Source organism: Mycobacterium sp. ACS1612 (assembly GCF_001667505.1).
Classification (GTDB): Bacteria; Actinomycetota; Actinomycetes; order Mycobacteriales; family Mycobacteriaceae; genus Mycobacterium.
Window position 1 is genome coordinate 114,478 of the sequence record NZ_LZHZ01000031.1, and the last position, 57,671, is coordinate 172,148.

49 protein-coding genes and 1 pseudogene (2 of these 50 only partly in view) are annotated in these 57,671 nt (G+C 65.8%); 19 read left to right on the forward strand and 31 right to left on the reverse strand.

The annotated features are described in order from the left end of the window. Window positions 1-683 carry the 5' portion of an IclR family transcriptional regulator gene (locus A5724_RS12865; RefSeq protein ID WP_197518634.1) on the reverse strand. It extends 97 nt beyond the left edge of the window, so 683 of the gene's 780 nt are visible here — the first part of the coding sequence; it begins with the start codon at window positions 681-683; its stop codon lies beyond the left edge, outside the window. Window positions 684-781: 98 nt separating this feature from the next. Between A5724_RS12865 and betA the strand changes: the two genes are divergently transcribed. After that, window positions 782-2,485 (forward strand): choline dehydrogenase, encoded by a 1,704-nt coding sequence (gene betA / locus A5724_RS12870; protein WP_067801767.1) that lies wholly within the window; start codon window positions 782-784, stop codon window positions 2,483-2,485. Next, window positions 2,485-4,941, forward strand: coding sequence for an FAD-dependent oxidoreductase (locus tag A5724_RS12875; protein WP_067801768.1), 2,457 nt, complete (start codon window positions 2,485-2,487; stop codon window positions 4,939-4,941). Before betA ends, A5724_RS12875 begins: the two co-directional genes overlap by 1 nt. Before the next feature lie 36 nt (window positions 4,942-4,977). Here A5724_RS12875 and A5724_RS12880 read toward each other — a convergent pair whose 3' ends face one another. Genes A5724_RS12880 through A5724_RS12905 form a run of 6 tightly spaced genes read right to left on the reverse strand, consistent with a single transcriptional unit; the run spans window position 4,978 to window position 13,081 of the window. After that, complete coding sequence (locus A5724_RS12880; RefSeq protein WP_067801771.1) at window positions 4,978-6,063, reverse strand: S-(hydroxymethyl)mycothiol dehydrogenase; 1,086 nt, start codon at window positions 6,061-6,063, stop codon at window positions 4,978-4,980. A gap of 33 nt (window positions 6,064-6,096) precedes the next feature. Continuing rightward, complete coding sequence (locus A5724_RS12885; RefSeq protein ID WP_067801774.1) at window positions 6,097-8,142, reverse strand: NADH:flavin oxidoreductase; 2,046 nt, start codon at window positions 8,140-8,142, stop codon at window positions 6,097-6,099. Continuing rightward, window positions 8,139-8,717: a sarcosine oxidase subunit gamma gene (locus A5724_RS12890; RefSeq protein WP_067801777.1), complete on the reverse strand. Its 579-nt coding sequence runs from the start codon at window positions 8,715-8,717 to the stop codon at window positions 8,139-8,141. The genes A5724_RS12885 and A5724_RS12890 overlap by 4 nt, the downstream gene beginning before the upstream one ends. Continuing rightward, window positions 8,710-11,550: a 2Fe-2S iron-sulfur cluster-binding protein gene (locus tag A5724_RS12895; RefSeq protein WP_067801779.1), complete on the reverse strand. Its 2,841-nt coding sequence runs from the start codon at window positions 11,548-11,550 to the stop codon at window positions 8,710-8,712. Before A5724_RS12895 ends, A5724_RS12890 begins: the two co-directional genes overlap by 8 nt. Continuing rightward, window positions 11,547-11,825 (reverse strand): sarcosine oxidase subunit delta, encoded by a 279-nt coding sequence (locus tag A5724_RS12900; protein ID WP_067801781.1) that lies wholly within the window; start codon window positions 11,823-11,825, stop codon window positions 11,547-11,549. The genes A5724_RS12895 and A5724_RS12900 overlap by 4 nt, the downstream gene beginning before the upstream one ends. A 23-nt stretch (window positions 11,826-11,848) precedes the next feature. Next, window positions 11,849-13,081 (reverse strand): sarcosine oxidase subunit beta family protein, encoded by a 1,233-nt coding sequence (locus tag A5724_RS12905; protein WP_369830631.1) that lies wholly within the window; start codon window positions 13,079-13,081, stop codon window positions 11,849-11,851. 107 nt (window positions 13,082-13,188) lie between these two features. Between A5724_RS12905 and A5724_RS12910 the strand changes: the two genes are divergently transcribed. Next, entirely contained in the window at window positions 13,189-13,854 is a 666-nt protein-coding gene (locus tag A5724_RS12910; protein ID WP_067801785.1) for a GntR family transcriptional regulator, read from the forward strand. On the opposite strand, the gene A5724_RS12915 is transcribed toward A5724_RS12910, so the two are convergent. The 5 genes from A5724_RS12915 to dop form a co-directional block, all read right to left on the reverse strand. Further along, the gene (locus A5724_RS12915; protein ID WP_067801789.1) at window positions 13,851-14,558 is read right to left on the reverse strand and encodes a YqjF family protein; all 708 of its coding nucleotides are present in this window, start codon (window positions 14,556-14,558) and stop codon (window positions 13,851-13,853) included. The genes A5724_RS12910 and A5724_RS12915 overlap by 4 nt on opposite strands. Window positions 14,559-14,567: 9 nt before the next feature. Continuing rightward, the gene (prcA, locus tag A5724_RS12920) at window positions 14,568-15,305 is read right to left on the reverse strand and encodes a proteasome subunit alpha (RefSeq protein WP_067801791.1); all 738 of its coding nucleotides are present in this window, start codon (window positions 15,303-15,305) and stop codon (window positions 14,568-14,570) included. Then, complete coding sequence (prcB, locus tag A5724_RS12925) at window positions 15,302-16,183, reverse strand: proteasome subunit beta (RefSeq protein ID WP_369830633.1); 882 nt, start codon at window positions 16,181-16,183, stop codon at window positions 15,302-15,304. Before prcB ends, prcA begins: the two co-directional genes overlap by 4 nt. A 20-nt stretch (window positions 16,184-16,203) precedes the next feature. Continuing rightward, window positions 16,204-16,398, reverse strand: coding sequence for a ubiquitin-like protein Pup (locus A5724_RS12930; RefSeq protein WP_003887572.1), 195 nt, complete (start codon window positions 16,396-16,398; stop codon window positions 16,204-16,206). Between the two features lie 90 nt (window positions 16,399-16,488). Next, window positions 16,489-17,985: a pup deamidase/depupylase gene (gene dop, locus A5724_RS12935; RefSeq protein WP_067801797.1), complete on the reverse strand. Its 1,497-nt coding sequence runs from the start codon at window positions 17,983-17,985 to the stop codon at window positions 16,489-16,491. Between the two features lie 39 nt (window positions 17,986-18,024). Here dop and A5724_RS12940 point away from each other — a divergent pair, with 39 nt between their 5' ends. The 4 genes and pseudogenes from A5724_RS12940 to A5724_RS12955 all read left to right on the forward strand — a co-directional run bounded on the left by A5724_RS12940 (window position 18,025) and on the right by A5724_RS12955 (window position 22,205). Then, window positions 18,025-19,263: a threonine/serine exporter ThrE family protein gene (locus A5724_RS12940; protein WP_255397247.1), complete on the forward strand. Its 1,239-nt coding sequence runs from the start codon at window positions 18,025-18,027 to the stop codon at window positions 19,261-19,263. Continuing rightward, window positions 19,256-20,392, forward strand: a complete 1,137-nt coding sequence (locus A5724_RS12945; RefSeq protein WP_067801800.1) for a hypothetical protein — start codon at window positions 19,256-19,258, stop codon at window positions 20,390-20,392. Before A5724_RS12940 ends, A5724_RS12945 begins: the two co-directional genes overlap by 8 nt. Before the next feature lie 28 nt (window positions 20,393-20,420). After that, window positions 20,421-21,576 (forward strand): annotated as a pseudogene (locus A5724_RS12950) (hypothetical protein). Continuing rightward, complete coding sequence (locus tag A5724_RS12955; RefSeq protein WP_067801802.1) at window positions 21,573-22,205, forward strand: hypothetical protein; 633 nt, start codon at window positions 21,573-21,575, stop codon at window positions 22,203-22,205. Before A5724_RS12950 ends, A5724_RS12955 begins: the two are co-directional and overlap by 4 nt. Here the strand turns inward: A5724_RS12955 and arc are convergent. After that, entirely contained in the window at window positions 22,193-24,025 is a 1,833-nt protein-coding gene (gene arc / locus A5724_RS12960; protein ID WP_067801804.1) for a proteasome ATPase, read from the reverse strand. The genes A5724_RS12955 and arc overlap by 13 nt on opposite strands. 146 nt (window positions 24,026-24,171) lie before the next feature. Here arc and A5724_RS12965 point away from each other — a divergent pair, with 146 nt between their 5' ends. From A5724_RS12965 to A5724_RS12975, 3 genes are all read left to right on the forward strand, one after another. Next, window positions 24,172-24,663: a hypothetical protein gene (locus tag A5724_RS12965; RefSeq protein ID WP_067801807.1), complete on the forward strand. Its 492-nt coding sequence runs from the start codon at window positions 24,172-24,174 to the stop codon at window positions 24,661-24,663. Window positions 24,664-24,786: 123 nt separating this feature from the next. Beyond that, window positions 24,787-25,230 carry a hypothetical protein gene (locus A5724_RS12970; RefSeq protein ID WP_232004810.1) on the forward strand — a complete coding sequence of 148 codons (444 nt, stop codon included), beginning with the start codon at window positions 24,787-24,789 and terminating at the stop codon, window positions 25,228-25,230. A gap of 4 nt (window positions 25,231-25,234) precedes the next feature. Beyond that, on the forward strand, window positions 25,235-25,531 hold the full coding sequence (locus A5724_RS12975) for a DUF503 domain-containing protein (protein WP_067801814.1): 297 nt from the start codon (window positions 25,235-25,237) through the stop codon (window positions 25,529-25,531). A 1-nt stretch (window position 25,532) separates the two neighbouring features. Here the strand turns inward: A5724_RS12975 and A5724_RS12980 are convergent, their stop codons facing one another. Then, window positions 25,533-26,372 carry a tRNA (adenine-N1)-methyltransferase gene (locus A5724_RS12980; RefSeq protein WP_067801817.1) on the reverse strand — a complete coding sequence of 280 codons (840 nt, stop codon included), beginning with the start codon at window positions 26,370-26,372 and terminating at the stop codon, window positions 25,533-25,535. Window positions 26,373-26,456: 84 nt separating this feature from the next. Here A5724_RS12980 and A5724_RS12985 point away from each other — a divergent pair, with 84 nt between their 5' ends. The 5 genes from A5724_RS12985 to A5724_RS13005 all read left to right on the forward strand — a co-directional run bounded on the left by A5724_RS12985 (window position 26,457) and on the right by A5724_RS13005 (window position 29,719). Then, entirely contained in the window at window positions 26,457-27,332 is an 876-nt protein-coding gene (locus A5724_RS12985) for a RecB family exonuclease (protein ID WP_067801819.1), read from the forward strand. After that, window positions 27,329-28,126, forward strand: a complete 798-nt coding sequence (locus A5724_RS12990) for a thioesterase family protein (RefSeq protein ID WP_067801821.1) — start codon at window positions 27,329-27,331, stop codon at window positions 28,124-28,126. Before A5724_RS12985 ends, A5724_RS12990 begins: the two co-directional genes overlap by 4 nt. Window positions 28,127-28,258: 132 nt before the next feature. After that, the gene (locus tag A5724_RS12995; RefSeq protein WP_067801823.1) at window positions 28,259-28,576 is read left to right on the forward strand and encodes a helix-turn-helix transcriptional regulator; all 318 of its coding nucleotides are present in this window, start codon (window positions 28,259-28,261) and stop codon (window positions 28,574-28,576) included. Beyond that, the gene (locus A5724_RS13000) at window positions 28,573-29,070 is read left to right on the forward strand and encodes an SRPBCC family protein (RefSeq protein WP_067801826.1); all 498 of its coding nucleotides are present in this window, start codon (window positions 28,573-28,575) and stop codon (window positions 29,068-29,070) included. The genes A5724_RS12995 and A5724_RS13000 overlap by 4 nt, the downstream gene beginning before the upstream one ends. Before the next feature lies 1 nt (window position 29,071). Further along, window positions 29,072-29,719, forward strand: coding sequence for a flavodoxin family protein (locus A5724_RS13005; protein ID WP_082964996.1), 648 nt, complete (start codon window positions 29,072-29,074; stop codon window positions 29,717-29,719). Here A5724_RS13005 and A5724_RS13010 read toward each other — a convergent pair. From A5724_RS13010 to metH, 8 genes are all read right to left on the reverse strand, one after another. Then, window positions 29,670-31,040, reverse strand: coding sequence for an FAD-containing oxidoreductase (locus A5724_RS13010; RefSeq protein WP_067801830.1), 1,371 nt, complete (start codon window positions 31,038-31,040; stop codon window positions 29,670-29,672). The genes A5724_RS13005 and A5724_RS13010 overlap by 50 nt on opposite strands. Before the next feature lie 6 nt (window positions 31,041-31,046). Beyond that, entirely contained in the window at window positions 31,047-31,538 is a 492-nt protein-coding gene (locus A5724_RS13015; protein WP_067801833.1) for a DUF4126 family protein, read from the reverse strand. A 67-nt stretch (window positions 31,539-31,605) separates the two neighbouring features. Beyond that, window positions 31,606-32,457, reverse strand: a complete 852-nt coding sequence (gene hisG, locus A5724_RS13020) for an ATP phosphoribosyltransferase (RefSeq protein ID WP_067801836.1) — start codon at window positions 32,455-32,457, stop codon at window positions 31,606-31,608. Between the two features lie 65 nt (window positions 32,458-32,522). Beyond that, window positions 32,523-32,804: a phosphoribosyl-ATP diphosphatase gene (locus A5724_RS13025; protein ID WP_067801839.1), complete on the reverse strand. Its 282-nt coding sequence runs from the start codon at window positions 32,802-32,804 to the stop codon at window positions 32,523-32,525. Window positions 32,805-32,820: 16 nt separating this feature from the next. Next, the gene (locus tag A5724_RS13030; protein WP_067801842.1) at window positions 32,821-34,266 is read right to left on the reverse strand and encodes a catalase; all 1,446 of its coding nucleotides are present in this window, start codon (window positions 34,264-34,266) and stop codon (window positions 32,821-32,823) included. Between the two features lie 111 nt (window positions 34,267-34,377). Further along, window positions 34,378-35,904 (reverse strand): sugar porter family MFS transporter, encoded by a 1,527-nt coding sequence (locus tag A5724_RS13035; RefSeq protein ID WP_067801845.1) that lies wholly within the window; start codon window positions 35,902-35,904, stop codon window positions 34,378-34,380. A 58-nt stretch (window positions 35,905-35,962) separates the two neighbouring features. Beyond that, complete coding sequence (locus A5724_RS13040; RefSeq protein WP_067801848.1) at window positions 35,963-36,643, reverse strand: HAD family phosphatase; 681 nt, start codon at window positions 36,641-36,643, stop codon at window positions 35,963-35,965. 103 nt (window positions 36,644-36,746) lie between these two features. Beyond that, window positions 36,747-40,481, reverse strand: a complete 3,735-nt coding sequence (gene metH / locus A5724_RS13045) for a methionine synthase (RefSeq protein WP_232004811.1) — start codon at window positions 40,479-40,481, stop codon at window positions 36,747-36,749. 302 nt (window positions 40,482-40,783) lie between these two features. Between metH and A5724_RS13050 the strand changes: the two genes are divergently transcribed. Continuing rightward, window positions 40,784-41,680: a PAC2 family protein gene (locus A5724_RS13050; protein ID WP_067801857.1), complete on the forward strand. Its 897-nt coding sequence runs from the start codon at window positions 40,784-40,786 to the stop codon at window positions 41,678-41,680. Window positions 41,681-42,516: 836 nt separating this feature from the next. Here the strand turns inward: A5724_RS13050 and A5724_RS13055 are convergent. From A5724_RS13055 to asnB, 4 genes are all read right to left on the reverse strand, one after another. Then, window positions 42,517-43,389, reverse strand: a complete 873-nt coding sequence (locus tag A5724_RS13055) for a hypothetical protein (protein WP_067801861.1) — start codon at window positions 43,387-43,389, stop codon at window positions 42,517-42,519. Window positions 43,390-43,761: 372 nt separating this feature from the next. Beyond that, window positions 43,762-43,953, reverse strand: a complete 192-nt coding sequence (locus A5724_RS13060) for a hypothetical protein (RefSeq protein ID WP_067801864.1) — start codon at window positions 43,951-43,953, stop codon at window positions 43,762-43,764. 39 nt (window positions 43,954-43,992) lie between these two features. After that, entirely contained in the window at window positions 43,993-46,002 is a 2,010-nt protein-coding gene (locus A5724_RS13065; protein WP_156752258.1) for a RiPP maturation radical SAM C-methyltransferase, read from the reverse strand. Between the two features lie 571 nt (window positions 46,003-46,573). Further along, window positions 46,574-48,334 carry an asparagine synthase (glutamine-hydrolyzing) gene (asnB, locus tag A5724_RS13070; protein WP_067801871.1) on the reverse strand — a complete coding sequence of 587 codons (1,761 nt, stop codon included), beginning with the start codon at window positions 48,332-48,334 and terminating at the stop codon, window positions 46,574-46,576. A 90-nt stretch (window positions 48,335-48,424) separates the two neighbouring features. On the opposite strand from asnB, the gene A5724_RS13075 reads away from it, so the two are divergent. Genes A5724_RS13075 through A5724_RS13085 form a run of 3 tightly spaced genes read left to right on the forward strand, consistent with a single transcriptional unit; the run spans window position 48,425 to window position 52,032 of the window. Next, the gene (locus tag A5724_RS13075) at window positions 48,425-48,667 is read left to right on the forward strand and encodes a hypothetical protein (protein ID WP_067801873.1); all 243 of its coding nucleotides are present in this window, start codon (window positions 48,425-48,427) and stop codon (window positions 48,665-48,667) included. Between the two features lie 9 nt (window positions 48,668-48,676). Further along, window positions 48,677-50,287 (forward strand): DUF692 domain-containing protein, encoded by a 1,611-nt coding sequence (locus A5724_RS13080; protein WP_067801876.1) that lies wholly within the window; start codon window positions 48,677-48,679, stop codon window positions 50,285-50,287. Next, complete coding sequence (locus A5724_RS13085; RefSeq protein WP_082964997.1) at window positions 50,185-52,032, forward strand: glycosyltransferase family 4 protein; 1,848 nt, start codon at window positions 50,185-50,187, stop codon at window positions 52,030-52,032. Before A5724_RS13080 ends, A5724_RS13085 begins: the two co-directional genes overlap by 103 nt. Window positions 52,033-52,511: 479 nt before the next feature. On the opposite strand, the gene A5724_RS13090 is transcribed toward A5724_RS13085, so the two are convergent. The 5 genes from A5724_RS13090 to A5724_RS13110 form a co-directional block, all read right to left on the reverse strand. After that, window positions 52,512-53,948: a DUF1254 domain-containing protein gene (locus A5724_RS13090; RefSeq protein ID WP_067801882.1), complete on the reverse strand. Its 1,437-nt coding sequence runs from the start codon at window positions 53,946-53,948 to the stop codon at window positions 52,512-52,514. Next, window positions 53,945-54,823, reverse strand: a complete 879-nt coding sequence (locus A5724_RS13095) for an SDR family oxidoreductase (RefSeq protein ID WP_197518636.1) — start codon at window positions 54,821-54,823, stop codon at window positions 53,945-53,947. The genes A5724_RS13090 and A5724_RS13095 overlap by 4 nt, the downstream gene beginning before the upstream one ends. Before the next feature lie 15 nt (window positions 54,824-54,838). Next, window positions 54,839-56,083: a cysteine--1-D-myo-inosityl 2-amino-2-deoxy-alpha-D-glucopyranoside ligase gene (mshC, locus tag A5724_RS13100; protein WP_067801891.1), complete on the reverse strand. Its 1,245-nt coding sequence runs from the start codon at window positions 56,081-56,083 to the stop codon at window positions 54,839-54,841. A 94-nt stretch (window positions 56,084-56,177) separates the two neighbouring features. Beyond that, window positions 56,178-56,978 (reverse strand): 3'(2'),5'-bisphosphate nucleotidase CysQ, encoded by an 801-nt coding sequence (locus tag A5724_RS13105; protein ID WP_067801892.1) that lies wholly within the window; start codon window positions 56,976-56,978, stop codon window positions 56,178-56,180. Between the two features lie 73 nt (window positions 56,979-57,051). Continuing rightward, window positions 57,052-57,671 carry the 3' portion of an SCO1664 family protein gene (locus A5724_RS13110; protein WP_156752259.1) on the reverse strand. It continues 193 nt past the right edge of the window, so the window shows 620 of its 813 coding nt (coding positions 194-813); its start codon lies off the right edge, out of view; its stop codon occupies window positions 57,052-57,054.

Sequence of the window (57,671 nt, forward strand, 5' to 3'; positions counted from 1 at the left end):
GGACCGGAGACAGACAGCGCCGCGATCACCCCGCCGGTGTGGTCGCGCACCGGCGCGGCGATGGCGTTCAGCCCCTCCTCGAGTTCTTCCAGAGACGACGCGTGTCCGTCGCTGGCGGCGGCCTCGACCTGGTCCTCGAGTTGCCGCTGCGACGTGATCGTGTGGGCGGTGAGGCGGGCAAGTCCCGCGGCGGACAACACCTTTCGGCGCTCATCGGGTGGCATGTAGGCCAACAGGACCTTGCCGCTCGACGTGGCGTGCAGCGGCGTCAGCTCACCGACCCAGTTGTGAGTGGCGACCGCGCTCGGCCCTCGGACTTGGTCGATGTTGACCACGAACTGCGAACGCCGCACCGCGATGTTGACGGTCTCGCCGAGTTGGGCGGCGAGCTGCTCGCAGATGGGGCGGGCCTGGTGGGTGATGTCCAGTTGACCGGGCACCGCGCTGGCCAACCGCAGGATGCCGAAGCCGAGGCGGTACTTACCGCGCTCTTGGGTCTGCTCGACCAGTTCGCGTTCCTCGAGTGCGGCGAGCAACCGGAACGCGGTCGACTTGTGCACGCCGATATCGGCGGCGACCTCGCTGACGCCGGCTTCGCCCCGCTGAGCCAGGATTTCGAGCACGCTGATGGCACGGTCGACGGACTGCACGCCGCCTGCGCTCTCGCCCCGGTCGTTGCCCATAGCGCAACTATACGAGACGTGGTTGCACATAGAGGAACTTGATGCGTATCACGCTTCTTTGCTACTAGCCTTTACCCAGGATTCGCAGGAGGACAGCGATGGCCGGAAAAGTTTCCACACGGTATGACTTCGTAATCGTCGGCGGCGGATCGGCAGGCTGCGCGCTGGCCAACCGCCTCTCGGCCGACCCGGCCAACAAGGTCCTGGTGCTCGAGGCTGGGCGCAACGATTCGTTGTGGGACGTGTTCGTGCATATGCCCGCGGCGCTGCCGTTCCCGATCGGAAGCCGCTTCTACGACTGGAAATACGAGTCCGAACCCGAACCTCACATGCACGGCCGCCGCATCTACCATGCCCGCGGCAAGGTGCTCGGCGGGTCCAGCAGCATCAACGGGATGATCTTCCAGCGCGGGAATCCGATGGACTACGAACGTTGGGGCGCCGATCCCGGCATGGGCGACTGGGACTTCGCCCACTGCCTGCCGTACTTCAATCGGATGGAGAACTGTCTGGCCGCAACGCCGGACGACCCGTATCGCGGTCATGACGGTCCGCTGGCGCTGGAGCGCGGACCCGCCACCAACCCGCTGTTCGAGGCGTTCTTCACCGCGGGCGAACAAGCGGGGTATCCCCGCACCGACGACGTAAACGGTTACCGTCAAGAGGGTTTCGCGAAGTTCGACCGCAATATCCGCAACGGCCGCCGGCTGTCGGCCGCTCGCGCGTATCTGCATCCGGTGATGAACCGGCCGAACCTTGACGTCCTCACCAGGGCCTTCGTCGAACGCGTCGTGTTCGACGGCAAGCGCGCGGTCGGCGTCGAATATCGACGCGGTCGCGGCGAGGCCCAGCGTGTCAACGCAGGCCAGGTCGTCTTGTGCGGCGGCGCCATCAATAGCCCGCAACTGCTGCAACTGTCCGGGATCGGTAACGCGGCCGAACTGGAGGCCCTCGGCGTCGACGTGGTCCACGACCTGCCCGGGGTCGGTGAAAACCTGCAGGACCACCTCGAGGTGTACATCCAGTACGCCTGCAAGCAACCGGTGACCATGCAGAAGTACTTGAAGTGGCGCTACCGGCCGTGGATCGGCGCCAACTGGTTGTTCCTGCACCGCGGGCCCGGCGCCACAAACCATTTCGAGGGCGGCGGCTTCGTCCGAAGCAACAACGAGGTCGCGTACCCGAATCTGATGTTCCACTTCCTGCCGATCGCCGTGCGCTACGACGGTTCCCAGCCCGAGGGCGGCGAGGGCTATCAGGTGCACGTCGGCCCGATGTACTCCGACGCCCGCGGCAGCCTGAAGATCGTCAGCCGCGACCCGAAAGTCCACCCGGCACTGCGGTTCAACTACCTGTCCACCGAACAGGACCGCCGCGAGTGGGTGGAGGCGGTCCGGGTCGCCCGAAACATTCTCAATCAGCCCGCGATGGCGCCGTTCAACGGTGGCGAGACCTCGCCAGGCCCGAGCGTCGAGACCGACGAGGAGATCCTCGACTGGGTGGCGCGTGACGCCGAGACCGCGCTGCACCCGTCCTGCACCGCCAAGATGGGCACCGACGCGATGTCCGTCACCGACCCGCAGACCATGGGCGTGCACGGCATCGAAGGCCTGAAAGTCGTTGACGCATCGGTGCTGCCGTACGTCACCAACGGCAACATCTACGCCCCGGTGATGATGGTCGCGGAGAAGGCGGCCGATCTTATCCTCGGCAACACGCCGCTGGCACCCGCGACAGTGCCGTTCTACCGGCACCAGCCCAAGCAGCAGCCCAGCGACTCGGAAACCGTCAGCCGCAGCTGATGAACACTCCGCGTGTCGTGATAATCGGCGCGGGCATCGTCGGCGCCAATCTCGCCGACGAACTCACCGCCAGGGGGTGGAACCGGGTCACCGTACTGGATCAGGGTCCGCTGCCGCTCACCGGAGGATCCTCGTCGCACGCACCGGGTCTGGTCTTTCAGACGAATGCGTCGAAGGCGATGACCGACTTCGCCAGGTACACCGTCGAGAAGTTCGCCGCAATGGACCTCGACGGTCAGTGGTGCTTCAACCAGGTCGGCGGCCTCGAGGTGGCGACGACGCCGGAGCGCCTCGCCGAACTGCATCGCAGGCAGGGCTGGGCCATCTCGTGGGGCGTCGAGGGCAGGGTGCTCGATCCCGCCGAATGCGTGCGGGTCCATCCCCTGCTCGATGAGTCGAAAATCCTCGGCGGGCTGTATGTTCCGACCGACGGTCTGGCCAAGGCACCCCGCGTCGTTGCGGCACTCGTCCGGCGTGCCCAGGCGCGCGGCGCAGAGTTCCGCGGGTCGATCAAGGTGACGGGCGTCGAACACAGCGGCGGCCACGTCACCGGTGTCGCGACGTCGGACGGCACCGTCGACGCCGACATCGTGGTGTCGTGCGCGGGGTTTTGGGGACGCGAGATCGGTGCGATGGCCGGCATGGCCGTTCCGCTGCTGCCCCTGGCGCACCAGTACGTCAAGACCGACCAGATCCCGCAGTTGGTGGGCCGCAACACCGAGGCCGCGGAGGCAGGCCTGCCGATCCTGCGTCATCAGGACCAGGATCTGTATTTCCGAGAACTCGTCGACTGTCTCGGCATCGGGTCCTACGCGCATCGCCCGATGCCGGTGGATTTGCGTGACCTCACCGACTCCGCCGACGTTTCCGCGTCGAGCATGCCGTCGATGTTGCCGTTCACCGATGAGGATTTCGCCGAACCCTGGGAGCAGTGCAAGCGGCTACTCCCCTGCCTGGAGCAGGCCAAGGTCGACAGCGGGTTCAACGGCATCTTCTCGTTCACACCGGACGGCGGCCCGCTGATCGGCGAATCGTCCGACGTCTCCGGGTTTTGGATCGCCGAAGCCGTCTGGGTGACGCACTCCGCCGGTGTCGCGCGCGCGGTCGCGCAACTGTTGGCCGACGGGCGCAGCGACACCGATGTGCACACCTGCGATGTGCACCGGTTCGAAGACGTTCAACTGTCGGCCGATTACGTCGACGAGACGTCGCAACAGAACTTCGTCGAGGTCTACGACATCCTGCACCCGCTTCAGCCCCGCATGTCGCCGCGCAATCTGCGGGTCAGCCCGTTCTACGTCAGGCAACAGGAGCTTGGCGCGTTCTTCCTGGAGAACGGCGGCTGGGAGCGGCCGCATTGGTATGAGGCCAATGCCGCGCTGCTGCAACAGCTTCCGCCGGAATGGACGCCGCCCGCCCGCGACGCCTGGTCGGGTCAGTTCTGGTCGCCGATCGCGGCGGCCGAGGCCTGGCGCACCCGCACCTCGGTCGCGATATACGACATGACGCCGCTCAAGCGACTCGAGATCGCCGGGCGTGGCGCGCTTGCGCTGCTGCAGCGGTTGACCACCGGCAAGATGGACAAGTCCATCGGTTCGGTGACATACACCCTTCTCCTCGACGACGCAGGCGGCGTCCGCAGCGACCTCACCGTGGCCCGGTTGGCCGAGGACCGGTTCCAGGTCGGAGCCAACGGCAACATCGATCTGGACTACTTCCGCCGGTTGGCCGACGACGGCGTCCAGGTCCGCGACATCACCGGCGCCACCTGCTGCATCGGGCTGTGGGGTCCGCGTGCCCGCGATGTCGTCTCGGCGCTGAGCCATGACGACTTCTCGAACGCTGGCTTCAAGTACTTCCGCACGAAATCCGTTTGGATCGCCGGCATTCCGGTCACCGCCATGCGACTGTCCTACGTCGGCGAGTTGGGCTGGGAGCTCTACACGAGCGCCGAGTACGGGCTGCGCCTGTGGGACGTGCTGTGCGCGGAGGGTCGCAAGCACGACGTGATCGCCGCGGGACGCGCCGCCTTCAACAGCCTGCGCATCGAGAAGGGCTACCGGGCCTGGGGCACCGATATGACCACCGAGCACAACCCGTACGAGGCCGGTCTCGGCTTCGCGGTGTCACCCAACAAATCCGACTTCGTCGGATACGCTGCCCTGCAGGGTGTTTCGGATGCGGCGATCGAGCGTCGGCTGAGGACCGTGACCGTCGACGACGGTGTATCGGTCGTGATGGGCAGCGAGCCGGTGTTTCTCGACGGCAAGCCGGTCGGATACGTCACCAGCGCCGCGTTCGGCCACACCGTCGGCGCGCCGGTGGCGTACGCGTGGCTGCCAGCTTCCGCGACGGAAGGCACTCGCATCGAAATCCAGTACTTCGACCGGCGCATCGCGGCCACCGTCGCCGCCGAACCGCTGGTCGACCCGGAGATGACGCGGGTCCGGTCCTAGCCGAGACTACGGTGTCGGCGCAATAAGGCGCGGCGCTCAGAGCACGACCACCGACCGCAGCACTTCGCCGCGGTGCATCGTCGCGAATGCGTCCTCGACCTGGTCCAGCTTGATGCGCTCGCTGACGAACTTGTCCAGCGGCAGCCTGCCCTGCTGGTAGAGATCCACCAGCGCCGGGAAGTCACGCTCGGGCAGGCAGTCGCCGTACCATGACGACTTCAACACCCCACCGCGGGAGAAGAAGTCGATCAGCGGCATCTCCAGCGTCATGTCCGGTGTCGGCACACCCACCAGCACCACCGTGCCCGCCAGATCTCGCGCATAGAAGGCCTGCTTCCAGGTCTCCGGACGACCGACCGCGTCGACGACGACGTCGGCGCCGAAGCCGTCGGTCAGTTCCTGCACCGCCTCAACGGCGTCGACCTTCGACGCGTCGACCGTGTGGGTGGCGCCCAATTCGATTGCCATCTGCAGCTTCTTGGGATCGCGGTCGATCGCGATGATCGGTGACGCGCCGGCCAATCGCGCACCGGCGATCGCGGCGTCGCCGACACCGCCGCAGCCGATCACCGCGACAGAGTCGCCGCGCGACACGTTGCCGGTGTTCACCGCCGCGCCGAGACCGGCCATCACGCCGCAGCCGAGCAGGCCGACGACCGCGGGGTCGGCGTTCGGGTCGACCTTCGTGCACTGTCCCTCGTGCACAAGGGTTTTGTCCGCGAACGCGCCGATGCCCAGCGCCGGTGTCAACGCGGTGCCGTCGGTCAGCGTCATCGGCGCGCTCGCGTTGAAGGTGTCGAAGCAGTACCACGGCCTGCCCCGCTTGCAGGCCCGGCAGTTGCCGCACACCGCCCGCCAGTTCAGCACGACGAAGTCGCCGACCTCCACGTGCGTGACGGCGCTACCGGTCGATTCGACGACGCCCGCCGCCTCATGGCCGAGCAGGAACGGGAACTCGTCATTGATGCCGCCCTCGCGATACGTCAGGTCGGTGTGGCACACCCCGCATGCCTGGATGCGCACGACCACGTCGTTCGGACCGGGATCGGGGATGACGATGTCGACCAGTTCGACCGGGGCGCCCTTGCTGCGCGCAATGACACCCTGAACCTGCTGTGGCATGTGATGACCTTTCTGGATTGTGGTGAACGTTGCTTACAGGGCGAGGCACAACCGGTACGCGTCGTACACCGCCGCGTGGATGTTGCGGCTCGCCACGGCGTCGCCGATGCGGAACAGCTGATAGCTGCCGTCCGGATTACGTTGAACTGTCTGCGGATTGAGGTCGAGCAGCGCCTGCTGGTCCACCTCGCCGAGGTTCGACGAACCGGGCACCAGCGAGAAGTACAACTCGTCCGACGGCAGCGTGCCGTGCTCGACGACCACCTGGTCGACCATGCGCTGCCGAGTGACGTGGGCGTACTCGTTGTACAGATCCACTTCCAACCTGCCGTCCTTGCGCCGCACCGCGGTCACCCGCTCGTTGAGCGTCACGCGGACGTCGTGTTCGGCGAACACCTTGAAGTAGCCGGGATAGTTGACCCCGCCGACGTCAGGCGCCAACGTCCGCTCCGGCGTGACGAATTCGATGTTCGCACCCGCCCGAGCCAGTACCTCGGCGGCGTCGAGACCGGGATGCTGGCCGTTGTCGTCGAACAGCAGCACGTCGCCCTTGACGCGGAACGCACCGCTGAGCACATCCCAACCATCGGAGACCAGTTGTGCGCCCTCGGTAAGGAATTCGGTGTTCGGCACGCCGCCGGTCGCCACCACCACCAGATCGGGATCCTCGGCGAGCACGTCGTCGGCCTCAGCGTAGGTGTTGAACCGGATGTCGACGTCGAGGTGTTTGCACTCGGCCAGTCGCCAGTCCACGATGCCGATGAGGTCGCGCCGCCGCGGCGACGACGACGCGAGCCGGATCTGCCCACCCGCGGCGTCGCTGGCCTCCATCACCACCACCTGATGTCCGCGCAACCCGAGCACCCGCGCCGCCTCCAGGCCCGCAGGCCCGGCGCCGACGACGACGGCCTTGCGCGGCGTACCCGTCGCGGGCGGCACGTGGTGCGGCAACCGGTCCTCCCGACCCGTCGCCGGGTTGTGAATGCACTTGGCGTCGCGGGCCTGGTAGATCTCGTCGAGGCAGAGGCTGGCGCCGACACAGGGTCGGATCCGGTCCTCTTCCCCCGCCTGGATTTTCGCGACGATGTGCGGATCGGCGATATGCGCGCGGGTCATCCCGACCAGGTCGAGCAGACCGTCGCGGACGGCGTGCCTTGCGGTGGCCACGTCGTTGATCCGGGACGCGTGCATCACCGGAACACCGACCTGACGCTTGATCTCGCCGGCGAACTCCAGATGCGGCGCCACCGGCGTGCCCATCGGCGGGATCACCCGCGACAGCGCCTCGTCGCTGCCCATGTATCCGCGGATGATGCTGATGAAATCGACGCCCTCGGCGACCACCTGGTGCGCGATCGCGAGCGCCTCCTCGCGGGCGAGGCCGCCCGGCATCTCCTCGTCGAAGGACATCCGGATGCCGACGGCGAAGTCGGGCCCCGCCGCCTCGCGCACCGCGCGAATCACCCGCAGCGGGAACCGCATCCGGGCTTCGAGGCTGCCGCCGAACTCGTCGTCGCGGTGGTTGGTCAGCGGCGACCAGAACGCGTCGAGCAGGTGGGTGTAGGCCTCGATCTCGACGCCGTCGAGGCCGGCCTCGCGGCAGCGGGAGGTGGCGTCGGCGTAGGCCCGCACGATGCGGTCCATATCCCACTCCTCGGCCACCTTCGGGAAGGCCCGGTGCGCGGGCTCCCGCAGCGGCGACGGGTACACCACCGGCAGCCAGTCGCCGTCGTAGTTGCTGGTGCGGCGGCCCAGATGGGTGATCTGACACATCAGCGCGGTGCCGTGCTCGTGCACGCCGTAGGCGAGTTCGCGTAGCCACGGCACGATTTCGTCCTTGTAGACGTGCAGGTTGCCGAATGCGGCCGGGCTGTCGGGCGCGACGACCGCGGACCCGCCCATCATCGTCAACCCGATGCCGCCCTTGGCCTTCTCCTCGTGGTAGAGGCGGTAGCGCGTCTTGGGCATGCCGTCCTCGGTGTAGGACGGTTCGTGCGAGGTGCTGACCACCCGGTTGCGCAGCGTGAGACTCTTCAGCTCGAAGGGCTGCATCAACGGGTCGATGAGCTGACGTGTCATAGTGAGTACTCCTGGGCGGCGTCGAGTAACCAGTCGGCGAGATAGCGGGCGAACGACGAGCGGACCAGGACGCGGTAGTCGGTACCGCTGCCGTCGACAGCGAGCAGAATGATCCCGGTGCGTCCGAGCGTGGTCTGCACGGCCGCTTCTTCGCCGAACTTCGTGGGATGCAGGTCGATGGCGCAACCCTTGTTCAGGACGTCGCGGCTGTGCCTGCCACGCAGCCGCAGCGTGGTGCGTTGCGCGGAGACGTCGACGGCGGTGCCACCGTGGGGTGCGAGGGCTTCACGCAGCCGGGCCTCCGGATCGGGGCCTGCCAATTGAGTGCCGGTCACCAACCATTCGTCAGGGCCGAGCCAGATCACCGTGGTGTCAGCGCTTTTGGCGTAGCTGGACGCAGCCGTCGGCGGTTCGATTCCGAGCACTCCGGCCACGGCATCGGTACCCGAAGCGTCGACGCTCAGTTCGACCATCGTGACGAACGGTTCCTCGGTGATCGACACCGATTCGGTCAATTCGGCGAACCGTCCCGCCCACGGCTGTAGTGGGCTGGTGCGTTGCAGGGTGTCAGCCATCGCGTCGCGCTCCTTCCGGGTCGACCAATACAGAACCGGTGACTTCGACGGGGATCAGCGCTCCGTCGACGGGCACATGCAGCGTCTCGCCGATGCGGGACTGGCCCGCTTTGACCAGCGCCAGCGCGAAGGTGCGGCCGAGTTCGGCGCTGCGGTAACTGGAGGTGACGTGGCCAAGCATCGGCACCGGCGGCGGTGGAAGCACGTCGCCGTCGCAGAACTCGACGATCTGCGAGCCCTCGGGCAGCCTGCTGACCCGGTCGACCGGCAACAGCCCGACGAGTTGTTTACGCGACGGATTCTGGTTCTCCGCCCTGCTGAACGAGCGCTTGCCGATGAAGTCGGGCTTCTTCTTCGAGACCGCCCAGGCCATCCCGAGATCGTGCGGGGTGACCGTGCCGTCGGTGTCCTGCCCGATGATCGGATAGCCCTTCTCCGCGCGCAACACATGCATGGTCTCGGTGCCGTACGGCGTGATGCCGTACGGAGCGCCCGCCGCGATCAACCGCTCCCACACCGCGGGTGCGTGCCACCAGTCGACGTTGACCTCGTAGGCCAGTTCACCGGAGAAGCTGACCCGGCCCAACCGCACCGGCACCCCGGCTAGACTCGTCGACCGCCACGTCATGAACGGGAAGGCCTCGTTGCTGACGTCGACGTCCCCGAAAACCGCGCCGATCACGTCCCGTGACCGCGGGCCGACCACCGGGAAGGTCGCCCAGTGATCCGTCACCGAGGCCAGCGACACCTGCATGTGCGGCCATTCCGTCTGCAGCCACTCCTCCATCCAGTCAAGGATTTTCGCGGCCCCGCCGGTGGTGGTGTACACCAGGAACCGGTCCTCGGCCAGCCGCATCACAGTGCCGTCGTCGATCACCATTCCGTCGACGCCGCACATCACGCCGTAGCGGATAGCGCCGACCTTCAGGCTGCTCATCAGGTTGGTGTAAATGCGGTCGAGCAGTTCGGCGGCATCGCGGCCGGACACGTCGATCTTGCCCAGCGTCGAGCCGTCGAGAATGCCGACACTTGTTCGCACGGCAGCACATTCGCGTAGCACCGCGTCGTCCATCTCCTCGCCGGGTTGCGGGTAATACCGCGGACGCTTCCACTGTCCGACGTCCTCGAACACCGCACCGTTGGCGACATGCCAGTCGTGCAGCGCCGTGGTGCGCTCCGGGTCGAACAACGCGCCCCGGTCGCGGCCCGCCAACGCGGCGAATGCGACCGGCGTGTAGGGCGGCCGAAAGGTGGTGGTGCCCAACTTCTCGATCGGCACGCCGAGTAGTTCGGCGGTGATACCGGAGGCGATCACACCCGACGTCTTGCCCTGGTCGTGCGCCGTGCCGATGGTGGTGTAGCGCTTGATATGTTCCACCGAGCGCATCCCGGCGCCCACTGCCCGCGCGACGTCGGCGACGGTGGCGTCGCGCTGGATGTCGACGAACTGGTCCTGCTCACGTCCCGGCACCCGCCACAACACCAGACCGGCGCCTGCGGCGACCTCCGAATCCTCGGGCAGCGGATCCTGCGCTGGCACACCAAGTGCGGCGGCCGCCGAGTCCTGCCCCCCGCGCAGGCAACCCGCCAGATCCATCACGCCGTTGGCCGCACCCGCGACGCTGACCCCGTCGAGGTGCTCGGCGGGAACGAAGCCACCGAGCGCCGCGTCGTACCGCAGCACGCCGCGTGCCTGGCTGAACAGATGCACCGCCGGGTTCCAGCCGCCACTGACCAACAGCGTGTCGCACGAAACCGTCTCGGCGGTAGCGGTATTCGTCCCGTCGAAGTCGGCGACCATGGCGTCGGTGATGCGGTCGTCACCACGGGTGCCGGTGACGACGGCGCCTGTCCGCAGCGGAATGCCTCTGCGGTCACACTCGTTGCGCAGCGTCTCGGGCACCCGGGCGCGCGCGTCGACGACCATCTGGATCTGCACACCGGCGTCGGCAAGGTCGAACGCGGCGGCATAGGCACTATCGTTGGTGGTGAACACCACCGTGGTATGCCCGACCAACACGCCGTAGCGGTGCAGGAAGGTTCTCGCGCTGTGCGCCAACATGATTCCGGGCAGGTCGTTGTCGGCGAACACCACCGGCCGCTCGTGCGCACCGGTCGCGATAAGCACGTGCGCGGCGCGGATACGCCACACCCGTTGGCGTGAGATACCGGCAGGCGCGGCGGCACCGAGATGATCGGTGCGCCGCTCGAGGGCAAGGACGAAGCCGTCGTCGTAGTGCCCGAATGCGGTGGTGCGCTGCAGGTGTCGCACCTCGGGATAGGTCGCCAACTCCTCGACGGCGGCGCGCACCCAGTCGAGCGCGTCGACGCCGCCGATCCGGTCGGTGCTGCCAAGCAGCGACCCGCCGGCCTCGGACTGCTCGTCGACCAGCACGACCCGGGCGCCGGAGCGCGCCGCGGTCAGCGCCGCGCTCAGACCGGCGGGCCCCGCGCCGACGATCAGCACGTCGGCGTGCGCGTGCATCGCGTCGTAGCGCGCGGAGTCGGCGATGTCGGCCAGCCTGCCCTGTCCTGGCAGCCCACGGGCGGCCAGTCCGTCATAGAGTTCGACCGTCGAGGCCAGCAGCATGGGCTCGGGGAACGGCGCCTCAATCTGCACCAGCCCCCCGGTGTCCTCGGCCCAGGCCGCTGAGATACCGCGCGGGCGGCCGAGTTTGACGCTGGTCGCGATCTTGTGCACACCATTGGCGAGCAGTGCCGAGGCCAGCGTGTCACCGGGGTGCCCGGTGTAGGTGCGACCGTCGAAGGTGAATTCGTACCGGCCGGCGCGGTCGATACGGCCCCCCTTGGCGGTGCGGAACGGCGCGGTCATGAGATCACCGGCTTCGAATCGTCGATGCGGTAAACAGTCTCGAAGCGATAGGTTGCGGTGTCGCGCACGGCGTTGAACCATCGTCTGCATCCGGCGCTGTGCACCCAGCGCTCGGCGAACTTCCCCTTGGGGTTGGCGCGGAAGAACACGTAGTGCGCCCACTGCTCGTCGGTCAACGCGTACGGATCCTCGGGGTAGGCGACGTGCGCCTGCCCGCCGTAATGGAATTCGGTCTCTTCGCGCGGCCCGCAGTACGGACATTCGATGAGTTGCATTGCTGCTCCAGTCTTTCGAAGTCTCAGTGCGCGACGGCGGCGGCGCCGTGTTCGTCGACAAGCGCTCCTGTGACGAACCGGTCCAGGTGGAACGGGGCCACGTACGGGTGCGGTTCGTCGTTGGCGATGGTGTCGGCCATGCACCAGCCGATGCCGGGCGTGGCCTTGAATCCGCCTGTGCCCCAACCACAGTTGAGGTACAGGTTGCGGTACGGCGTGCGGCCGATGATCGGCGAGGCGTCGGGCGTGGTGTCGACGATGCCGCCCCAGGTGCGCAGCAGATGCGCCCTGGCGAAGATTGGGAACAGTTCGACGGCCGCCGCCATCTGCCGCTCGATGATGTGGAAGGCGCCGCGCTGCCCGTACCCGTTGTACGAGTCGATGCCTGCGCCCATCACCAATTCGCCCTTGTGCGCCTGGGACACATAGACGTGCACGGCGTTGGACATCACGATGGTCGGGTGCACGGGCTCGAGCAACTCGGAGACCAGTGCCTGCAGCGGATGGCTCTGCAGCGGCACCCGGAATCCGAGCATGTCGGTGAGCACCGACGTGTGACCCGCCGCGCACATCGCGACCTGCCCGGTGGAGATGTCGCCGAGCGTGGTGCGCACCCCCGTGATGCGGTCCCCCTCGGTGACGAAGCCGGTGACCTCGCAGCCCTGCAGCAGGTCAACGCCCGCGGCGTCGACCCGACGCGCGAAACCCCATGCGACGTAGTCATGTTTGGCGATGCCGGCCCTTGGCTGATAGGTCGCGCCGAGGACAGGGTAGCGCACGTCGGCGGAGATGTTGACGATCGGGCAGATCTTCTTGACCTCGTCCGGTTCGAGCCATTCGGCGTCGATTCCGTTGAGCACGTTGGCTTCTACCCGACGGACGCTGTCGCGAACGTCCTGCAGGCTGTGCGCCAGGTTGAGCACCCCGCGCTGGCTGAACAGGATTGGATAGCCGAGGTCGTCCTCGAGCCCCTCCCACAACTTCAGCGAGTGCTCGTAGATCGCGGCGCTTTCGTCCCACAGATAGTTCGACCGGATCAACGTCGTGTTGCGGGCCATGTTGCCGCCCGCGAGCCAGCCCTTCTCCAGCACCGCCACGTTGGTGACGCCGTGGTTCTTCACCAGATAGTGCGCGGTCGCCAGGCCATGCCCTCCGCCGCCGATGATCACGACGTCGTAGGACCGCTTCGGCTCGGGATTGCGCCAGAGGAAATCGGGATGATCGGGCAGGTGCGCGCCCGGCGCCTGAGGACTCACGCGGCTCTCCATCGAACAGTCGTTTCGTAACTGATATATCAGTTGTGGAGCACAGTATGGTACGTTGATTTGCACGTCAAGGGTCAATGTTCGACAGGAGACAGACGATGAGCGTGGAACTGGTCGACACCGGCGAGGGAGCCACCCAGTCCAACGCCGACCTGGCCTATCAGATCATTCGCGAGCGCCTTATCATGCTCGACATCCGGCCCAGCGAGCCCATCAACGATGAGGGCCTGGCCCGCCAACTCGGGTTCGGCCGCACCCCGGTGCGCGAAGCACTGAAGCGGCTCGAACGCGACCGTCTGGTGATCGCCTATCCCCGCCGCGGCACGTTCGCCACCACCGTCGACATCACCGACCTCGCGCACATCCAGGAGATCCGCAGGCAGCTCGAGCCGGTCGTCGCCGCCCGCGCCGCCACTGCCGCCTCGCAAGAGACCAAGCTCAAACTGTCGGAACTCGCCGACGACATCGCCAAACTCGATCCCGCCGACGACCCCCGCACGCTGCTGCGGTTCGACGTGCGGGTGCACACCGCGATCTACAAAGCCTCCGGCAACCCGTATCTCGAGGACGTCCTCGTCTGCCAGGATGCCCACGCCACCCGCATCTGGTGTCTGTTCCTAGACCGGTTGTCGAACGTGGCCGAGCACGTCACCGAACACGTGGCGCTGCTCCGCGCGATCATCGACGGCGACGCGGAACTGGCCGCCAAACTGGCCGCCGAACACGTCGCCGGTTTCGAAAAGGCCGTGCGCGCTGTCCTTTAGCGCGGGGTGGTCGCCAACACCGGCCTGCCGAAGCGCGCCGCGACACCGTCGCTGTACGCCACATGGTCCGGCGGCCGCCGCGCCAGTTCCGCAAGTCCGACGGACGCCAGCAGCCCGCCGTCGGTGAAGTCGATCAACTCGGCGCGGCGCAGCGCCCACGCCGGATGCTCGTTGGGCACGTACCAGGTGCGACCGGCGCGCACCACGTGCGCGCCCCATCGCGCGGTCATGTAGTGCTCGAGCGGCCCGCACGCCAGCGAATCGCCCACTCGCACTTCGATGGAACTCGACGCCGTGACGTTCGGCCAGCGCAGCGTCGAGGTGTAGACGCGCCGGTCGCCGCTCGCGCGATAGCTCATCCGCGCCCACCGGTAGGGCACCCCGAACACCCACCGACCGCCCGCGACGACGTCGAGTCGGGTGGTGTCCAGCGACAGGAACACCACCCCGCGGCGGCCCGTCTGATCCACCGAGTACAGCCGGACATTGGTCTCGAGAAACGTGCCGAACAGCGACATCTGGAACGGCACGACGCCGACGAAGCTGCGGCCCTCGAAGATGTCAGGCTCGGTGCCCGGCGGATACAGGTGCGCGATGTCCGCCGGTTCGACCGCCCAATGCAGGAAGGACAGGTTGAGCCACCGCTGCCGCAGCATCCGCGGCCGGCGCAGAATCGGCGCGTAGGGCGTCACCGACTCGGCCATGGCGACCGGCTAGCTGTCGTCCGACGGCTTCGCGTCCGAATCGTCTGCGGGCAGAACGGCTTCCAACGCGGAGCCGGTGATCCGGCGGAACGCACGACGCGGTCGGTTCGCGTCCAGGATCGCAACCTCCAGCGTCGAGGGCCCCAGTTGGCGCGGTTCGGCGCTGCCGTTGCCGCCTGCCGTCAGCGCCTCGACGGCGACCTTGACCGCGTCGGACAACCCGAGGTTCTCCGAGTACGACTCGTTGAGCGCCGCGGTGATCGGGTCGGTGGTCCCGCCCATCACCACGAAATGCGGTTCGTCGGCGATGGATCCGTCGTAGGTGATCCGGTACAGCTCGGGCGCTTTGGTCTCGCCGAAGTGGGCCACCTCGGCCACGCACAGCTCCACCTCGTACGGCTTGGCCTGCTCGGTGAAGATGGTGCCCAGCGTCTGCGCGTACACGTTGGCCAATTGCCTGCCCGTCACGTCGCGACGGTCGTACGCGTATCCGCGGGTGTCGGCGAACTGGATGCCGCCGCGACGCAGGTTGTCGAACTCGTTGAACCGGCCGACGGCGGCGAAGCCCACCCTGTCGTAGAGCTCGCTGACCTTCTGCAGCGACCGCGACGGGTTCTCGGCGACGAACAGCACGCCGCCGGAGTACGCCAGCGCCACCACGCTGCGGCCGCGGGCAATGCCTTTGCGTGCGAGCTCCGAACGCTCGCGCATCGCCTGCTCGGGCGAGATGAAGTATGGGAAGCTCACGAGTCTCCTCGCGCGTCGGCGCTACGGTGTTGTGCGTCGGGGCCGAAAGTGTCCGCGCGGGACCGGTTTTCGATGACCTCGCGGGCCAGCTCGGCGATCCTGGTCTCAGGCACCTCCTCGGCGCCCTCAGCCTGCAGAATCACAGCGGTCGGGTAGATGCCGCGCACCAGATCGGGTCCACCGGTCGCGGAATCGTCGTCGGCGGCGTCGTACAACGCTTCCACCGCCACGCGCAGGGCCGAATTGCCATCGGTCACCTGCGAATACAGCTTCTTCATCGACGACTTGGCGAAGATCGAGCCCGAGCCCACCGACTGGTAGCCCTCTTCCTCGAGATTCCAGCCGCCCGCCGCGTCGAACGACACGATGCGTCCGGCGGCCTCGGGGTTCGGGTCGTCGAGGTCGTAGGCCGCCAGCAGTGGCAGCGCGACGAAGCCCTGCAGCGCCGCGCCGAGATTGCCACGCACCATGGTCGCGAGCCGGTTCACCTTGCCGCGGAACGTCAGCGGCACGCCTTCGGTCTTCTCGTAGTGTTCGAGTTCGACGGCGTAGAGGCGGGCGAACTCGACTGCGATAGCCGCCGTGCCCGCGATGCCGGTGGCCGTGTAGTCGTCGGTGATGTACACCTTTTGGACGTCGCGGCCAGCGATCATGTTGCCCTGGGTGGAGCGGCGGTCGCCCGCCATCACCACACCGCCGGGAAACTTCAGCGCGACGATGGTGGTGCCGTGCGGAACCGCGTCGCCGGGAACGACGGACGCGGACCCGGTCCGATTGATCGGCAGGAGTTCGGGCGCCTGACGGCGCAGCAGGTCAGAAAAGGACGACAAATCCACAGGGATGGAGGGTGCTCCTGGTTGGGGTGACGGGATGGCCAGCTGTTCGCGGTGCGGCCAGGTCACTGTCCACCCTTCTGGACGTATGCACGGACGAAGTCCTCGGCGTTCTCCTCGAGAACGTCGTCGATCTCGTCGAGCAGGTCGTCGGTCTCCTCGGCCAGCTTCTCGCGACGCTCCTGCCCGGCGGCAGTGCTGCCGGTGAGGTCGTCGTCCTCGCCGCCGCCACCGCCACGCTTGGTCTGCTCCTGAGCCATCGCTGCCTCCTGATAGTCATCGGCGGGCTCACTGCGCCCGCCGTTACTCCACCCTACCGTTCGTCGCCTGTTTTGCCTGGGATAGCAGGGCTACTGGGTGAGCTGTTCCACCAGTTCGACGGCGGTGTCAACGCTGTCGAGCAGGGCGCCGACGTGCGCCTTGCTGCCCCGCAGCGGCTCCAGTGTTGGAATCCGCACGAGCGAATCGCCGCCCAGGTCGAAGATCACCGAGTCCCAGCTCGCGGCGGCGATGTCGGCGCCGAACCGGCGCAGGCACTCGCCGCGGAAGTACGCGCGGGTGTCGGTCGGCGGATTGTCGACGGCGTCGATCACCTGTTGTTCGGTGACCAGCCGCTTCATCGAGCCGCGCGCCACCAGCCGGTTGTAGAGCCCCTTGTCCAGCCGGACGTCGGAGTACTGCAGATCGACCAGGTGCAGCCGCGGGGCCGACCAGTTGAGGTTCTCCCGCTGCCGGAAGCCTTCCAGCAGCCGCAGCTTCGCGGGCCAGTCCAGGATCTCCGCGCACTCCATCGGATCGCGCTCCAACAGGTCCAGGACGTTCGCCCACGTCTCGACGACGTGCGCCGCGCGCGGATCCGGGTCGCGGCTGTCCACCAGCTTGGCCACGCGGTCGAGGTAAATGCGTTGCAGCGCAAGGGCGGTCAGCTCCCGGCCGTCGGCAAGCGCGACGGTGGCGCGCAGCGACGGGTCGCGGCTGATGACGTGCACCGCGTGCACCGGCCTCGCGAGCGCCAGATCGGTGAGGTCCATGCCCTCTTCGATCAGGTCGAGCACCAGCGACGTGGTGCCCAGCTTGAGGTAGGTCGACGTCTCGGCCAGGTTCGCGTCGCCGATGATCACGTGCAGCCTGCGGTACTTGTCGGCGTCGGCGTGCGGTTCGTCGCGGGTGTTGATGATGCCGCGCTTGAGCGTGGTCTCCAGGCCGACCTCGACCTCGATGTAGTCGGAGCGTTGCGACAACTGGAAGCCGGGCTCGTCACCCGAGGGTCCGATGCCGACCCGGCCCGAACCGGTGACCACCTGCCGCGACACCAGGAACGGGGTCAGGCCCGCGATGACCGCCGAGAACGGCGTCTGCCGCGACATCAGGTAGTTCTCGTGCGAACCGTACGAGGCGCCTTTACCGTCCACGTTGTTTTTGTAAAGCTGCAGCTTGGCGGCCCCGGGCACGCTCGCGACGTGCCGTGCGGCGGCCTCCATGACCCGCTCGCCTGCCTTGTCCCAGATGACCGCGTCCATCGGATCGGTGCATTCGGGCGCGGAGTATTCGGGGTGCGCATGGTCGACGTACAAGCGGGCGCCGTTGGTGAGGATCATGTTGGCCGCACCGACCTCGTCGGCGTCCACCACGGGCGGAGGACCGGCAGAGCGACTCAGGTCGAACCCGCGGGCGTCGCGCAGGGGCGACTCCACCTCGTAATCCCAGCGGGTGCGCTTGGCGCGCTGGATCCCCGCGGCCGCCGCGTACGCCAGCACCGCCTGGGTGGACGTCAGGATCGGGTTCGCGGTCGGATCGGACGGCGACGATATGCCGTACTCGACCTCGGTCCCGATAATCCTTTGCATAGGGCAAGCCTAGGCGACGGCACGCAGTAGCCTGCGACCGTGCCATCCGAGCGACACGATGTGGCCGCGCCTCAGTTCGTGGCCGCGCTGGGCGCCGCCATGGCCGCGGCCAACTATCCCGTCACGATGGTGCGCGCAGTGATGGAACAGACGGCTCGCGCATACGGCCTTGACCACGAGTTCCTGGCGCTGCCCAACTACGTGCAGGTGGGCAGCCCGTCGGGTGAGGGCGTCTACATCGCCAACCCGGATTTCACTGTGCGCTACGACCAATCCTTCCCGCTCGCCACGCTGGTGGCGCGGGCGCCATCGGGTACGGTCAGCCCCGCCGAAGGCATGGCCGAGCTCGAGCGTATTCGCAACTTGGACAACCGATTTCCGCTGCTGATCACCATCTCCGGCTACGCGGTGCAAAGCGTCGGGCTGGCGCTGATCCTGCAGCCGACGCCGTGGAGTCTGTACGGCGCCGCGATACTCGGACTGCTCGTCGGCGGCCTGAGCGTGATCGGCCGTCGCGTCGAGGCGATCGGCCACATGTTGCCGACCATCTGCGCATTCCTGGTGGCGCTCATTGTGTTCTCGTTCGAGAACCGCTACCACGTCGGGACCGACAGCCTGCGCGCGCTGGCGGCGCCGCTGGCCACGTTCCTTCCCGGCGCCGCGATCACGCTCGCGGTCATCGAGTTGAGCACCCAGCACCTGGTGTCCGGTGCCAGCCGGTTGGTGGCGGGCTTCATGCAGATCGCACAGTTGGCCTTCGGCATCCTGATCGCCGCGCAGGTCGCAGGCGTCGCGGACACCGACCTGGTCACCACCCAGTTCAACCGACTCGGTCCGTGGGCACCCGTCGTCGGGGTGCTGGTGTACGGCATCGGGATATGGCTGAACTACGCGCCGCCGACGAAGTTCCTGCCGTGGATGCTGCTGATGCTGTACGTGGCGTACGGCGGCCAGTGGATCGGCAATGCGGTGCTCGGCAGCTACGCCAGCGGGTTCGGCGGCGGATTGACGCTGATCCTGTTCGCGCTGGCGATATCCCATCGGCCAGGCACACCGCCGACCATGTCGCTGGTGGTGCCGGGCTTCTGGCTGCTGGTGCCCGGCTCGCTGGGCTTCATGGGTGTCACCCAACTGCTCGGCACGCACAGCACCGCGGTGTTCACGGCGACGCTGATCTCGATGATGTCGATCGCGGTCGGGGTGCAGACGGGGCTGCTGCTGTGGCGGGCGGCCATCCAACTGACGCCGACACCCGACCGACGGGCTCTTCATGATTGACACGGCGCAGCGCCGTGCTGCCGACGCCTGGTTCCTCGATCGTGGGCTGCCTGCAGTGTTGCGCCCGGGTGCGTTGGTGCGACGGCTGTGGCCCCGTTCAGCGCCCGCGCTGGCCGCGTTCGCGGTGTTCATGGTCAACTCCGCCGTCGTCGTGGCCACAACCGGCAAGCACACCATCGACATCGACGGTCATCCGACGCGCACGGAATGGTTCGTCCTTGCCCTGCTCGTCCTCGTGCTGCCCGTCGCGGTGGCGGTTGGCTGGTTGGTCTCACGCATCTCGACCGTGCGGGGTCGCACCGTGGCGGCGACGGTGGCGGTCGCGATCGCGATCGTCGGCGGCATCCTCGGCGGGCCGAGCCCGCGGGTGTTCGTCGACCTTGTCCTCGAAGCTGTCGTGATCGTGGCCATCCTGGCGCTGACCGCGTGCGGTGCGGGGTCGATCATGGCGTGGGCCGTGCAGATGACGACGACGAATCTCGCTGCGGCGGGTTCGATGGTGACGCGGGCGCTGCCGCTGCTGCTGCTGACCTTCCTGGTGTTCTTCAACTCCCCCGTGTGGCTGATGGCGGCCACCGTCTCGCGGCCGCGGTTGTGGCTGGCGCTGGCGTTCCTCATCGCGATCGCGGCGGTGTTCGTGGTGTCGGTGACGCGCGACCGGGTCAAACCGATGATGCTCGCCGACGACGAGGACGATCGCTCAGTGCAGTTGGCGGGCACGCCTTTTGAGACGATGCCGGACCCCGCGACGGCTAGTCCGCTCAGCCGCGTCGAACGGGGCAACATCATGTTCGTGGTCGCCGCCTCGCTGATCACCCAGATCGCCGGGGTCGCCGCGATGGCCGCAGGACTGTTCCTGATCCTCGGCTTGATTCTGTTGTCTCCCGAGTTGTTGGCGCAGTGGACACGCAACGGCCGCAGCGACGGCACCGTGCTGGGCATGACGATTCCCGTGCCCGACTCACTTATTCAGATCACGTTTTTCCTTGGCGCGCTGACGTTTATGTACCTCAGCGCGCGCACGATAAGTGACGACGAGTACCGGACGCGGTTCTTCGATCCGCTCATCGACGACCTTCGGCTCACGTTGACCGCACGGCACCGCTACCGCACCGCTGTGGCGAGTTGACCCGCGGGAGCGGCTCCGATCGCGCACAATGTTGCTCGTGGCCGACCTGCGGCAGGTACACCAGTGGTTCCTGCATCGCGGACTGCCGTTGGTGCTGACCCGCCGCGTCCGCTCACGTGCCCTGATCGAGCGCTCGGCGCCGATGGTCAGCGGGATCGGCGCGGTGATCGCGGTGACCATGCTGCTGGCCGAACTCACCGATGGCGATCCCGATTTCGGCTATGTGACCCGGTTGGGTGTGCTGGCGCTGTTGTTGTTGGGTGCGCCGTTCGCGTTGTTCCTGCTGAGGCAGACAGGCACCACGCTCGGCGAGGCGGGCCGTCGCTCCGCGGCGCTGTTGGTGATGGCGCTGTTCGTATTCGGGCTTCCGTTCGCAGACAGCGGGTTTTCTGGCATCGCCGCGGCAGAGGCGTTCGGTTTCGCGGTCGTGGCGTTGGCGGCGATCTGGCTGACGTATCTCGGCTTCGGCTCGATTCTGTTGTGGGCGTTCAGGTTTGCGCTGCAACAGGTGGGTGCGCTCGGCACGTTGATGAGCCGTGCACTGCCGTTGATGATGCTGACCGTGGTGGTGTTCTTTACCGGCGAACTGTGGCAGTTGGCGGCCAGGATGTCGCGCGAGAGGCTTTGGCAGACCATCGGATTCCTCTCTCTCGTCGCGATCCTGTTCGTCGTCGCCACCATCAGGGACGAGGTGCGTGCGCTGAGGGACGACCGCGCCGAGCAGACCGATCCCGCCAAGTTGCTCGCGGGCACACCCCTGCAGACCGAGGCGGGCCGTCATCCGGAGCGCACCCCGCTGTCGCGCGCCGAGCAGGTCAACGTCGTCGCGGTGATGGTGGTGTCGCAGGCGATTCAGGTGGTGCTGTTCACCACAGGATTGTTCGCGTTCTTCCTGGCGCTCGGCATCGTCGCGGTGCCCGACGATGTCGCGGTGCTGTGGTCCGCGGAAAAGGCCTGCCCGGTCGGCGAACCACCTTGTCCAGGAACGTGGTTCGGTGTCCACGTGCCGGTCCCCCAGACCATCGTCCACGTGTCGCTGTTCGTCGCGGTGCTGTCGGGGGTTGTACTTCACGGTGAGCACCAGCGTCGACCCGCTGTACCGCGAGCGGTTCTTCAACCCGCTGATCGACGACGTGGCCGTGAGCCTGGCGGGTCGCGACGCCTATCTGGAGATGGAGAAATGACGGCCGACGACGTCACAATGATCGACGGGGTATTCGGAAAGCGTTACGGCGAGGTGCTTCTGGTACACGTCACCACCGACGACGGGCCTGAGGCAACCGTCTACAACACCTTCCCGCTCAACGACTGCCCCGCCGACTTGTGGGACAGGCTTGACGCGCAGGCGATCGCGGCCGAAAACGGCGCGGCCGCCGCGTTGCTCAATGGCCCGCGCTACTGGCTGATGAGCAGCATCGGCAAGCGGGGCCGAGAAACCCAGGAGCACAAGAGCTTCGGCGGTCTGGAGATGATCCGCCAGGCGACAGTAAAGCTCGCGTCGATGAATCCGGCGCCCTACCATGTCAACCGGGTCGACCGTAAAGCGGTGTTCGTCTTCGACGCGGGCCGGGAGATCTACGAACTCGTCGACCCCGACGGCGGGCGCTGGGTCATGCAGACCTACAGCCAGATGGTCGACCGGGGGCTGGGCCTGGCAGATCTGCCCGGGCTCGCCGGCCGACTCGCGCTGCCGGCGGGCTGGTGCTACCAGGCGCGGAGGCCGTCGACTCCACTGCGCGTGGATACGACGACCACCGACGCCTGCGTCACGCAGGACGACCTGGCCAACAGTTACTCGGCCTACAGGTACTGACCCAGGTTGCTCTCGGTGTCGATCGCGCGGCTGGCCGACGAACTCTTGCCGGTGACCAGCGTGCGGATGTAGACGATCCGCTCGCCCTTCTTGCCCGAGATCCGTGCCCAGTCATCGGGATTGGTGGTGTTGGGCAGATCCTCGTTCTCGGCGAACTCATCGACGATCGAGTCCAGCAGATGCTGGATGCGCAGACCCGGCTGGCCTGTCTCGAGCACCGACTTGATCGCGTTCTTCTTCGCCCTGTCGACGACGTTCTGGATCATCGCGCCGGAGTTGAAGTCCTTGAAGTACATGACTTCTTTGTCACCGTTGGCGTACGTGACTTCCAGGAACCGGTTGTCGTCGATCTCGGCGTACATCCGGTCGACGACCTTTTCGATCATCGCCTTCAGGCAGGCCGCTCGGTCGCCACCGAACTCGGCGAGATCGTCGGCGTGCACCGGCAGATCCTCGGTCAGGTACTTGCTGAAGATGTCCTGTGCCGCTTCGGCATCCGGCCGCTCGATCTTGATCTTGACGTCCAGGCGGCCGGGCCGCAGGATCGCCGGGTCGATCATGTCCTCGCGGTTGGAGGCGCCGATGACGATCACGTTCTCCAGGCCCTCGACGCCGTCGATCTCCGAAAGCAGCTGGGGCACGACCGTCGTCTCCACGTCCGAGCTGACGCCGGTGCCGCGGGTGCGGAAGATCGAGTCCATCTCGTCGAAGAACACGATCACCGGCGTGCCCTCGGATGCCTTCTCGCGGGCGCGCTGGAAAATCAACCGGATGTGGCGCTCGGTCTCGCCGACGAACTTGTTCAGCAGCTCCGGACCCTTGATGTTGAGGAAGTAGGACTTCGCCTCGCGGGCGTCGTCGCCACGGACCTCGGCCATCTTCTTGGCCAGCGAGTTGGCCACCGCCTTGGCGATCAGCGTCTTACCGCAGCCGGGCGGACCGTAGAGCAGCACGCCCTTCGGGGGCCGCAGCGAGTACTCGCGGTAGAGCTCCTTGTGCAGGAACGGCAGCTCGACCGCGTCGCGGATCTGCTCGATCTGCCTGCCGAGGCCGCCGATGTCGTTGTAGCTGACGTCGGGCACCTCTTCGAGCACCAGATCCTCGACCTCGGCCTTGGGGATGCGCTCGAACGCATACCCGGCTTTGGTATCGACCAGCAGCGAGTCGCCGGGACGCAGCTTGCGCGGCCGGAGGTCGTCTTCGTCCTCGTCCTCGTAATCGTCGGGCAGGTACTCGGCGGACACCAACGGCTCCGCGAGCCACACGATGCGCTCCTCGTCGGCGTGGCCGACCACGAGCGCGCGATGACCGTCGGCCAGGATCTCGCGCAGCGTGCTGATCTCACCGACCGCTTCGAAGTTGCCGGCCTCGACGACGGTCAGCGCCTCGTTGAGACGCACGGTCTGGCCCTGCTTGAGCGACTTGGTGTCGATGTTCGGCGAGCACGTCAGCCGCATCTTGCGGCCCGAGGTGAACACGTCGACGGTGTCGTCGTCCTGGACCCCCAGAAGCACGCCATAACCACTCGGCGGCTGACCGAGCCGGTCGACCTCCTCGCGCAGCGCCAGCAACTGCTGGCGGGCCTCTTTAAGAGTTTCCATTAGTTTCGCGTTGCGGGCTGCAAGCGAGTCGATCCTCGCCTCGAGCTGGTGTACATCGCGGGCGCTGCGGAGTCCGCTTTGCGGCCCTACCGCGTTCTCCAGCTGCTCACGCAAGAGCGCGGCTTCTCGTCGCAGCTCTTCCAATTCGGCGGCGTCATCGCTGGACATCCCTGACTCACGGGATGCCCCGTAGGCTTCAGAACGCTCTGACTCATTCATGTTGCGCCCCTTCCCGCACCGGAAGTTGGTGCAGTAACAACTTCAACGCTACCGGCGATTCAGCCATTGTGTGTGGTGTAGGAATTCGACACACCAGCAACACTTGTTAACCTCTCTGGTGAGTTGGGCCGATCGAAAGGACAATCGTGACCCTGAAAACCCTCGTTACCGGCGTAGCAGCGGCTGCTCTGGTGGGTGGTGTGGCAGCGGGTGTGACTTCCATTGCATCTCCCGTCGCGTCGCCGGCGCCAGCCGTGCAACCGGTCGTGTGGGACATTCCGATGCCGCAAGCGCCGGCGCCGGACTTGCAGGCTCCGCTGCTGCAGACGCTGCAAGCGCTCGCTTCGGGCGGCTCGTTCGCAGGCAAGGCGTCCTACATTCAGGGCGGCATCGGCCGGATCGAGGGTATTGCCGCGGACCGCGCGTACAACCGTGCCGCGGCCGAGGGGAAGTTCCCGTTGACGTTCAGCATCGTCAACATCGATTCGGACGGCGCAGTCGCCAACGCTGACGTCACCGCGACCTCGGCGCTCGGCACCAGCGCCACCCAGAACGTCCAGTTCGTCGCCGGGCCCAGCCCGACCGGCTGGCAGATCGCCAAGTCGTCCGCCCTCAACCTGCTCTCGGCGGCGAGCTAGTCGACCCGAGTGCAACGCACCTGTGCCGCGATCCTGGGCGCCGTCACGATAGTGGCGGCGCTCGGGCTTAGCGGGTGTAGCGCCGATACAAGCAGTTCGGCGCCCAGTCCGACGCCGTTCCCGTTGAGCAAGCCGCCGACGGTGCCGCCTCCGCCGACCGAGACCGGCGCGCCGCTGCCTCCCGCGGCCACACTGACCGATGTGATGGGCAAGATCGCCGATCCCAACGTGGCGGGTGCGGACAAGGTCGGTCTGATCCAGTACGGCACCTCCGCCGACGCGGCCGCGCTGGACCGGTTCGCCAAGGCGCTGCGCGACAGCGGATACGCGCCGTTGACGTTCGACGCCTCCGACATGACCTGGGCACAGGACCAGCCGGGCAACGTCATCGCCAACATCACTATGAAGCCGGGCGGGCCGCAGGCCGCCGGCAAGGACCTGAAGTTCCCGATGGAGTTCAGCCCGCAGCAGACCACCTGGCAGCTGACCCGCCAGACCGCAGACCTGCTGCTGCAGATGGGCCAACAGCCCACCCCGTCGGCACCTGCGCCGACACCGACCCCCTGAGCGCGTGTGGATCGGCTGGCTGGAGTTCGACCTGCTGCTCGGTGACGTGCACTCGCTGAAGCAGAAGCGTTCCGTCATCCGTCCCGTCATCGCCGAACTGCAGCGCAGATTCGCCGTGTCCGCGGCCGAGACCGGCGACCAGGATCTGCACCGCCGAGCCAACATCGGCATCGCGGTGGTGTCGGCCGACCGCGCGCATGTCGTCGAGGTGCTCGACGCCGCCGAGCGGCTGGTGGCGTCGCGCCCCGAACTCGATCTGCTGTCCGCTCGCCGCGGACTGCGCCGCAGCACCGACGACTGAACTAAATGCTGCCGCCGAGTTGACGCTTGCGCCGCAACGGCATCGGCGCCACCGCGCCCGGCGCCAATTTGCGCACGTTGATCAGAAACGCCGTATGGCCCCGCATGGTGTGTTGCGGACGCACCGCCAGCCCGACCACGTGCCACCCGCGCTGCATGCTCTCCCAGGCCCGCGGCTCGGTCCAGCACTGCTGCTCGCGCAGTGCCTCCACGGTGCGCGACAGCTGCGTGACGGTGGCGACGTAGATCATCAGCACGCCGCCCGCCACGAGTGCGTTGGCGACGGCCTCGAGCACCTCCCAGGGCGCGAGCATGTCGAGCACGACGCGATCCACTTCCGGGCCCGCATAGTCGGCGAGGTCGGCGGTGACCAGTTCCCAGTTCGGGGGACGCTCGCCGAAGAACGTCTCGACGTTGCGCACTGCGTGCTCGGCGTGGTCCTCGCGTACCTCGTAGGACGTCACCCGGCCCTCGGGGCCCACCGCCCGCAGCAGCGAGCACGTCAGCGCCCCAGAACCCGCGCCCGCCTCCAACACCCGCGCGGCGGGGAAGATGTCCCCCTCGTGCACGATCTGGGCGGCGTCCTTGGGGTAGACGACCTGCGCACCGCGCGGCATCGACATCACGTAGTCGACGAGTAGCGGCCTCAGCACCAGGAACTGGTCGCCGCTCGTCGACTTCACCACGCTGCCCTCCGGCAACCCGATGACGGTGTCGAGCGCGATGATCCCGCGATGGGTGTGGAACTCCCCGCCGGGAGTCAGCACCATCGTGTAGTGCCTGCCCTTCGCGTCGGTCAGCTGGACGCGATCGCCGACTTCGAACGGACCGGTCCTTCGCACAGCTGATCAGCCTGCCAGTTGACGCGCCGGGCCGGGTGTCCGGGGTTGCGCAACATTGTCGGGGGGTCGCCATACGCTGATTTCATGAGTGACGAGCAGGCCCGCGGGGTGCGTCGCCCTGCGTTGTCGCCGTCGCGCGCCAGCGACTTCAAGCAGTGCCCGCTGCTGTACCGGTTCCGCGCGATCGACCGGTTGCCGGAGCCCGCGTCGACGGCGCAGATCCGCGGTTCGGTCGTGCATGCGGCGCTGGAGCAGCTGTATGCGCTGCCGGCCCAGCAGCGTGGCCGCGATACCGCGCTGACGCTCGTCGGCCCCGCCTGGGACCGGGTGATGGCGGAGCAGCCGGAGCTGGCCGACTTCGAGCCTGCGCTGCGGGTGGAACTGCTCGATGAGGCCCGCGCCCTGCTGTCCGGCTACTACCGGCTGGAGGATCCCACCCGGTTCGACCCGCAGAGCTGCGAACAGCGCGTCGAGGTCGAGTTGGCCGACGGCACGCTGCTGCGCGGCTTCGTCGACCGCATCGACGTGGCGCCCACCGGCGAACTGCGGGTGGTCGACTACAAGACCGGTAAGGCCCCGCCCGAGGCGCGGGCACTGGCCGAGTTCAAGGCGATGTTCCAGATGAAGTTCTACGCCGTCGCGTTGCTGCGGTCGCGCGGTGTGCTGCCCGCCCGGCTTCGACTGTTGTATCTGTCCGATAGCCAGGTGCTCGACTACACTCCCGACCTCGACGAGTTGCTGCGCTTCGAGAAGACGTTGATGGCAATCTGGCGGGCCATCCAATCAGCAGGCGCCACAGGCGATTTCCGACCGCAGCCGTCACGGCTGTGCGACTGGTGCGCCCACCATGCGCATTGCCCGGTGTTCGGTGGCACTCCTCCGCCCTACCCTGGTTGGCCGGAGGCCCCCGGCGAAGGCGATGATGACACCGTGCTGAGTGCCTCGGAGCCTGCTGCGTGATCGACTGTCTGTACCACAGGCTGCCTGCCGACGGTGCGTTGTCGGTATTCGAGTCGACCGACGGCACCCGAAGCAACTGGGACCTGCAGATCCAGCATGGCTCACCACCTCTGGCGCTGATGACCAAGCTGATCGAAGAAATGGCTGCGGGTTCGGGACTGCGTGTCGGCCGTGCGACGCTCGACATCCTCGGCGCCATTCCGGTCGCGCCGGTCAAGGTGCGGACGTGGGTGGAACGTCCGGGTAAGCGGATCTCGCTGATGATGGCCGAGATGACGGCGGCACGGGCCGACGGCACGGATCGCGCGGTCGCGCGGGTCAGTGCCTGGCTGCTGGCCACCAGCGACACCTCCGACGTGACCACCGACCGCTATCCCCCGCTGGTCGAGGGCGACGCGGTTCCGGTACCGCACAGTTGGGTGGGAGCGAAGGGGTATCTCGAAACGGTGACCTGGCGGCGGCAACCCGAGACCGGCGAAACCGGCAACGTGGTGTGGCTCAGTCCGCTTGTGCCACTGGTGGATTCCGAACCCACGACGGCCCTGCAGCGCCTCGCGATGGTCGTCGACTCCGCCAACGGTGCTGGCGCGGCGTTGGACCCGGAGCAGTTCGCGTTCATGAACACCGACACCGTGGTGCATCTGCACCGGTTGCCCGTAGGGAACGATTTCGCGCTCCGGGCGCGTGGTTCGATCGGCCCCGACGGTATCGGTGTGACGACGGCGGATCTCTTTGACAGGCAAGGTTTTATCGGCACCGTCGCACAGACGCTGCTGGTGCAACGGCAACCCTAGCCTCGCCCCCAGTCGCCCAAACGGCCGTTTCGGCGGGGAAGTGCGAGTAAACCGCACCATTACGTCGATCTCGACCTCGCCGGGCTTATATATTTACTTGCATCTATATAGACGTGATGCAATACTCGAGGCATGGACGTCTTCGAAGCGGTCGCCGAACCGAGTCGTCGCGCGCTGCTCGACGCGTTGCTCGACGGTGAACGCACCGCGGGTGAACTCGTCGCGACCCTGCCCGGACTGACGCAGCCGACCGTCTCACGGCACCTGAAGGTGCTGCGCGAAGTCGGATTGGTCGAAGTTCGCCCCGACGCGCAGCGGCGGATTTATGCGTTGCGCGCCGACGGCCTCGTCGCGATCGACGACTGGATCGACCGATACCGGCGCTTCTGGGCCGATCACCTCGGCGCCCTCGAACGTCACCTCGAACGCAAACACAAGGAGTCACGATGACCGAGCGCGACGGCAGGCTGACGGTCGACGGTGACCGAGCGGTATTGAATTTCGAACGCCGCCTTCCCTTTCCGGTCGAGGTGGTGTGGTCGGCCATCACCGACCCCGACGAACGCGCGCAGTGGTTCGGCGAAACCACCATCGAGCCTCGACAGGGCGGCACCATCGACATGGTCGCGACGGGACCGCCGCTGCCGCCCGAACGCAAGCGGATGACCGGACGCATCCTGGTGTGGGATCCGCCGCATGTGCTTGAACACGAATGGAAGCAGCCCATCGTCGAGGACGGTGTGGTGCGGTACGAACTCACCGCCGACGGCGACGGCACGCTACTGCGGTTCACGCACCGCGGCCTCAGCCCCCGCAATGCCTCCGGCTTCTTCGGCGGCACGCAGGCCTACCTGGACCGACTGCAGGCCTATCTCTCCGGTGACGAACTACCTGACTGGACCACCCGACGCCTCGCAATAAACCGACAATTGGGAGCCAACTGACATGTCGCACAACGGATCTGATATCACCGCGCCAACCCTGGCCATCGCCTACCATTCCGGCTTCGGCCACACCGCGGTGCTCGCCGACGCCGTCGCCGCCGGTGCCAGACAAGCGAGCGCACACGTGCATGTGATCGCGGTCGACAGGATCACCGACGAACAGTGGGACATCCTGGACGCCGCCGACGGGATCGTGTTCGGCACGGCCACGTACATGGGCAACGTGTCGGCCGGCTTCCAGACGTTCAGCGAGCAGACCGGGCGGCGGTGCCTCAATGGCACCTGGCGCGACAAGGTCGCGGCCGGGTTCACGAACTCCGGCGCCAAGAGCGGCGACAAGCTGAACACCCTGATGTCGTTGGCCGTCTTCGCGGCCCAACACCACATGCATTGGGTGAGTTTGGGTCTGGGGCCAGGCTGGAACAGCAGCGCAGGCAGCGAGAACGACCTGAACCGACTCGGCTTCTGGTTGGGCGCAGGTGCGCAGACCGACGTGGACGCCGACTTCGATCAGGTGCACTCGTCGGACGTGCAGACCTGCCGCCATCTCGGCTGGCGGGTCGCGGTGGTGACCCGTCAACTCACCGTCGGGCGGTCGGTCACTGCAGCGGCTTCAACTCCTGCAGCATCGTCGGCACCAACTCGCTGACCGTCGGGTGGATGTGCATGGTGCGGGAGATCGCGGTGTAGGGTTTTTTCGCCGTCATGATGTCGAGGATCGAGTGGATGACCTCGTCGCCCCCGACACCGAAGATGGCCGCGCCCAGGATCTGCTCGGTCTCGGCGTCGACGACCACCTTCATGAACCCCTGGGTCTCGCCCTTCTCCACTGCACGCCCGACGCGTGTCATTGCGCGCTTGCCCACCAACGCTTTTCGACCCGACTTGCGAACCTCGTCGACCGTCATGCCCGCGCGGCCCAGTGGCGGATCGATGTAGAGCGCGTATGTGGTGACGCGATCGCTCACCCGCCGAGGGTCGTCGTCGAGCAAGTTGGCCGCCACGATCTCGTAGTCGTTGTAGGACGTATGGGTGAAGGCCCCCCGGCCGTTGCAGTCGCCCATCGCCCAGATGTGTTCGACGTTCGTCCGTAATTGGTCGTCGACGACGATGTAACCGTGGCTGTCGGTCTCGACGCCCGCCTTCTCCAAGCCGAGATCGTCGGTGTTCGGGCGCCGCCCGACGGCCAGCAGCAGATGCGTGCCGGCGATCGGCTCGGCGCCCTCGCTCGGCACCACCGCGAAACCACTGTCGTGCCTGGTGAACCGCATCGCGTTGGCGTTGAGCACGATGTCGATGCCCTCGGCCTCGAGGATCTCCTTGATGGTCGCCGAAACGTCCTCGTCTTCCCGTGACGTCAGCCGCGGCCCGCGCTGCAGAACGGTGACCCGAGCGCCGAATCGGCGGTACATCTGGGCGAACTCGAGTGCGATGTAGCTGCCGCCGACGATCACCAGATGCCCTGGGACAGTGTCCAATTCGAGAATGCCGACATTGGTCATGTAGTCGATGCCTTCGAGACCCGGCATGTCGGGCGCCACCGCACGGCCGCCGACGTTGAGGAAGATCCTGTCGGCTTCCAAGTCCCTGCCGTCGACGCTGATGGTGTGCGGCCCTACGAAGCGGGCGTGTCCACGAATCAGCGTGCAGCCCGCCATGCCCTCCAACCACGATTCGACGCCGCTGCGGTCGTCGAGCATGATCTTGTCCTTGCGTGCCTTGACCTTCGCCATGTTCACGCTGATTTCGCCTGTGCCGACACCGAATTCGGCTCCGCGGCGGGCCAGATGTGCGGCGTGCGCGCTGGCCACCAGCGTCTTGGTCGGGATACAGCCGGTGTTTACGCAGGTGCCGCCGACCAGGTGGCGTTCGATCACGGCGACGGTCTCGCCGGCTTCGGTCAGCCTGCCTGCCAGCGGCGGCCCGGCCTGACCGGCGCCGACGATGATCGTGTCGAATTTCTCTGCCATGGACGACTACACCAGTGGCGCGAAGCTGACGAGGAACGCGATCAGGAAGCCGCCACCGACAGCCACGACGTCTTCGCCGATGGCCACCGGTCGGTCCTTACCGCCGTTGGCTGCGCCCAGCCGACTGCGGGCTTCGGCGCCGCCCAGCGTGCCGAGCACCGCTCCGATGATGCCAGCGCCCATCCCGATGAAGGTGTGGTGCGACACGCTGCCGATCACCGCGCCCGCGAACGCCCCGGTGACCAGCCGGGTGATGAACTGCGGCGGCGTCTTGCGGCTGGGCGTCTTGGGCAGCTGATCGGTGACCAATTCGACGAGCAGGAAAATGCTCAGCACGGTGACGGTGATCGGATGCGCCACCCACTCCGACCATTTGCCGTCGACGTCGATCCAACCCAAAAACGCCCCCCATGCCACCACGGCCGGTGCGGTCAGCGCGCGCAGGCCCGCGATCACACCGATCAGCACAGCGAGCACGAGAACGATCACCTGCGTCATGGCAACCTCCGGAGCCGCGAAACGGACTACCGGACGCTAACACGCATAACGCAACGGAGCCTGTCAATCAGAATCGGCAGAATCGGATGTCAGACGCCAGAATCGCCTTGGCGCCGATCGCGGCGAGTTCGTCCATGATCGCGTTGACGTCACGACGAGGCACCAAGGCCCGCACCGCAACCCACGCCGGATCGGCGAGCGGGGCGATCGTCGGGGATTCGAGACCGGGTGTGACGGCGGTCGCGTCGTCGAGGACGCTGCGCGGACAGTCGTAATCGAGCATCAGATACTGCTGACCGAACACCACACCCTGCACCCGGCCCGCGAGTTGGTCTCGGGCAGCGGCGTTGTGCTCGCCCGCGTCCTCGCGTTCGATGAGAACCGCCTCGGAATCGCACAGCGCTTCGCCGAACGCGACCAGGTCATGCAGCGACAGCGTGCGGCCGGAACCGACCACGTCGGCGATGGCGTCGGCGACGCCGAGTTGCACCGAAATCTCTACCGCACCGTCGAGCCGGATGACGGTGGCCTCAATCCCCCTGCGGGCCAGGTCTTTTCGCACCAGATTGGGAAACGCGGTGGCGATCCGTTTGCCTGCGAGGTCTTCGACGCGCCACTGCCTGCCCGCGGGCGCCGCGTAGCGGAACGTCGACGAGCCGAAGCCGAGCGCGAGCCGTTCGGTGATGGGTGCGTCGGACTCCTGCGCGAGGTCGCGACCGGTGATTCCCAGGTCGAGCTGACCTGATCCGACATAGATCGCAATGTCTTTGGGTCGCAGAAAGAAGAACTCGACGTTGTTGACCGGGTCGATGACGGTCAGATCCTTGGCGTCGGTGCGGCGCCGGTAACCCGCCTCCGACAGGATCTCGGCGGCCGGTTCGGACAGCGTGCCCTTGTTGGGTACGGCGACGCGCAGCATGCCATTCGGCGATGTGGGGGCACCTCCCGCGTCAGCTGGGGGACCACTTGGGCGAAGAGCAGACATCACAGCTTGGCGTACACGTCGTCGAGCGTGAGTCCACGCGAGATCATCAGCACCTGCGTCCAGTACAACAGCTGGCTGACCTCGTCGGCCAGGGCGTCGTCGCTCTCGTGTTCGGCCGCCAGCCACACCTCGCCGGCTTCCTCGAGAATCTTCTTGCCGATCCCGTGCACCCCGCCGTCGAGGGCGGCGACGGTGCCGCTGCCCGCCGGCCTGGTGCGCGCGCGCTCCGTCAACTCGGCGAACAGGGCATCGAACGTTTTCACGGGACGCGATTGTTTCACGTCCGCGATGCCGCGGTCACGCGGGTTTGCCTCGGACCGCCTCCTCGATTTGGTCGCCAACGCTCTTGTCGATGCTGCGCCAGTAGTCGAAGGCCCGCTGCAACACCTGTTCGGACACCCCGTTCCGCAGATGCCCGGCGACATTGTTCACCAACCGCCGGCGTTCCGCATCGTCCATCACGTCACGGACCAGCACGCCCGCCTGCCGCCAGTCGTCGTCGGCGGCCCGCGGCGTGTTGGCGGCGCGCACCATCTCACCGTCGGCCGACCACACCACCTCCGCGGCCCTGGCCGGGTCGGCCTGCGGACCGCCGTAGGAGTTGGGCGCGTACACCGGGTCGGCGACGTTGTGGATCCGCATGGCGCCGTCCTTGGAGTACGAATGCACCGGTGCCTTGGGCGCGTTGACCGGGATCTGCTTGTAGTTGACGCCCAGCCGGGCCCGGTGCGCGTCGTTGTAGGCGAACGTGCGGCCGAGCAGCATCTTGTCCGGGGACAAACCGGTGCCGGGCACCTGGTTGCTCGGCGAGAAGGCGGCCTGCTCGATCTCGGTGTGGTGGTCGGTGTAATTACGGTTCAACACCAACCTGCCGACCTCGATCAGCGGGTAGTCGGCGTGCGGCCACACTTTGGTCAGGTCGAACGGGTTGATCCGGTACGTCTTGGCGTCGTCGAACTGCATGATCTGCACCTTCAACGTCCAACTCGGGTAGTCGCCGCGCTTGATCGCCTCATGCAGGTCACGCGCGTGGTAGTCGCCGTCGACACTGACCAGCCGGTCGGCATCGCCCTGCATCAGGTTCTGCACCCCCTGATCGGAGATGAAGTGGTATTTGATCCACGCGATCTTCCCGTCGGCGTTCAGCCAGCTGTAGGTGTGGCTGCCGTAGCCGTTCATGTGCCGCCAGGTGCTGGGGATGCCGCGGTCGCCGAACAACCACGCCACCTGATGCGCCGACTCCGGGGTGAGGGTCCAGAAATCCCATTGCATGTCGTGATCGCGCAGGTTGTTGTCCGCGCGTCGCTTCTGCGAGCGGATGAAATGCTGGAATTTCAACGGATCCCGGATGAAGAACACCGGGGTGTTGTTGCCAACGATGTCGAGGTTGCCCTCGGCGGTGTAGAACCGCAGCGCGAAACCGCGCGGGTCACGCCAGGTGTCTGGGCTGCCACGCTCCCCCGCCACCGTCGAAAACCGAATCAGCGTATCGGTTTTCACACCCGGTTGGAACACCGCGGCGCGGGTGTGAGCGCTGACGTCGTTGGTCACCTCGAAGTACCCGAAGGCACCGGACCCCTTGGCGTGCGGTTGGCGTTCCGGGATGCGCTCCCGGTTGAAGTTGGCCATCTGCTCGATCAGGTAGCTGTCCTGCAACACGATCGGGCCATCGGGTCCGATCGTCAGCGAGTGCACATCGCTGGCGACCGGGATGCCTGCGTCGTTCGTCGTCGGTTCGGTCATGTCGAGTCTCCTTGTGCCGGGCCGGAAGTCGGCTCTTGCCGCAAGTGTGTACTCGAAGGAGGTCAGGCTGTCCCTAGCAGGTGAGCCATCGTTCCCACAAAAAGCGACACGTCAGTGCGCCGGGTGATGCGCCTCGTGGTGGTAGGCCTCGCGGTGCATGTCCTCCAGATGCATGCCTTTGGTTTCCTGCACCCACTGCCACACGAACGCGAACGACAGGAGCGCGCACAGCGCATAGAAGCCGTACGCCATGCCCAGGTGGTCACGCAGTCCGGGGAAGCTGACGGTGATCAACCAGTTGGCCACCCATTGACCTGCCGCGGCGAGGCCGAGGGCGGCCGCCCTGATGCGGTTCGGGAACATCTCACCCAGCAACACCCAGACCATCGGCCCCCACGACATGCCGAACGCAACCACGAACAGATTGGCGGCGATCAGGGCGATCGGCCCGGACGCGCCGGGCAGTGACGGGACCATCTCGCCTTCTGCGTTGGGTTCAAGCTCCGCCACCAGGCCGAAGATGACCGCCATCGTGCCCAATGTGACCGCCATCCCGATCGAGCCGACCAGCAGCAGTGGTTTACGCCCGACCTTGTCCACCAGCGCGATTGCGATCAAAGTGGTCGCGATGTTGGTCACCGATGTGATGACCGTGATGAGGAACGCCGCACTCTCGCCGAATCCCACTGCCTCCCAGAGGATGTTGGAGTAGTAAAAGATCACGTTGATGCCGACGAACTGCTGGAAAATCGAAAGCCCAAGTCCCACCCAGACAATCCCGTAGATGCCGCCGGTCGGCTTCTTCAAATCGCTCCAGGACGGCGGCTTTTCGGCTTTCAGCGATTCCTGTATCCGGGTGATCGTCAGCTCGAGGCTCTTCTCGCCGAGAAGGACCGACAGGACCCTACGCGCCTCAGGGATGCGGTACTTCGCGACGAGGTATCGCGGCGATTCTGGAATGGTGAAGGCCAGCACACCGTAGACGACCGCCGGCAACGCCATCGCGATGAACATCCAGCGCCAGGCCTCCATGCCCAACCAGAGGACTTCACCGGAACCACCGGCCAAATGGGCCAGCAGATAATCGATTGCCAGCGACAGGAAGATGCCGGTCACGATCGCCAACTGTTGCAGCGAGCCGAGTCGCCCGCGAATACGCGGCGGCGACGTCTCTGCGATGTACATCGGCGCGATGACGGAGGCCACGCCCACGCCGATGCCGCCGATGATCCGGAAGACCACCAGCATCCAGACGCCGCTCGGCAGGCCGAGGTAATGGTCGTCGTTGGTCCCGAGGAAGTTGAAGGACAGCCCGGCGCCGATTGCACTGATCAGGAACAGCAGCGCGGCGATCTTCATCACCGCCAGTCGGCCGATCCGATCGGCGAGCCTGCCGGCGGTGACCGCGCCAAGGGCGGCCCCGAGCAACGCCGAGGCCACGGCGAACCCCAGCCTGAACCCGCCGACCCCGAATTGGCCCTCGATCGCCGAGACTGCGCCATTGATCACCGCGCTGTCATAGCCGAAGAGCAGGCCGCCGAGGGCAGCTACCGACGCGATCCGGACGACGCGACCGGCATGCTCGGTTTCTTCGTACTCGACTACGGATGAGGAATCGCCAACGGGTCCGTGAGTCATGTGACACCCCTCCGCAGCATTGCGTGATGTGGGTCACATTCAACCACTCACGGCTACGTCAGGCGGTGCGTTCCCCGAACTGTGTGAGTTCCGCGTGCACGCGACGCAGGTCGGCGACGTCGATGCCGGCGAGCGAACGCACGTGGCGTCGTCGGGGTCCCTTGGGCACCGCGACGTCGTTGGGCACCACCAGCACCGGGCACCCCGCGCCCTCGGCCGCCGCGGTGCCCGTCACCGAGTCCTCAATGGCCAGACAGAAATCCGGCGGGACGTCCAACAGTTCGGCCGCCCGCAGATAAAGGTCGGGCGCCGGTTTGCCCTGCGCCACCTCGTCGGCGCACACGGTCGTCGAGAAGTATTCGCGCCCAATGCTGTTCAAAGCCCTGTCGGTGAGTTGCCGCTGGGTGTTGGTGACCAGCGCCATCGGAGTGCCTTCGGCGGCAAGCGCTTCCAGCAACTCCTGCGCGCCGTCGCACCACGGCAATCCCGCGTCGAACAACTCCGCGGTGTACTCGTGCAGCCAGTGAATGGAGCCTGCCATCGCTGCGGGGTCGACAGGCAAACCCAGATCGGCGTACACGGTCTGCATGGTGTCCTCGGCAGATCCGCCGACCATCGATTCGCGCACCTCGGGCGTCAGCCTGCCACCGAGGCGTTCGTAGAGCGCCGCCAGCGAGATGTCCCAGAGTTTTTCGGAGTCGACGAGCGTGCCATCCATGTCGAACAGCACCGCCTGCATGAGGCCAATTCTGTCATGGCGGTCGGGGTGCGGCTAAATCGCGAGCCTGCAGTTGTTATGTAGCTCACTCGAACTTCCTCGCGACACCTGTAGTTTCGCGGATTCAGTCCTCGGGGTTGTAGCCGAGATTCGGCGCCAGCCAGCGTTCGGCTTCCTTCAGCGTCCAACCCTTGCGCTTCGCGTAGTCGGCGACCTGATCCTGGGCCAACCGGCCGACCACGAAGTACTGCGACTGCGGATGCGAGAAGTACCAGCCGCTGACGGCGGCACCTGGCCACATCGCCATCGACTCGGTGAGCTCGATACCGGTCCGTTCGTGGACGTCCATCAGCTTCCAGAGCGTGGCCTTCTCGGTGTGCTCCGGGCACGCCGGATAACCGGGCGCGGGCCGGATTCCCACGTATTTCTCGCCGATCAGCGCGTCGTTGTCGAGGTGCTCGTCGGGCTGGTAGCCCCAGAACTCGGTGCGCACTCGTTGGTGCATCCGTTCGGCGAACGCCTCGGCCAACCGGTCGGCGAGCGACTCCAGCAGGATCGCACTGTAGTCGTCGTGCTCGGCCTTGAACTCGGCGATCTTGGCACTGCTGCCGAGTCCCGCGGTGACAGCGAACGCGCCGATGTAGTCGGCGAGACCGGTGTCTTTTGGTGCGATGAAGTCGCCGAGCGACCGGTTCGGGATGCCGTCGCGGTGCTGCCCCTGCTGACGCAGGTTGTGCAGCGTGGTCAGCACCTCGGTGCGGGTGTCGTCGGTGTACACCTCGATGTCGTCACCGACGGCGTTGGCAGGGAAGAAGCCGATCACCCCGTTGGCCGTCAGCCACTTCTCCTTGATCAGGGTGTCGAGCATCTCCTGCGCGTCGTCGTACAGCTTGCGCGCGGCTTCACCCGACGCCGGGTTGTTGAGGATGTCGGGGAACCGGCCCTTCATCTCCCAGGCGTTGAAAAACGGCTGCCAGTCGATGAATTCGCGCAACTCGGCGAGGTCGTAGTCTCCGAAATCGCGTACACCCAGACCTTGTGCCGGCGCCGGTGGCGTATAGCCGTCCCAGTCGACGGGCGTCCGATTGGCGCGGGCCATCTGGAGCGTCAGCATCGGCCGCTCGTTCTTCTGGGCGTGCCGTTCACGCAACGAGGCGTAGTCCTTCTCGGTCGCCTCGAGCAGCGCCGGACGCTGCTTGTCGTCGAGCAGCGCGGCGGCCACCGGCACCGAACGCGATGCGTCCTTGACCCAGACCACCGGCCCGGACCGGCGCGGCGCCACCTTCACCGCCGTGTGCGCACGCGAAGTGGTCGCGCCGCCGATCAGCAGCGGGATCTCCAGCCCCTCGCGTTCCATCTCGACCGCGAAGTTGACCATCTCGTCCAGCGACGGGGTGATCAGACCGGACAGCCCGATGATGTCGGCGTCGTGTTCCTTGGCCGCAGCCAGGATCTTCTCCGCGGGCACCATCACACCGAGGTCGATGACCTCGAAGTTGTTGCACTGCAGGACGACTCCGACGATGTTCTTGCCGATGTCGTGGACGTCGCCCTTGACCGTCGCCATGATGATGGTGCCGTTGGTGTCCTTCGAGCCGGATGTCCCGGCCTCTTCTTTCTCGGCCTCGATGAACGGCAGCAGGTATGCCACGGCCTTCTTCATCACGCGCGCCGATTTCACGACCTGGGGCAGAAACATCTTGCCCGAGCCGAACAGGTCGCCGACGACGTTCATGCCGTCCATCAGCGGACCCTCGATCACCTCGATGGGCCGCCCGCCCGCGGCGGCGATCTCGGCGCGCAGTTCCTCGGTGTCCTCGTCGACGTGGGCGTCGATGCCCTTGACCAATGCGTGCGTGATCCGCTCGCGGACCGGCAGGCTGCGCCACTCGGCCGCCGCGGCATCGTCTGTCTTCTCCGACTTGTTGAACCGCTCGGCGATCTCCAGCAGTCGTTCGGCCGCGTCCTCACGGCGGTTCAGCACGACGTCCTCGATGCGGTCCCGCAGTTCGGGGTCGATCGAGTCGTAGGGCACCAGCGCGCCGGCGTTGACGATGCCCATGTCCAGGCCCGCCTTGATGGCGTGGAACAGGAACACCGAGTGGATGGCCTCGCGGACGGGGTTGTTGCCGCGGAACGAGAACGACACGTTGGAGATGCCGCCGGAGATGTGCACCCCCGGCAGGTTCTCCTTGATCCAGCGGCAGGCCTCGATGAAGTCGATGCCGTAGGTCGCGTGCTCCTCGATACCGGTCGCCAGCGCGAAGCAGTTCGGGTCGAAGATGATGTCCTCGGCCGGGAAGCCGACCTCCTCGGTGAGAATCCGGTAGGCGCGCCCGCAGATCTGCTCGCGGCGCTCGAGGTTGTCGGCCTGGCCCTGCTCGTCGAAGGCCATCACGACGACGGCGGCGCCGTACTTGCGGCACAGCCGGGCCTCGCGGACGAACTTCTCCTCGCCCTCTTTCAGGGAGATCGAGTTGACGATCGGCTTGCCCTGCACGTTCTTCAGCCCCGCCTCGATGACCTCCCACTTCGAGGAGTCGATCATCACCGGGACCCGGCTGATGTCGGGTTCGGCCGCGATCAGCTTGGTGAACCGGTCCATCGCGGCGACGCCGTCGATCATGCCCTCGTCCATGTTGATGTCGATGACCTGTGCCCCGACCTCGACCTGTTGCAGTGCCACCGACAGCGCGGTGTCGTAGTCCTCGGCCTTGATCAAGTTGCGGAACCTGGCGGAGCCGGTGATGTTGGTCCGCTCACCGATGTTCACGAACAGCGAGTTGTCGTCGATGTTGAGCGGCTCGAGGCCCGAAAGCCGCGTCGCCACCGGGATCTCCGGTACCTCACGCGGCGGCTTGCCCTCGACAACCTTGGGGATCTCGGCGATGTGCGCGGGCGTCGTCCCGCAGCAGCCACCGACCATGTTGACGAAACCGGCCTCGGCGAACTCGGCGACGTAGCCTGCCTGACGCGTCGGCGACTCGTCGTACTCGCCGAAAGCGTTGGGCAGCCCGGCATTCGGATAGCAGGACACGAAAGTGTCGGCGATGCGCGACATCTCGGCGATGTAGGGCCGCATCTCCGGCGCGCCAAGCGCGCAGTTGAGGCCGACGGCGAGCGGCTTGGCGTGCCGGATCGAGTTCCAGAACGCTTCGGTGACCTGACCGGACAAGGTGCGCCCGGAGGCGTCGGTGATGGTGCCCGAAATGATCACCGGCCAGCGACGGCCGCGTTCCTCGAACAGCGTCTCGATGGCGAATATGGCGGCCTTGGCGTTGAGCGTGTCGAAGATCGTCTCGACGATGAGCAGGTCCGCTCCGCCGTCGACCAGGCCCCTGGCGGCGTCGAGGTATGCGTCGGCCAACTGGTCGTAGGACACGTTGCGCGCCCCGGGGTCGTTGACGTCCGGCGAGATCGACGCGGTCCGCGTCGTGGGCCCGATGGCGCCGGCGACGTAGCGCGGCCTGTCCGGGGTGCTGAAGTCGTCGGCGGCCTCGCGGGCCAGGGCGGCGCCGGCGTAGTTCAGCTCGTAGGCCAGTTCGGCCATGCCGTAGTCGGACAGCGAGACAGCGTTCGCGTTGAACGTGTTGGTCTCCACGATGTCGGCGCCCGCCTCGAGATACTCGCGATGGATGCCCTCGATGATGTGCGGCTGCGTCAGGGTGAGCAGGTCGTTGTTGCCCTGCAGGGCGGTCGGCCACTCCGCGAACCGCTCGCCACGGTAGCCGGCCTCGTCGGGCCGGTCGCGCTGGATCGCCGTGCCCATCGCGCCGTCGATCACGACGATCCGCTGGCGCAATGCTGCCGTCAGTTCGTCGGTGCAGTCGGGGCGGATGTTCGGCTCCCACACGGTCACGTGCACTCCTTCCGTAAGCGGAAGGCGTCCTTGACTCTGCCGAGCGTGGCGGATACCGGCACTACCACCCGGTCCCGTTGCAACGCCTCTCGGCCAAGACAGTCTACGTCGTCACCTGACCGACGTCTGGACGCCCAGCTCACCGCCGCGTCGTCTTATAGTTAAACAGGTTAACGATATTGCAGCCGAAGGTATTTCGTCGCGCCCTCCGATTCGCGGTTCGCCACGTGTGGCTATGCCCCTCGCGCCCACCGCGCAGGGCTTACGCTGGCGTTGTGACCCCGTCGGATGCGAGCGGCTTTATGGATGGTCTTCGCGCAAGCGGCTCATCCGAAAACCGCCCGGGCCTGCCCAAACTCAATGACACCGTGATTGTCGCCGCCTTCGAAGGCTGGAACGACGCCGGCGACGCCGCCAGCGATGCGTTGGAACACCTCGACGCGATCTGGGAGGCCGAGCCGATCGTCGAGATCGACGACGAGGCGTACTACGACTACCAGGTGAACCGCCCGGTCATCAGGCAGGTCGACGGCGTCACCCGAGAACTGGTGTGGCCCTCGATGCGGATTTCACACTGCCGCCCACCCGGGTCCGATCGCGACATCGTGCTGATGCACGGCGTAGAGCCGAACATGCGGTGGCGGACGTTCTGCGCCGAACTGCTGGCGATCGCCGACAAGTTGAACGTGCAGACCGTCGTCATCCTGGGCGCGCTGCTGGCCGATACGCCGCACACCCGGCCCGTCCCGGTCTCCGGTGCGGCGTACTCCCCCGATTCGGCGAAGACGTTTGGCCTGGAGGAGACCCGCTACGAAGGCCCGACCGGCATCGCCGGGGTGTTCCAGGACGCGTGTGTGCAGGCGGGCATTCCGGCCGTGACGTTCTGGGCCGCGGTTCCGCACTACGTGTCGCAGCCGCCGAATCCCAAGGCGACGGTGGCACTGCTGCGACGCGTCGAGGATGTGCTCGATATAGAGGTGCCGCTCGCCGATCTGCCGAGTCAGGCCGAGGAGTGGGAGCAGGCGGTCAGCGAGATGACGGCCGAGGACGACGAGATCGCCGAATACGTACAGTCACTCGAAGAGCGCGGCGACGCCGAGGTCGACATGAACGAGGCGCTGGGCAAGATCGACGGCGACGCGCTGGCCGCCGAGTTCGAGCGTTACCTACGGCGCCGCGGCCCCGGCTTCCGGGGCTGACAACCGGGCTTCCGGAGATGTTTGCTGAAGCCCAATTCGGCGCCTGAGCCGCAACAATATTTGCTGCTTTTTCAACAACCTGATTTAGCGCAGAAAATGCGCCGAAGACCACCTGCTGGGGAATCGCCACGGCAGAACAGCGGCTTTGCCGATTCGTGTTGCGGCTCGGCTGATTGGGCGGTGGGAGCGGATGGCTACGCCGCCGGCGTTGCGAGTAGTGAAGTACTCCGGAAATTGTGCCGACCGAGGAGTAAAAGGTAATCGGGGACGATTTCATTCTTCCGGGGAGGAAACCACGGGGGGCGATAGACGCGGGTGCGGTGATGGGCATCGATAGCAAGTCGAATGTCGTTGGCTCCGGCCGAGTTTCGATAGCCAGCCCGCGGCCGGCCTGAGCCGCCGCCATCCCACGGTGCTTCGAATTTGTCCAGGAGCGTCGCCGAACGAACTGTCGCATCGCAACGTCACCTGACACCCTGCGCGGAGGATCGCAGGTCTCCATCCCATAAGCGGCGATACGTGACCCTAAGTACAGCGCATCGCCTCTTACGTCGTATTGCAATGGAATTCAGCAAATAGCCGGCCCCGACAATACGTACCTGGTTCCGTGAGGCCCACCGGCTCAGTGCTTTCGCGAAGATGCCAGCATCTACCATCTCGCACCCATTGTTTCATCAGGTGATTAATGTGGTGCGGCAAAGATTGTAACCGGCGTAGCGTCCGGGATCAGATCGAATGTTGCGACGTCGCCGCCTCGAAGATCTCGCCTGCCCCACAAGGCTGTAATCAAGTTCCACGACACTTGCTGTTGTGGACGAGCTGCAGTCCCTGCGAAGTCAGCGCTGAACGACGGCCATATTGCGAATCACGCTCTGAACCAACGACTTCGCAGACGCTGAACCTAAGAATCCCGAGGAGTAGTCGGTGAAGGTATAGATTCCGACGTTAAAGTAGTACTCGCCGGGTTCGATGCGGCCGCCCATCCCGTTCGGGTATGTGCCTTCACTCCACCCCGTGGATTCTTGCCCATCCTCGCCCGCACTAACCCGTCGGCGAAACATGGGAATTTGGCCCGCCATGATCACCGTGGATCCTCGCATGAAGGTTGTTTCCACGCCACCCTCCGCGGTCGCGTTGGCGCCCAAGCCGCCGGCTCCCACAATGAACTCGTGGCGCGATGTGCGTTGCGCGTACAACTCGACAGCGACCGGGCGGTCGATCCGCACCAGGCATCCGACGCCGATGTGCGAGCTGACGAAATCGTCGGCACCACCGTACCCGGACCTGGCGTCCATTGCGAGATTCCCGTCGAGATTGCCGGTTCTGGATGTGGGCCATGCGCCGCTGAGGTCATGCCAAAACCAACTGATGTCATACGGCGGCACTCTCGCAAGGACACGCTGGGCTAGCGGTAACACCGGGAGCGTGGGGACGCCCGACAGTGGCGGTCGGATGAATTCGCTCGATGGCTCCAACGGGCGCTCGGGAACCTGTCGCAGCGCCTCAGCTGCGACAGGATGTTGCTGTATTAGCTCGGTCAGCGGGGCATTGATCGCGGCCTCGAACTTTTCGACCTCCGCCGCTCGAGCGAGTGCGGCCGCGGTCTGCGCCCGCTTGCTCTCAACTATTGCGATGATCGACTCTTCCGCGAGCACGCGCTGATCGGCTGTCAAGGAATCATCGAAGTAGATCTCTGGATCACAGGTCATGGCTCCCCCTAGATATGAATTGGACGGAGATCCCTCCAATTGATCCTAGGCCGGGCGTGAACGCTGGTAGCGAGTAGTTGACTACTTGATCTTAGGCCGCACGCGTCTCTTCGCCGTCGGGTACCGGTGGCACGAATTTGGGGCATTCGTTTGCACACCAACGACATTGGCCGCCCGGCGAGGACCAGAAGATCTGTGGCCGAGCGGCCGAATCGCCGATGACTGTTGTTGCCCAGCGACGGAGTTTCGCGGCAGGCCGTGTGTACGACTCACGTAAACCGTGTTGCACCACAGCGTGCTGACGACGACATCGACGTCGCAGTGGTAATACCGCGGCGGTTCCGCGTATTCGGCAGTCTGCTCGCTTCTTCCTCAGAAGCTACGCGATACCACGACTCCGATGGTGGTCTCGCCGCCCGCCATGACGTCACCTGGACTGGCATCCGACGCTGCGAGCGCGTCTTCCAATTCCTTGCTCTTGATGACGATCTCGCCGCCCTCGCGGACCTCAAAGTGCTCGGGGTTCAATCCGAGTTCCCGTCGCTCACTACGTAATTCGGCCATTTGACTTCCTCCTCTTTCTTCTGTTGGTTTGGTTGAAAGCTAATGTGTGAGCATGACTTCGTCGTCTACTGAAATTGTCGTGATGTCATGGTGCTCGGTTCCCAGTTCGCGGAGCAGCTGACAAAATCGGCTCGTGACCTTATGGCTGGGCGTGTAGTCGCCAAGCCGGACCGCGAGGCTCAGACACATTCCGCCGTCGCGGAGCATGAGCTTGCGCTCGACAAGCATGTCCACATAGTGGTGGATGCTGTGGTCGCCGCAGTCGTTATCGCCGACACTCGAAAGTAATGTCGGTAGTTGGGATATCGGGCGAGCGCTATCGCAGGCGAGGTATATGGCTCGACCGATACCAGTCAGCACCGTCAGCGGCTGAAGCGCAATTGCGCGGAGATCCCAAATCATCAGCAGCCCATTCTTGTCGACCATGAACAGATCGCTCTCGTCATGAGTCCTTTGCCACCGCTCGATCGCTTCGGAGAGTGAACGGGTGTAGTCACCGACGGGCTGTGGCTGTGCATAGTCGAAGACGAAGTAGTACGCCAACCCGGCTACCGCCGACTGTTCCAACGGGTAAATGTGACTGTAGGACGCATGTGGCTTGACGTTGGCGAAACCGAGCGCTTCAGCGTTGTCGAAGTTCGGGCTGAAGCGATCGAGACGAATGACCGATCCCGATACCGGAGGTTGGAGGTGTGCTAACGCCGGCACGAGGTCAGCCATGAGCTGGTACTCGGCGGGGCTCTCACCGGGAAATCCCCACAGCATGTTCCAGTAGGCTCGAATGCCCAGTTCCTTACACCATTTCAGTAGCTGAATATTCTGTATGCCGCGCACTCCTTTGTTCATCAGCGACAACACTTGGGTGCTGAAGCTTTCGATGCCGGGTTGAATGGACCGAATGCCGGCATCACGCAGCATGACCAGCTGGTGACGCTTCAGGTTGGCTTTCACTTCGTAGAACAGGTCGAGTTCTAGGCCGCCCGAAGACAACATCGGCACGAAATCCTGCAGATACTTCATGTCCAGGATGTTGTCGACCACTGAGATTTTCAGATTCGGGTGTTTCTGGGACAAGGAGTTGACCTCGTCGAATGCGCGCTGCGCGCTCTTGCTGGTGAATGCCATGCTGGCGCCGTTGAGACCACAAAATGTGCAGTGATGCTTTTCTCCCCACCAACACCCACGCGATGTTTCGAATAGCAGCCTCGGTGCGTCGCTGGTCGCAAGCGCGGCAGCAGCCAGTTGTGTGAAGTAGTCGTCGTATGAGGGATAGGGCAACGTGTCCATGTCCGAGACCCGGGGCGAGTTGAGGAATGGCTCGCGCGCCGTCGGCGCCGACTCCTGGGTATAGACACCGGTCAACTGGTCGCATTGTTCTTTCGAGAGGATCTGCTCCACCAGAACTGGGAACGCGCGTTCGCCTTCTCCTGACATCACGACGTCAACGAAGGCGAACTGGCGAAGCAATTCGACACCCATCTGTCCCTCGCAGTTTGCGCCGCCGAACACGATGACCGTGTCGGGGCACTGGTCCTTGATGGATTTCGCTAGGGCCAGCGATGCGACGTTTTGTTGAAACACACTGGTAAATCCGAGAATCCGCGGCGCCCGTTGGGCGATGTGACTGGCACAGTCCGCAATGAACGCTGGTGCGGCATCGCGTGCGGCGTAGACAGTGGTCAGAAACTCGTCGGTTATCGCGGCTCGGTGCTTGGCGGCTTCGTTGAACAGGTCGGGCCGATCACCGAGCAGCACCTCATCGACATACGTTTGGTCTGCCGTAGAGTCACGGTCGAACAGAGTCGGCGAGAAGATCCATTCACCGACCAGGTCAGACGTGGTGGGTGCACCGTTGGCTATAGTGATGTACGCCTCAGGGCCAATGATGCGCGCGAAATCAAGTGTGAAATAACGAATTTCGGACCGGACGCCGCCGTTGAGCGTTGCCTTCAGCAGACTGAGGCCAAGAGATGGCTGCAGCAGTGGCCCCCAGGGCATGCTGACGAACAGGACGTCGCTGCGCTCCCCCATGATCAGCCTTTCGGTCATGATCACCTACCTCGTCGTCGCTGACGTGCTAAGTTGTCGCCGCCGGAATACGCCGACGGCACCGACGCTGCCATGAGCCGAGTGGCAATGGGTTGATCAATGTCGGGACAGCACGCCCGCCATTTGACCGCGCCGTGAATTGTTACTCGATATTGGCTACTGATGCTCGGTACTACGGTTTTCGGGTACGCGCTGGATCCTAACCGGGCAGTCGGCGGTGAAGGACGACATTTGCGGATTGTTCACCAAAGTCGCGCCCGCAGTCGACAAGTGATCTCGTAAGTTCGAGTCATATGACACATTTGAGATATAGCCCAGCCAGTCGGACCTACCCAGCCACGTATAGGCCAATTCCTTACGTGCGGACGGATATTCATCCCATGTCTGCCAGCGAAAAGTGTGTAGCGTGTCAAACTTCCTTATTGGGTGACATATCGATCCCCGACGTTTCAGGATCAACGAGCTGATTGGGATCGATCCTGAGGAGGCAGCCGCGTTCGCGATTTGCACGAATCCGAGCTCTCCCAGGCCGAGGCCGCGCAGCCGGATCCAACCCGAATAACGCCCGGATTCAGCGCGCTGCCAGCAACGCATCGCAAGCCGACTCATGGGCTGCGCGAAGCTCGCTCCCATGGCGCGTGTAAAGGGCCTCGGCGGCGAAGTCCTGGGGAAATGAGCCATCGCGCGCGACGAACGCGATGAGGAACAGGTCGAGCAGAAACAGCACGTGCGGCGCCGTCGAGATCTGCAGCAGCGGATGCCGGCGGTGCCAACCCGGGGGCATCACCGAGGCAGCGAGGTTGCCCAGGCGGCGGCGCGTCACCTCGAGCGCGTCGGGTGCGGCGGTCTTGGTGCGTGTCGCGATCCGCTCGGCCAGCGGCGCGGGCAAGGTACGCCGCATAGCCGCGCCGATCGTTTCCTTCGCGGATCCAGAAGGCCAATCCTTCGGCAGGCTCAGCGAGAGGTCCCGCATGCCTCGCGTGAGGTAGGGCATGCGAACCTCGAGCGACGCGGCCATCGCGCCCCGATCCCAGATGGCGAGGTGCTTGTTGGGCATTGCCTGGACTAGGAGGAAGTCAAAGACCGCACTGGGCTGCCTACCAAGACGATCGCTTCGAAGCACCGCCAGTTGCGCCTCGGTCGTTTCGAACGCCGATACCGGCAGCGCGCTTGTGCTCTGCAACTGCGCAAGGCGTTGCGCGAACCGATCGAGATAGGGGCCCGGCCACTGGTGCATTGGATACCCCGAGAACAGTTCGTCCGCGCCCTCGCCGCACAATGCTGCCTTGGCGAAGGAGCGCACGCGGGGAGCCGACACGAGCGCCAATGTGGCAGGGCGAGGAGCCTCCATCGCTAGGACCGCATTCGCGAGCCAGCAGAGCGGAGGTTCGCGGGGGATGAGGATAGCCTCGTGGTCGAGGCGCAGCGCATTCGCGACGTCAGCGGCGTGGGACAGATCTGCGGCGTGCTTGCCGTCGGCCACCACGAACGACTTCGATCCTGGGTGATCTGCTCGCAGCGACGCCAGGAGCGTGCTGTCGGCGCCTCCGGACAAGTACGTCGCCACAGGGTGGTCGGCGTGGATGTGCCGGGCGACCGATTCTCGCAGCAGCTCGCCGATCCATTCGCCGGCCTCTCGCGGGCTCGCAGGCGGCGTGCCGGGGCACGGCATTGCAAAGCGCTCGGTGCTGATTTCGAGCCCGCAGTCTTGCCGCTCGATGGTCATCAGAGTTCCGGGCGCGAGCTGCTCGATGTCGCGCAGCAAGGTCCGGCCTTCCAAGGTGTGGCCGAATACCATCTCCTCGACGAGCGCTGCGGGGTCAAGGCGGCGCGGCACTGCGGGAAAGCGGAGCAACGCCTTAATTTCCGAACCGAACACGAGTGCTTGCCGATCGCTTGACAGCCACCAGAACAGTGGCTTCATGCCGAACGTGTCACGCGCGAGGTGCAGCTTGCGACCTTCGCTCATCGCCGCGGCGAACATGCCGTCGAGACGGTCCAGCACCTGAGGTCCCCACTGGATGAAGCCGCGCAGAAGGACCTCAGTATCGGAGCGCCCGCGGAAGGAAATGCCCTCATTCACGAGCTCCGCGCGCAGCTGGGCGTGGTTGTAGATCTCGCCGTTGAGTGCTACGGCTACCTGCCCGTCCTCGCTGACCATCGGCTGGGTGCCGTGTTCGAGATCGAGCAGGCTGAGTCGGCTGGCGGCCAGGCCGATGTCGTTGCGAGTCCACACACCGGTGCCGTCCGGACCACGGTGGGCTAGGGCTAACGCGATTTCGTACAAATTGTGCGCGCGTTCACGATCGTGGTACCCGACGATGCCGCACACCGCACGTTCTCCCTAGATTAGTTCGGGCTGGTTCTGTAAATTGGCGGCATGCGTCAATAGCTTCGTCTTGCGGCATTCGAGGGGGATCCGATGTCTGATGTGGAGAAGAACGCAGATCTGAAGCGGCGCCTTGTCGAGGCGGGCGAGGCACGTCGAAAAGCCCTCGGACTCTACGGGATTCAGCGGACCGAGGAGACTCGCGCGATCAGCGAGCGAATCGTCGAGGCGGCAGGTAAAGGGATGATCGTCGAGTGGACGATCCTGCCGCAAGACCCGTCGGAGACGGTGAGCGGGAGGTGCGTCGTTTATTGCGGATGCAGCTGCATCGCTTGACGGCGCACGATGACGCTCATCGGTGTCGGTTATCGCAGCGAAGTCGCAACCATCATCCGCGAGAGCATGCCACCCATCGAGGCGCTCGAGATCACGGTCGATCACTGCATCCGCGCTACCCTCGATCACCGCAGGATATTCCGGCGCTTGCCAGAACTGTGCCCGCTGTACCTCCACGGCGTGGGCCTGTCCCTCGGAACGGCCCAGCGACCCGACTCCGATTACCTTACCGACGTCAAGCAATGGGCTCAGTGGCTGGGGGTTCCCTGGTACAGCGAGCACCTGGCATTCACCAAAGTTCCTGGTCTCGATCATGCCCAGCTCCTACCGCTACCGAGGACCGAGGACACGCTGCGGATCCTCTGCGAGAATATTCAAATCGTGCAGGATCGCGTTGGCCTGCCCCTCGTACTTGAGAACATCTCCTATTACTTCGACTACGTCGACTCCGAGGTTGTGGAGTCCGAGTTCCTTGCCGACGTCTGCAACCGTACCGGGGCCGGAATCCTGCTTGATGTCGAGAATCTCCGAATCAACTCCAGCAATCACGGGTTTGATCCGCTGGCCTTCCTCGCGGCGCTGCCACCGCGAGCCGTCCGGGCCATCCACCTCGCGGGAGGCTGCGACAGACACGACCTCGCCATCGATACCCATGATCGTCAGGTTTCCCGCGCGACGCTCGCGCTTCTGGCCGAAGCGTTGCGACGGCATGAGCCTGACGTGATCGTCATCGAGCGCGATCAGGCCTTCGAGGGCTTCGGGGAGGTAATCGCCGACGTCGAGCGGGCCCTCCGCATCCGCGACGAGGTCTACACGGATCTCCCCCCATCTGCGGCCACACGTGAGGCGCTGCCACCTCGGCTTCGGGTCAGCTCGACCGCGCGACGAGCCTTGTTCGACCGCCAACACTCGATCCTTGACTACCTTTCGAACCCCTCGGTGTTTAACTCGCAGGACCCACTGCGCGGCGCCCCCGGCGGCGTCTGCGACGATCACCTGGATCGCTTGGCGCTCCTCGGTGAGCTTGTCCTCGCCAAACGTTGGGAAAAAATCAAGAGCGTGCTGCCGGCGGCCTGCCGCTGTGTGCACGAGCACGCTGCGCACCTGGTCCGCGAATTCGCTGACGTCGAGCCACCGCTGTCCCCGGGAAGGCGCGAGAACGCGCAGCAGCTTCACAATTTCATCGTCGCATCAGCCGCCCGCATCGAACCCGAGTACCTCGTCGACCTAGTGCGCCTGGAGCACATGATCGCCTCGGCGACGTTCTCATCGCGCGAGCGAGAGCAGCGGTCTGCCCACGCGCTGCCCGCAGCCTGGGAGAGCCTTGACGTGCGTGCCTCCGAGGACCTCGAGATCCTTGACACTGCGTTTGATCTGAAGCCGGTGCTCGACGGCGAAACCCCGGCGACGCTCGACCGCGGGCCCCTTCAAACCGTCGCTGTCATCCCCGGCGTGGACAGTGCGCGTGTCTTCTGGCTCGATTCGAATGTCGCGGCGCTCCTGGTCGCGCTGACCGAATGGACAACGATCCATGCGACGGCAGGAGAGCCGATCCAGGAACTCGTACGCTCGCTGGCAGCGGGCCAGCTCATCGAAGTTCGACCGTGCGTATCTGTCTGATCGGAAAATATCCCCCGATTCAGGGAGGCGTCAGCGCGAGGACATACCGCCTCGCCCACGAGCTCGCCCGACGCGGTCACGATGTTCACGTGATCACCAATGCCGCAGAGGTCGAGAAACAATATCGAATCCAGCTTCGCCCCGAGGATCGAAAGCGTCTCGGTGGCCACTACGACGCTGGAACCGTCCGTGTCCATCAGACCCCCGCCGACCTCTACGGTCAGTGGCATGTGCCGTGGCACAACCCCTACGGGACCAAGCTGGCGGGGCTTGCCATTGAGGTGATCAAGGAGCACGATCTCGAGTGCGTGCTCTCCTGGTACCTGGAGCCATACGGCGTCGCTGGGCATCTCGCCGCGAGCCTCACCGGCAGACCCCATGTCATGCATACCGCGGGCAGCGACGTGGGGCGGCTATGGCATCAGCCCGCTATGCGCTCCCTGTACGACGAGATTTTCTTGGCCGCGGACGTTGTCATCGGAGGTAGGGGCCTGTCCAAGGCGCTCGCCGAGCTCGGCGTTCCCCTCGCGAGAATTATGCCGAACGACGCGCACTTCGTGCCTCTCGACGAATTTGCTCCTGACGGCCCGGCGCTCGAAGTCGCGCCGACGACGTCCGCCCACACCATCGGGGTGTTCGGCAAACTCGGACGCTTCAAAGGGGTCCTGCCTCTGGTTCGCGCCGTCCGGCATTGCCTTGATCGCGGGATGTCGGTCCGACTCGCAGCCATGGTTCACGGCGAGGCACCCGAAGAGAAAGCCTTCACCTCTCTCATCGAGGAGCTCGATCTGCGCGAACACGTCTCTAGGATCCCATTCTTGCCCCATTGGCGAGTTCCCGAGTTCCTTCGCGGCTGCGATGTGGCGTGCTGCCTCGAGCAGGACTTCCCGATCACGGCGCACAATCCCGTCATCGCACTGGAGGTCATGGCCACTGGGACTCCGGTCCTGCTATCCCAAGAGATCGCGGCCAAGCAGCAGGAGCGCCAGCGACTCGCTCACGGCTACAACTGCTGGATCGTGCGCGACACCAACGATCACGAAGAGATCGCCGAGTGCCTCGCCCGAGCTCTGGTCGAACCCCTGTGCGCCGAGGTGGGAAAGCGAGGCCGGCAGTACGTGGACCACGTGCAATCGCAGTGTCAGTTCCCGCAGGCGTTTGAAGCCGCCATCCACCGCGCCATTTACTCTGATACCGCCGGCGCAGAGGAAGTCGCCGAAGGACAGCCGAGCGACGGACTATCTCCGCTGCTCAACGCAATCCACCGCAAGATCGAGCAGGCGGACTCGCCGCCCGCGGAGCTTTCAGATCTAAGCCGGCTGGCCAACCAGTTTATGAGCGCGCATGATGAAACCTCTGCCAACGGCGACGGCTCACTATTTCGCCTCGATCCAGACTGCCCGGCCTGGAGCGCCAAGGCCGCGGCGTGCCGACCCACGCTGGTGACCGGGGCACGCGCGGAGATCTACCCTCGCGATCCGATCGCCCTGCTCACCGCAGATTCGAGCACGGTCGCGACCGAGACGCTCGTAATCGTCCTGCCATACGCGCAGCCGCAAGCGACCAAGCTCTTCACGCTCACCGCCCAGGCCGCCGCATTCGTGGTCGCCTGCGACGGAAACAGAAGCATCGCGGGCATCGCAGCGCACCTCGGCTGGGACTCTCCCGACCCGGCGCGCGCGCTCGCCGAGCAGCTCCTTGCGTTGGGAATCCTGGCCCTGGATCCGGCGTCTCGCCGCGGGTAAGCCATTACGAACGTCCAGCTGTTGGGTGGGCTCGGCCGGCTGCGCGTCAGTGATCGTGTAGCCGCCGATCTCGATGTCGTCGATTCGTTGGACGAGGTGGTGTACGAAGGCCCGACCGTCGGCGTCCTGCGGCGGATTGGAGATGAACACCAGTTGGCGTTGCGACGCGGGAGAACGCGATGAGCCGCATACCGGTCAGCCGCGACCCGCGCGAATGGCCGCTGACGTTCCGATACCAGGGCGTCTACGACCCATTGGGCAACGGGCACTTCGAGTTCCAGGGCGAGATCGAGGTCAACGCTTCGGTGGCATCCGCTGGATCAGCCCGCATCAGGTGGTCTCACGGTCATTTTCGGACTTTTTCATCACCGGCGAGCCGGCGGACCAAGTTCGGCGCGGGCCCGACGTCTGGCCCGCCACGCCGGCCATGCCCGCAGAACAGGCGAAGTTCCTGCGCGAAAACGTGCCGACCTAGCCAGCTAGACCTTGACCGGCGGCTCCGCCTTCCAGGTGCCGTTCAGCGCATCCGGCTTTGGCCAGTACAGCCGCAGCACGAGTACGAATGGCCCCTTGGGCGCAGGCAGCCAGTTGGGCTCCTTGCCGAGGCCGGGTGGCTCGTTCTGGACATAGAACGTGTAGCCGTCGTCGGGGTCGGGCACCAGAGTCGGCAGCATCGACGAGTTGATCAGATACCGGTCGATCGGGTTGGCGACGAGCAGGCTCTGCGGCAACTCGTACATGGTCAGCGACCAGAACGCGTTGACCGGCGGCAACTGGTCCTTCGCGAAGTGGAAGGTGTACTTGTTCGCCCCGGTCAGAGGAGCCCCAGCCGAATCACTGGTGAAACTCGGGTAGATCGCCTCGGCGGCCGTGTTGCCGTAGATACCGAGCACAGCGCCCGCCATCCGGTAGAGATAGTTGCCCTTGAGTTCCTCTGCGGTGCCGAAGAACTGGGCCGAACCGACCTGGCCCGTGTCGATTTTGTCCTTCTTGAAAGTGTCGAACTCGTTCCAGGCGTCGGCCATCCCGCCTTCGATCGCCGTGCGCATTTCGGGGCTTAACTTGTCCGCGTCGAAACCGCCCCCCGGACCGATGCCGATTGTTTCGAACCGAGCGCGTAGATCCTTCTCAGTGGGCAGCGTCGGCGCGAATTTCAGTGCGAAATCCAGGATCTCGAAGAACTGCGGCGATGTCTTCTCCTGGTCCCGGGTCAGCGGCGGCGCGAAGTCGATCGGCGGCGCGGGCGGCGGAGCCGGTTGGTTCAGATACACCGAAAGGGGCTGCACCTGGTAGCCGGCTTGGATCTTCTTCACTTGGTCGATGTCCGACGGACCGAGCAATTGGGTGCGATAGAGCACGAGCGCCAACTCGGTGTCGGACTGGATCACCTCATTGATCCCGTCCGGCTTCGGGCCCTTCCAATTCGGGCCTGCCAGAAGGTACTTGCCACCGCCGTTGCCCGTGGTGCGACTGCCGACGTAGGCCATGTTGTAGGTGTAGAGATCGATGAACTGCAGCGAGTAATACCGGTCCTGCGCGATCGGCGGAACGGTGAGGACGAGCGGTTCCGCCCGCAGATCCGCACCGAGGGCGGAGTACGGTGTGTCCGAGTTCGGCGTCTGGATGGCCTTGTCCTCGGGCGTGTACACCCGCGCGGTGCTGTGGATTTCGTTCCACCCGCCCTTGTATTCCGGGTCGTCCTTGTTGACGAAGTAGGAGTACATCACCCGGTAGTTGTCAACGATCGGGAAGCCATAGATGTAGGCGTCCTTGGCAATCGCGCGGGCTTGGTCGGGCGTGACCGCCGCCGGGCTCGACGGCGGTGGCGACGCTTTAGGCGTTTCCTCCGAACCCTTCGTGCTGCAAGCCGCGAGCAGCGTCAGCAGGACGACAAGAACCGCGACGCGGCGGATCAATTCTTTTCCAGCGAGTCGGTACGCGCGCTCATCGACCGGCCCAACGCGGCCACTTCCGCGTCCATCTTCGGGAGCATCTCCGGTGCCGTCTTCAGCGTCGGCGCCTCGCCGACGCGGGTTGACAGGAAGGGCTTGAGCCAGCGCAGCAGACCGACCCAGCGGGGTACGAAGATGTGCCGCTTGCGGCCCTCGATGCCTGCGACGAACGCCTCACCGCACTTCTCCACCGACGTGGTCTTGCCCAGCGGACCCGGCAACGCTTTCAGCATCTGCTGGAATGCAGGCATATCGGCCTTGGTGTCACGGACCAGCGGAGTATCGATCCACGACATGTGCGCCGAGCCGACGTCGACGCCCAGATGCGCGACTTCCAATCGCAGCGAGTTGGCGAAGTGCTCGATACCGGCCTTGGCCGCGTCGTAGGGCGCCATCCCTGGCGCGGCCGCGAACGCCGCGAGCGACGAGACGATCAACACGTAACCGCATCGGTCGATGACCGGGTTCAGCGCGGCGCGCACGGTGTTGAAGACGCCGACGATGTTGACGTCGATCAGCGTCCGGAACGCCTGCGGATCGACGTTCAGCACCGACCCGTACGTGGCGATCCCGGCGTTGGCCATGACGACGTCGATCCCGCCGAAGCGCTCGACTCCCTTGGCTACCGCCGCCTCCATCGCCGACAGGTCACGCACGTCGGCGACGACGGTCAGCACATCCTCATCACCGAGCCTGGCCGCCACCTCCGCCAGCTTGGTCTCGTCGAGATCGGTCAGCACCAGCTTGGCGCCCTTGGCGTGCAGACGGCGTGCCACCTCCGCGCCGACGCCGTTGGCGCCGCCGGTGATCAGCACGACTTTTCCAGTCAGTGAACCCATAGCCGCCAACGTACGTCAGTGCGACAACTGGACACCTAGCAATGCGTCGACCGCGGTCGCGACAGTCCGCGGCGCCTCGGTGTCGTGGCCGCCGTACTCGAGCGCGTCCGTCGCCCAGCCGTCCAGCGCGGCCAACGCCTTGGGCGTGTCCAGGTCGTCGGCCAGATACTGCCGCACCCGCGCGACGACGTCGGCGGCGTCGGGGCCTGCCTGCAGGGTCGTCGCAGCCCGCCACCGCTGCAGCCGGGCGACGGCCTCGTCGAGCACCTGATCGCTCCAGTACCGGTCGGCACGGTAGTGCCCGGCCAGCAAGCCGAGCCGAATGGCGGCCGGGTCGACACCGTCGGCGCGCAGCCGCGACACCAGCACCAGGTTGCCGCGGCTCTTGCTCATCTTGTGGCCGTCCCAGCCGATCATTCCCGCGTGCACGTAGTGGCGGGCGAATCGCCGCTCCCCCGTTACCGATTCGGCATGCGCGGCGGAGAACTCGTGATGCGGGAAGATCAGGTCGCTGCCCCCGCCCTGGATGTCCAGCCCGGTGCCGATGCGGCTCAGCGCGATCGCCGCACACTCGACGTGCCAGCCTGGCCTGCCAGGGCCGAACGGTGACGGCCAGCTCGGTTCGCCGGGCCGCTGCGCCCGCCACATCAGCGCATCGAGTTCGTCGGCCTTCCCCGCGCGGGCCGGATCGCCGCCGCGCTCGGCGAATAGCCGCAGCATGGTCTCGCGGTCGTAGCCGGACTCGTAGCCGAACTGCTGGGTGGCGTCGGCGCGGAAGTACACGTCCGGGAAGGCGGGATCGTCGACGACGTAGGCCGCACCGGAGGCCAACATCTTCTCCACCAACTCGACCACCTCGCTGATCGCGTCGGTGGCGGCCACGTAGTCGTGCGGCGGCAGCACCCGCAGGGCCGCCATGTCCGCGCGGAACAGGTCGGTCTCGCGGGCGCCGAGTTCGCGCCAGTCGATGCCGTCGCGCTCGGCCCGCTCGAACAGCGGATCGTCGACATCGGTGACGTTCTGCACGTAGTGCACCTCGTGCCCGCTGTCCAACCACACCCGGTACACCAGGTCGAACGCCAGATAGGTGGCCGCGTGACCGAGATGGGTCGCGTCGTAGGGCGTGATGCCGCAGACGTACATGGACGCCGTCTCGCCGGCCGCGACCGGACGCACCTGCCGGTCGGCGCTGTCGTAGAGCCGCAACTGCGGCCCGCGGCCTGGCAGAGCCGGGACGTCGGGAGCCGGCCACGAATGCATAGCCTCGACTTTAAGGTGTTCGGTCAGGACAGCCTCCGGATGGTGCGTTGCTTCGAATGTGACCTACAACGCTGAGCGCCATTCCATTCCCCGACTATCGATTTCGATAGGCCGACCAGATGCCCTCCAGCAGCACGTCGGCCAGCTCGGCGCGGCACATCAGCAAGTCGGGCAGGTAAGGGTCGCGCCGGTTGTAGATCAGCGGCGAACCGTCGAGCCGCGAGGCGTGCAGCCCCGCGGCCTGCACAACACCCGCCGGAGCCGCCGAATCCCACTCCCACTGGCCGCCCGCGTGCACGTACGCGTCGACGTCGCCGCGAACGACGGCCATCGCCTTGGCGCCCGCGGACCCGATGCGGACCATCTGGATGTCCATCATGTCGCGCAGCCGCCACAACACGGCGGGCGGCCTGCTGGCGCTGGCGGTGATGCGGATGGGTCCGTCGCGGCGCGGCGGCGGTGGCGTCACGGTGTCGGTGCGATAGACCTCGCCGCGGGCCGGAAGCGCGACCGCAGCATCGGTGATGCCACCGTCTGGCCCGCTCGTGTGGAAGGTCGCCGTCGGTGCGGCGCCGTTTCGTTGCCACAGTGCGACGTGCACCGCCCAGTCGGTGCGACCCGGCCAGGAGAACTCGCGGGTGCCGTCGACGGGGTCGACGATCCACACGCGGTCGGCGTGCACACGCGATACGTCGTCGACGGCCTCCTCGGACAGCACGGCGTCGTCGGGCCGATCCCGCCGCAGCCGGTCGAGGATCAGCACGTTCGCCCGCATGTCGCCCGCGTCGCCGAGGTCGTACGGATCGTCGAAGCCGACTTCCTCGCGAACCGCAAGTAGCAGCTTTCCGGCGTCGACCGCCACGTCGGCAGCCAGCGCCGCGTCGGTCAGGTTCACCGGGTCAGTAGACCACGCACGCGGCAAAGACGTTGACCGCCGCCCCGAGCGGCTGGCTCACCGGCCGCGTTGATCAGAACGCGGGCCACGGGATGGGCCTACGCCGGTCCGGTGTCGGCATCACCGGGTTGTCCAGCAGCCCAACAGTTCTGGCGTGCAGCGCCGCGACCTCGCGGCGGGTGATGTGCTTACGCAGTCGGTCACCGAGATCACCGCGGATCTGATCACGCAGTCGGGCAACGGCTTCCAGCGTTTCGTCGTCGACGGGCTTCCCGGACCAGCCCCACAGCACGGTGCGGAGTTTGTCCTCGACGTGCAGGCTCACGCCGTGGTCGACGCCGTAGACGTGCCCGTCGACACCACATAGGATGTGCCCGCCCTTGCGGTCGGCGTTGTTGATCAGCACGTCGAAGACGGCCATCCGGCGCAGCCTGCTGTCGTCGGCGTGTACCAGAGTCACTTCGTCGCCCGCGTAGTCGTAGGCCTGCAGTACGGGCAGGAAGCCGGGCGGGATGTGGCCGGCGGGCAGCAGGTCGACCAGGTCGGGGCCGGCCTGCGGTTCGTCGCCCACTTCGTCGCCGGGTTGGTCGACCCACACCTGCAGCATGCCGGGGCCGGCAGGCCCGTCACGAATGATGGTGTGGGGCGCGATGTTCCAGCCCAGCGCAGCGGAGATCAGGTAGGCGCTCAGTT

Bases quoted from the DNA above. Each gene is read 5' to 3' on its own strand.
- betA (WP_067801767.1), top strand. From the start codon at position 782: ATGGCCGGAAAAGTTTCCACACGGTATGACTTCGTAATCGTCGGCGGC.
- A5724_RS12875 (WP_067801768.1), top strand. From the start codon at position 2,485: ATGAACACTCCGCGTGTCGTGATAATCGGCGCGGGCATCGTCGGCGCC.
- A5724_RS12880 (WP_067801771.1), bottom strand. From the start codon at position 6,063: ATGCCACAGCAGGTTCAGGGTGTCATTGCGCGCAGCAAGGGCGCCCCG.
- A5724_RS12885 (WP_067801774.1), bottom strand. From the start codon at position 8,142: ATGACACGTCAGCTCATCGACCCGTTGATGCAGCCCTTCGAGCTGAAG.
- A5724_RS12890 (WP_067801777.1), bottom strand. From the start codon at position 8,717: ATGGCTGACACCCTGCAACGCACCAGCCCACTACAGCCGTGGGCGGGA.
- A5724_RS12895 (WP_067801779.1), bottom strand. From the start codon at position 11,550: ATGACCGCGCCGTTCCGCACCGCCAAGGGGGGCCGTATCGACCGCGCC.
- A5724_RS12900 (WP_067801781.1), bottom strand. From the start codon at position 11,825: ATGCAACTCATCGAATGTCCGTACTGCGGGCCGCGCGAAGAGACCGAA.
- A5724_RS12910 (WP_067801785.1), top strand. From the start codon at position 13,189: ATGAGCGTGGAACTGGTCGACACCGGCGAGGGAGCCACCCAGTCCAAC.
- A5724_RS12915 (WP_067801789.1), bottom strand. From the start codon at position 14,558: ATGGCCGAGTCGGTGACGCCCTACGCGCCGATTCTGCGCCGGCCGCGG.
- A5724_RS12930 (WP_003887572.1), bottom strand. From the start codon at position 16,398: ATGGCTCAGGAGCAGACCAAGCGTGGCGGTGGCGGCGGCGAGGACGAC.
- dop (WP_067801797.1), bottom strand. From the start codon at position 17,985: ATGCAAAGGATTATCGGGACCGAGGTCGAGTACGGCATATCGTCGCCG.
- A5724_RS12945 (WP_067801800.1), top strand. From the start codon at position 19,256: ATGATTGACACGGCGCAGCGCCGTGCTGCCGACGCCTGGTTCCTCGAT.
- A5724_RS12955 (WP_067801802.1), top strand. From the start codon at position 21,573: ATGACGGCCGACGACGTCACAATGATCGACGGGGTATTCGGAAAGCGT.
- arc (WP_067801804.1), bottom strand. From the start codon at position 24,025: ATGAATGAGTCAGAGCGTTCTGAAGCCTACGGGGCATCCCGTGAGTCA.
- A5724_RS12985 (WP_067801819.1), top strand. From the start codon at position 26,457: ATGAGTGACGAGCAGGCCCGCGGGGTGCGTCGCCCTGCGTTGTCGCCG.
- A5724_RS12995 (WP_067801823.1), top strand. From the start codon at position 28,259: ATGGACGTCTTCGAAGCGGTCGCCGAACCGAGTCGTCGCGCGCTGCTC.
- A5724_RS13000 (WP_067801826.1), top strand. From the start codon at position 28,573: ATGACCGAGCGCGACGGCAGGCTGACGGTCGACGGTGACCGAGCGGTA.
- A5724_RS13005 (WP_082964996.1), top strand. From the start codon at position 29,072: ATGTCGCACAACGGATCTGATATCACCGCGCCAACCCTGGCCATCGCC.
- A5724_RS13010 (WP_067801830.1), bottom strand. From the start codon at position 31,040: ATGGCAGAGAAATTCGACACGATCATCGTCGGCGCCGGTCAGGCCGGG.
- A5724_RS13015 (WP_067801833.1), bottom strand. From the start codon at position 31,538: ATGACGCAGGTGATCGTTCTCGTGCTCGCTGTGCTGATCGGTGTGATC.
- hisG (WP_067801836.1), bottom strand. From the start codon at position 32,457: ATGCTGCGCGTCGCCGTACCCAACAAGGGCACGCTGTCCGAACCGGCC.
- A5724_RS13030 (WP_067801842.1), bottom strand. From the start codon at position 34,266: ATGACCGAACCGACGACGAACGACGCAGGCATCCCGGTCGCCAGCGAT.
- A5724_RS13035 (WP_067801845.1), bottom strand. From the start codon at position 35,904: ATGACTCACGGACCCGTTGGCGATTCCTCATCCGTAGTCGAGTACGAA.
- A5724_RS13040 (WP_067801848.1), bottom strand. From the start codon at position 36,643: ATGCAGGCGGTGCTGTTCGACATGGATGGCACGCTCGTCGACTCCGAA.
- A5724_RS13050 (WP_067801857.1), top strand. From the start codon at position 40,784: ATGGATGGTCTTCGCGCAAGCGGCTCATCCGAAAACCGCCCGGGCCTG.
- A5724_RS13055 (WP_067801861.1), bottom strand. From the start codon at position 43,389: ATGACCTGTGATCCAGAGATCTACTTCGATGATTCCTTGACAGCCGAT.
- A5724_RS13060 (WP_067801864.1), bottom strand. From the start codon at position 43,953: ATGGCCGAATTACGTAGTGAGCGACGGGAACTCGGATTGAACCCCGAG.
- A5724_RS13065 (WP_156752258.1), bottom strand. From the start codon at position 46,002: ATGACCGAAAGGCTGATCATGGGGGAGCGCAGCGACGTCCTGTTCGTC.
- A5724_RS13075 (WP_067801873.1), top strand. From the start codon at position 48,425: ATGTCTGATGTGGAGAAGAACGCAGATCTGAAGCGGCGCCTTGTCGAG.
- A5724_RS13080 (WP_067801876.1), top strand. From the start codon at position 48,677: ATGACGCTCATCGGTGTCGGTTATCGCAGCGAAGTCGCAACCATCATC.
- A5724_RS13085 (WP_082964997.1), top strand. From the start codon at position 50,185: ATGGACAACGATCCATGCGACGGCAGGAGAGCCGATCCAGGAACTCGT.
- A5724_RS13095 (WP_197518636.1), bottom strand. From the start codon at position 54,823: ATGGGTTCACTGACTGGAAAAGTCGTGCTGATCACCGGCGGCGCCAAC.
- mshC (WP_067801891.1), bottom strand. From the start codon at position 56,083: ATGCATTCGTGGCCGGCTCCCGACGTCCCGGCTCTGCCAGGCCGCGGG.